Source organism: Rhizobacter sp. Root1238 (assembly GCF_001425825.1).
Classification (GTDB): domain Bacteria; phylum Pseudomonadota; class Gammaproteobacteria; order Burkholderiales; family Burkholderiaceae_C; genus Rhizobacter.
The window spans coordinates 1-56683 of sequence record NZ_LMDM01000013.1 but is presented as its reverse complement, the minus strand read 5'-3'; the positions used below and the strand labels follow the sequence as shown (position 1 = coordinate 56683).

The 56683-nt window shown below is 68.6% G+C and carries 48 protein-coding genes and 6 pseudogenes (1 of these 54 cut by a window edge); 35 read left to right on the top strand and 19 right to left on the bottom strand.

Features of this window, described 5'->3' with window-relative positions:
- Window positions 1-74, top strand: partial view of a hypothetical protein gene (locus ASC98_RS12520; RefSeq protein WP_056802443.1) — the 3' end only. It extends 193 nt beyond the left edge of the window; 74 of the gene's 267 nt are visible here — the last part of the coding sequence; the start codon falls outside the window, past its left edge; its stop codon occupies window positions 72-74.
- 13 nt (window positions 75-87) lie between these two features.
- Here the strand turns inward: ASC98_RS12520 and ettA are convergent, their stop codons facing one another.
- Window positions 88-1752 carry an energy-dependent translational throttle protein EttA gene (gene ettA, locus ASC98_RS12515; protein WP_056802439.1) on the bottom strand — a complete coding sequence of 555 codons (1665 nt, stop codon included), beginning with the start codon at window positions 1750-1752 and terminating at the stop codon, window positions 88-90.
- Between the two features lie 306 nt (window positions 1753-2058).
- Here ettA and ASC98_RS12510 point away from each other — a divergent pair, with 306 nt between their 5' ends.
- Both ASC98_RS12510 and ASC98_RS12505 read left to right on the top strand, forming a co-directional pair.
- A complete protein-coding gene (locus tag ASC98_RS12510) occupies window positions 2059-3576 on the top strand; it encodes a DEAD/DEAH box helicase (protein WP_082542124.1) in 1518 nt (505 codons plus the stop codon).
- Between the two features lie 193 nt (window positions 3577-3769).
- Window positions 3770-4264, top strand: coding sequence for a hypothetical protein (locus ASC98_RS12505; protein ID WP_056802436.1), 495 nt, complete (start codon window positions 3770-3772; stop codon window positions 4262-4264).
- A gap of 192 nt (window positions 4265-4456) precedes the next feature.
- Here ASC98_RS12505 and ASC98_RS12500 read toward each other — a convergent pair whose 3' ends face one another.
- The 5 genes from ASC98_RS12500 to ASC98_RS12480 all read right to left on the bottom strand — a co-directional run bounded on the left by ASC98_RS12500 (window position 4457) and on the right by ASC98_RS12480 (window position 10796).
- The gene (locus tag ASC98_RS12500) at window positions 4457-4645 is read right to left on the bottom strand and encodes a hypothetical protein (RefSeq protein WP_056802433.1); all 189 of its coding nucleotides are present in this window, start codon (window positions 4643-4645) and stop codon (window positions 4457-4459) included.
- Window positions 4646-4722: 77 nt separating this feature from the next.
- Entirely contained in the window at window positions 4723-5751 is a 1029-nt protein-coding gene (locus ASC98_RS12495; protein WP_157598109.1) for a CaiB/BaiF CoA-transferase family protein, read from the bottom strand.
- Between the two features lie 97 nt (window positions 5752-5848).
- On the bottom strand, window positions 5849-6709 hold the full coding sequence (locus ASC98_RS12490; RefSeq protein WP_056802429.1) for a 2OG-Fe(II) oxygenase: 861 nt from the start codon (window positions 6707-6709) through the stop codon (window positions 5849-5851).
- A 12-nt stretch (window positions 6710-6721) separates the two neighbouring features.
- Entirely contained in the window at window positions 6722-7522 is an 801-nt protein-coding gene (yaaA, locus tag ASC98_RS12485) for a peroxide stress protein YaaA (RefSeq protein WP_056802426.1), read from the bottom strand.
- A 118-nt stretch (window positions 7523-7640) separates the two neighbouring features.
- Window positions 7641-10796, bottom strand: a complete 3156-nt coding sequence (locus ASC98_RS12480) for an error-prone DNA polymerase (protein WP_200953076.1) — start codon at window positions 10794-10796, stop codon at window positions 7641-7643.
- A gap of 143 nt (window positions 10797-10939) precedes the next feature.
- Between ASC98_RS12480 and ASC98_RS12475 the strand changes: the two genes are divergently transcribed.
- The 5 genes from ASC98_RS12475 (at window position 10940) to ASC98_RS12455 (ending at window position 13534) form a co-directional block, all read left to right on the top strand.
- Window positions 10940-11302: a hypothetical protein gene (locus tag ASC98_RS12475; RefSeq protein ID WP_157598110.1), complete on the top strand. Its 363-nt coding sequence runs from the start codon at window positions 10940-10942 to the stop codon at window positions 11300-11302.
- 76 nt (window positions 11303-11378) lie between these two features.
- Window positions 11379-12017 (top strand): pyridoxamine 5'-phosphate oxidase family protein, encoded by a 639-nt coding sequence (locus ASC98_RS12470; RefSeq protein ID WP_056802417.1) that lies wholly within the window; start codon window positions 11379-11381, stop codon window positions 12015-12017.
- Window positions 12018-12031: 14 nt separating this feature from the next.
- Entirely contained in the window at window positions 12032-12625 is a 594-nt protein-coding gene (locus ASC98_RS12465; RefSeq protein ID WP_235581248.1) for a GNAT family N-acetyltransferase, read from the top strand.
- Window positions 12626-12694: 69 nt separating this feature from the next.
- The gene (locus tag ASC98_RS12460; protein ID WP_056802411.1) at window positions 12695-13138 is read left to right on the top strand and encodes an SRPBCC family protein; all 444 of its coding nucleotides are present in this window, start codon (window positions 12695-12697) and stop codon (window positions 13136-13138) included.
- 24 nt (window positions 13139-13162) lie between these two features.
- On the top strand, window positions 13163-13534 hold the full coding sequence (locus ASC98_RS12455) for a VOC family protein (RefSeq protein ID WP_369820470.1): 372 nt from the start codon (window positions 13163-13165) through the stop codon (window positions 13532-13534).
- Between the two features lie 26 nt (window positions 13535-13560).
- On the opposite strand, the gene ASC98_RS12450 is transcribed toward ASC98_RS12455, so the two are convergent.
- Window positions 13561-16275 carry a CoA-binding protein gene (locus tag ASC98_RS12450; RefSeq protein WP_235581247.1) on the bottom strand — a complete coding sequence of 905 codons (2715 nt, stop codon included), beginning with the start codon at window positions 16273-16275 and terminating at the stop codon, window positions 13561-13563.
- A gap of 13 nt (window positions 16276-16288) precedes the next feature.
- The gene (locus tag ASC98_RS12445; RefSeq protein ID WP_056802406.1) at window positions 16289-17569 is read right to left on the bottom strand and encodes an ATP citrate lyase citrate-binding domain-containing protein; all 1281 of its coding nucleotides are present in this window, start codon (window positions 17567-17569) and stop codon (window positions 16289-16291) included.
- Window positions 17570-17711: 142 nt separating this feature from the next.
- On the opposite strand from ASC98_RS12445, the gene ASC98_RS12440 reads away from it, so the two are divergent.
- The 4 genes from ASC98_RS12440 to ASC98_RS12425 all read left to right on the top strand — a co-directional run bounded on the left by ASC98_RS12440 (window position 17712) and on the right by ASC98_RS12425 (window position 19382).
- Window positions 17712-18092, top strand: a complete 381-nt coding sequence (locus ASC98_RS12440; RefSeq protein WP_056802403.1) for a nuclear transport factor 2 family protein — start codon at window positions 17712-17714, stop codon at window positions 18090-18092.
- Between the two features lie 19 nt (window positions 18093-18111).
- On the top strand, window positions 18112-18546 hold the full coding sequence (locus ASC98_RS12435; protein WP_056802400.1) for a GNAT family N-acetyltransferase: 435 nt from the start codon (window positions 18112-18114) through the stop codon (window positions 18544-18546).
- Between the two features lie 74 nt (window positions 18547-18620).
- Window positions 18621-19091 (top strand): membrane protein insertion efficiency factor YidD, encoded by a 471-nt coding sequence (gene yidD / locus ASC98_RS12430; protein WP_200953077.1) that lies wholly within the window; start codon window positions 18621-18623, stop codon window positions 19089-19091.
- 21 nt (window positions 19092-19112) lie between these two features.
- Window positions 19113-19382: a DUF2277 domain-containing protein gene (locus tag ASC98_RS12425; RefSeq protein ID WP_056802365.1), complete on the top strand. Its 270-nt coding sequence runs from the start codon at window positions 19113-19115 to the stop codon at window positions 19380-19382.
- 27 nt (window positions 19383-19409) lie between these two features.
- On the opposite strand, the gene ASC98_RS12420 is transcribed toward ASC98_RS12425, so the two are convergent.
- From ASC98_RS12420 to ASC98_RS12380, 9 genes are all read right to left on the bottom strand, one after another.
- On the bottom strand, window positions 19410-21440 hold the full coding sequence (locus ASC98_RS12420) for a PAS domain S-box protein (protein WP_056802363.1): 2031 nt from the start codon (window positions 21438-21440) through the stop codon (window positions 19410-19412).
- Entirely contained in the window at window positions 21437-22153 is a 717-nt protein-coding gene (locus ASC98_RS12415) for an alanyl-tRNA editing protein (RefSeq protein ID WP_056819987.1), read from the bottom strand. Before ASC98_RS12415 ends, ASC98_RS12420 begins: the two co-directional genes overlap by 4 nt.
- A gap of 29 nt (window positions 22154-22182) precedes the next feature.
- Window positions 22183-23037, bottom strand: a complete 855-nt coding sequence (locus tag ASC98_RS12410) for an alpha/beta fold hydrolase (RefSeq protein WP_056802358.1) — start codon at window positions 23035-23037, stop codon at window positions 22183-22185.
- 99 nt (window positions 23038-23136) lie between these two features.
- Window positions 23137-23883, bottom strand: a complete 747-nt coding sequence (locus tag ASC98_RS12405; RefSeq protein WP_235581251.1) for a flagellar brake protein — start codon at window positions 23881-23883, stop codon at window positions 23137-23139.
- A 38-nt stretch (window positions 23884-23921) separates the two neighbouring features.
- Window positions 23922-24221, bottom strand: coding sequence for a flagellar protein FliT (locus ASC98_RS12400; protein ID WP_056804615.1), 300 nt, complete (start codon window positions 24219-24221; stop codon window positions 23922-23924).
- Between the two features lie 66 nt (window positions 24222-24287).
- The gene (fliS, locus tag ASC98_RS12395) at window positions 24288-24707 is read right to left on the bottom strand and encodes a flagellar export chaperone FliS (RefSeq protein ID WP_056802351.1); all 420 of its coding nucleotides are present in this window, start codon (window positions 24705-24707) and stop codon (window positions 24288-24290) included.
- Window positions 24708-25160: 453 nt separating this feature from the next.
- Entirely contained in the window at window positions 25161-26573 is a 1413-nt protein-coding gene (gene fliD / locus ASC98_RS12390; protein ID WP_056802349.1) for a flagellar filament capping protein FliD, read from the bottom strand.
- Window positions 26574-26749: 176 nt separating this feature from the next.
- The gene (locus tag ASC98_RS12385) at window positions 26750-27595 is read right to left on the bottom strand and encodes a flagellin (protein ID WP_056802347.1); all 846 of its coding nucleotides are present in this window, start codon (window positions 27593-27595) and stop codon (window positions 26750-26752) included.
- 321 nt (window positions 27596-27916) lie between these two features.
- Window positions 27917-28762 (bottom strand): flagellin domain-containing protein, encoded by an 846-nt coding sequence (locus tag ASC98_RS12380; protein ID WP_056802345.1) that lies wholly within the window; start codon window positions 28760-28762, stop codon window positions 27917-27919.
- A gap of 432 nt (window positions 28763-29194) precedes the next feature.
- On the opposite strand from ASC98_RS12380, the gene ASC98_RS12375 reads away from it, so the two are divergent.
- The 8 genes from ASC98_RS12375 to ASC98_RS12340 all read left to right on the top strand — a co-directional run bounded on the left by ASC98_RS12375 (window position 29195) and on the right by ASC98_RS12340 (window position 37563).
- The gene (locus ASC98_RS12375) at window positions 29195-31180 is read left to right on the top strand and encodes a glycosyltransferase family 41 protein (protein ID WP_157598112.1); all 1986 of its coding nucleotides are present in this window, start codon (window positions 29195-29197) and stop codon (window positions 31178-31180) included.
- Complete coding sequence (locus tag ASC98_RS12370) at window positions 31177-32679, top strand: methyltransferase domain-containing protein (RefSeq protein WP_056802341.1); 1503 nt, start codon at window positions 31177-31179, stop codon at window positions 32677-32679. Before ASC98_RS12375 ends, ASC98_RS12370 begins: the two co-directional genes overlap by 4 nt.
- Before the next feature lie 245 nt (window positions 32680-32924).
- Window positions 32925-33248, top strand: a complete 324-nt coding sequence (gene flhD, locus ASC98_RS12365) for a flagellar transcriptional regulator FlhD (protein ID WP_056802340.1) — start codon at window positions 32925-32927, stop codon at window positions 33246-33248.
- Window positions 33249-33295: 47 nt separating this feature from the next.
- Window positions 33296-33835: a flagellar transcriptional regulator FlhC gene (gene flhC / locus ASC98_RS12360; protein ID WP_056802338.1), complete on the top strand. Its 540-nt coding sequence runs from the start codon at window positions 33296-33298 to the stop codon at window positions 33833-33835.
- A 788-nt stretch (window positions 33836-34623) separates the two neighbouring features.
- A complete protein-coding gene (gene motA / locus ASC98_RS12355) occupies window positions 34624-35484 on the top strand; it encodes a flagellar motor stator protein MotA (RefSeq protein ID WP_056802335.1) in 861 nt (286 codons plus the stop codon).
- A complete protein-coding gene (gene motB / locus ASC98_RS12350; protein ID WP_056802333.1) occupies window positions 35484-36434 on the top strand; it encodes a flagellar motor protein MotB in 951 nt (316 codons plus the stop codon). The genes motA and motB overlap by 1 nt, the downstream gene beginning before the upstream one ends.
- A 69-nt stretch (window positions 36435-36503) precedes the next feature.
- Window positions 36504-36896 (top strand): chemotaxis response regulator CheY, encoded by a 393-nt coding sequence (gene cheY / locus ASC98_RS12345; protein ID WP_047511116.1) that lies wholly within the window; start codon window positions 36504-36506, stop codon window positions 36894-36896.
- 37 nt (window positions 36897-36933) lie between these two features.
- On the top strand, window positions 36934-37563 hold the full coding sequence (locus ASC98_RS12340; RefSeq protein ID WP_056802330.1) for a protein phosphatase CheZ: 630 nt from the start codon (window positions 36934-36936) through the stop codon (window positions 37561-37563).
- 630 nt (window positions 37564-38193) lie between these two features.
- On the opposite strand, the gene ASC98_RS12335 is transcribed toward ASC98_RS12340, so the two are convergent.
- Together ASC98_RS12335 and ASC98_RS12330 are read right to left on the bottom strand one after the other, a co-directional pair.
- Window positions 38194-38835, bottom strand: coding sequence for a response regulator transcription factor (locus ASC98_RS12335; protein ID WP_056802318.1), 642 nt, complete (start codon window positions 38833-38835; stop codon window positions 38194-38196).
- Entirely contained in the window at window positions 38835-39989 is a 1155-nt protein-coding gene (locus tag ASC98_RS12330; protein WP_056802315.1) for a histidine kinase, read from the bottom strand. The genes ASC98_RS12335 and ASC98_RS12330 overlap by 1 nt, the downstream gene beginning before the upstream one ends.
- A gap of 200 nt (window positions 39990-40189) precedes the next feature.
- Between ASC98_RS12330 and ASC98_RS12325 the strand changes: the two genes are divergently transcribed.
- The 15 genes and pseudogenes from ASC98_RS12325 to ASC98_RS31630 all read left to right on the top strand — a co-directional run.
- Window positions 40190-40657 carry a hypothetical protein gene (locus ASC98_RS12325; protein ID WP_056802313.1) on the top strand — a complete coding sequence of 156 codons (468 nt, stop codon included), beginning with the start codon at window positions 40190-40192 and terminating at the stop codon, window positions 40655-40657.
- 60 nt (window positions 40658-40717) lie between these two features.
- Window positions 40718-41080, top strand: coding sequence for a response regulator (locus ASC98_RS12320; protein ID WP_047511098.1), 363 nt, complete (start codon window positions 40718-40720; stop codon window positions 41078-41080).
- Window positions 41081-41147: 67 nt separating this feature from the next.
- A complete protein-coding gene (locus ASC98_RS12315; RefSeq protein WP_056802309.1) occupies window positions 41148-43292 on the top strand; it encodes a chemotaxis protein CheA in 2145 nt (714 codons plus the stop codon).
- Window positions 43293-43335: 43 nt separating this feature from the next.
- Window positions 43336-44883 (top strand): methyl-accepting chemotaxis protein, encoded by a 1548-nt coding sequence (locus ASC98_RS12310; RefSeq protein WP_056802308.1) that lies wholly within the window; start codon window positions 43336-43338, stop codon window positions 44881-44883.
- A gap of 55 nt (window positions 44884-44938) precedes the next feature.
- Window positions 44939-45933 (top strand): annotated as a pseudogene (locus tag ASC98_RS32045) (HAMP domain-containing protein); the annotation flags it as partial.
- 1 nt (window position 45934) lies between these two features.
- A partial coding sequence (locus tag ASC98_RS31660) for a methyl-accepting chemotaxis protein (protein ID WP_235581245.1) occupies window positions 45935-46636 on the top strand: 702 nt, incomplete at its 5' end.
- A gap of 34 nt (window positions 46637-46670) precedes the next feature.
- Window positions 46671-48221: a methyl-accepting chemotaxis protein gene (locus ASC98_RS12300; RefSeq protein WP_200957061.1), complete on the top strand. Its 1551-nt coding sequence runs from the start codon at window positions 46671-46673 to the stop codon at window positions 48219-48221.
- Between the two features lie 57 nt (window positions 48222-48278).
- Window positions 48279-49793 (top strand): annotated as a pseudogene (locus ASC98_RS12295) (methyl-accepting chemotaxis protein); the annotation flags it as partial.
- A 1-nt stretch (window position 49794) separates the two neighbouring features.
- A pseudogene (locus tag ASC98_RS31655) lies at window positions 49795-50256 on the top strand (hypothetical protein); the annotation flags it as partial.
- Between the two features lie 13 nt (window positions 50257-50269).
- Window positions 50270-52054, top strand: a complete 1785-nt coding sequence (locus ASC98_RS32115; protein WP_056802300.1) for a methyl-accepting chemotaxis protein — start codon at window positions 50270-50272, stop codon at window positions 52052-52054.
- A gap of 349 nt (window positions 52055-52403) precedes the next feature.
- Complete coding sequence (locus ASC98_RS12285; protein ID WP_056802297.1) at window positions 52404-52856, top strand: cache domain-containing protein; 453 nt, start codon at window positions 52404-52406, stop codon at window positions 52854-52856.
- Between the two features lie 37 nt (window positions 52857-52893).
- A complete protein-coding gene (locus ASC98_RS12280) occupies window positions 52894-54441 on the top strand; it encodes a methyl-accepting chemotaxis protein (protein ID WP_082542126.1) in 1548 nt (515 codons plus the stop codon).
- Window positions 54438-55444: pseudogene (locus tag ASC98_RS31640) on the top strand (MCP four helix bundle domain-containing protein); the annotation flags it as partial. The gene ASC98_RS12280 and the pseudogene ASC98_RS31640, both read left to right, overlap by 4 nt.
- Before the next feature lies 1 nt (window position 55445).
- Window positions 55446-55991 (top strand): annotated as a pseudogene (locus ASC98_RS31635) (methyl-accepting chemotaxis protein); the annotation flags it as partial.
- A gap of 1 nt (window position 55992) precedes the next feature.
- Window positions 55993-56464 (top strand): annotated as a pseudogene (locus ASC98_RS31630) (methyl-accepting chemotaxis protein); the annotation flags it as partial.
- Window positions 56465-56683: the final 219 nt, after the last annotated feature.

Below are 56683 nucleotides of genomic sequence, written 5' to 3'. Positions count from 1 at the left end.
ACAACTCCGAGGTGAACCGGATGCTGTCGATGCCGGCGAAGGACAAGCTGGCCACCTGCCAGCGAGCCTTCTGACCGGCAGCCGCTCTTACTTGAGCGCCTTGTAGCGCAGGCGTTTCGGCTTCGCGCCCTCTTCGCCCAGGCGGCGCTTCTTGTCGGCCTCGTACTCCTGGTAGTTGCCGTCGAAGAACACCCACTTCGAATCGCCTTCGCAGGCGAGGATGTGCGTCGCGATGCGGTCCAGGAACCAGCGATCGTGGCTGATCACCATGATGCTGCCGGCGAATTCGAGCAGCGCGTCTTCCAGCGCGCGCAGCGTTTCCACATCGAGGTCGTTCGACGGTTCGTCCAGCATCAGCACGTTGCCGCCCTGCGCCAGCGTCTTCGCCAGGTGCAGGCGCCCGCGCTCGCCGCCCGACAGGCTGCCCACCAGCTTCTGCTGGTCGTTGCCCTTGAAGTTGAAGCGGCCGATGTAGGCGCGCGACGGCATCACGAACTTGCCGACCACGATGTTGTCGAGCCCGCCCGACACGTCCTGCCACACGGTCTTGTCGGAATCCAGCGACTCGCGGCTCTGCTCGACGAAGGCCATCTTCGTGGTCGGGCCGATCTTCACGGTGCCCGAATCCGGCTGCTCCTTGCCGGCGATCATGCGGAACAGCGTCGACTTGCCGGCGCCGTTCGGGCCGATGATGCCGACGATCGCGCCGGCCGGCACCTTGAAGCTCAGGTCGTCGATCAGCACGCGGTCGCCGAAGCTCTTGCTCACGTTGGTGAACTCGATCACCTCATGGCCCAGGCGGTCGGCCACCGGGATGAAGATCTCGTTGGTCTCGTTGCGCTTCTGGTAGTCGACGTCGCTCAGTTCCTCGAAGCGCGCCAGGCGCGCCTTGCTCTTGGCCTGGCGGCCCTTCGGGTTCTGGCGCACCCACTCCAGCTCCTTCTTCATCGCCTTTGTGCGCGCGTCCTCGGTCTTCTGCTCCTGCTCGAGGCGCTGCTCCTTCTGGTCGAGCCAGGTGCTGTAGTTGCCCTTGTACGGAATGCCACGGCCGCGGTCGAGTTCGAGGATCCACTCGGCCGCGTTGTCGAGGAAGTAGCGATCGTGGGTGATGGCCACCACGGTGCCGCTGAAGCGGCTCAGGAACTGCTCCAGCCAGTCGACCGACTCGGCGTCCAGGTGGTTGGTGGGCTCGTCGAGCAGCAGCATGTCGGGCTTGGACAGCAGCAGGCGGCACAGCGCGACGCGGCGCTTCTCGCCGCCCGACAGCTTGCCGACCACGGCTTCCCAGGGCGGCAGGCGCAGCGCATCGGCCGCGATCTCGAGCTGCAGGTCGGTGTTCTCGCTGCCGGCGGCGGCGATGACGGCTTCGAGCTCGGCCTGCTCGGCAGCCAGTGCGTCGAAATCGGCATCGGGCTCGGCGTATTCGGCATACACCTCGTCGAGGCGCTTCTTGGCGGCGAGCGAACCCCCCAGGCCTTCTTCGACCGCCTGGCGCACCGTCTGGTCGGGCGCCATCACCGGCTCCTGCGGCAGGTAGCCGATGCGCAGGTTGGGCATCGGCGTGGCCTCGCCTTCGATGTCCTTGTCGATGCCGGCCATGATCTTCAGCAGCGTGCTCTTGCCGGAACCGTTCAGGCCGAGCACGCCGATCTTGGCGCCGGGGAAGAAGCTGAGGGAGATGTCCTTGAGGATCTGGCGCTTGGGCGGGACGATCTTGCCCACGCGGTTCATCGTGAATACGTACTGAGCCATGGCGTGTGGTCCTGGAGAGCGGGAAGAGCTGGGGAAGAGCTGGAATGGCCGGCCGCAGAACGCGGCGCCAAAACCGGTATTGTCGCCGCTCCGCGGCCCGCGTCGCGACGGCACGCGGATCAAGCCCGCGCCGACCCCGCAGTTCGGCCGATGAAATCGCGTTCAGCAGGTAGAATGCCGCCACCAGCGCAGACACCAGTCACTTCGCTGCCGTCATCCCTGACCTGAGCCTCGCGCTCGCCTCACCGTCTGCCTGCGACTGGCGCCGAAGATCTCGGCGACGGGCCGATCTCCTGATGGATCCCCATGTCTTTTGACACCCTCGGCCTGTCCGAGCCCCTGCTGCGTGCCGTTCACGAACAGGGCTATACCGTTCCCACTCCCATCCAGGCACAGGCCATCCCGGCCGTGCTGTCCGGCGGCGACCTGCTCGCCGGCGCCCAGACCGGCACCGGCAAGACCGCCGGCTTCACGCTGCCGATGCTGCAGCGCCTGTCGGCCAAGCCGGCGGTGCGCGACGCACGCGGCAAGCTGCCGATCCGCGCGCTGATCCTCACGCCCACCCGCGAACTCGCGGCGCAGGTCGAGGAAAGCGTGCGCACCTACGGCAAGTACCTGCAGCTCACGTCGATGGTGATGTTCGGTGGCGTCGGCATGCAGCCGCAAATCGACCGCCTGCGCAAGGGCGTCGACATCCTGGTGGCCACGCCCGGCCGCCTGCTCGACCACCACCAGCAGCGCACGCTCGACCTGAGCCACGTCGAGATCTTCGTGCTCGACGAAGCCGACCGCATGCTTGACATGGGCTTCATCCACGACATCAAGAAGGTGCTGGCGATCGTGCCGGCGCAGAAGCAGAGCCTGCTGTTCTCGGCCACCTTCAGCGACGAGATCAAGACGCTCGCCGACCGCCTGCTGAACAAGCCGGCGCTGATCGAGGTCGCGCGCCGCAACCAGACCAACGACGCGATCGCGCAGAAGGTCCACCCGGTCGGCCGCGAGATGAAGAAGGAGCTGCTGACGCACCTGATCAAGTCGAACGACTGGCACCAGGTGCTGGTCTTCACGCGCATGAAGCACGGCGCGAACCGGCTGGTCGAGCACCTGCTGAAGCAGGACATCAGCGCGATGGCGATCCACGGCAACAAGAGCCAGAGCGCGCGCACCAAGGCGCTGGCCGACTTCAAGACCGGCGACCTGCAGGTGCTGGTGGCCACCGACATCGCGGCGCGCGGCATCGACATCGACCAGCTGCCGCACGTCGTCAACTTCGAGCTGCCGAACGTGCCCGAAGACTATGTGCACCGCATCGGCCGCACCGGCCGCGCCGGCGCGCAAGGCGAGGCGGTCTCGCTGGTGTGCGTCGACGAGAACGGCTTCCTGCGCGACATCGAGAAGCTGATCAAGCGCGAGATCCCGAAAGAGATCGTGCCGGGCTTCGAGCCGAGTGCCAATGAGCGTCCCGAGCCGATCGTGCTCGGCCGCATGGTGATCGGCGAAGGCGCCGGCCGCGGCGGCCATCGGCATGCCGGTGGTGGCGGCGGTGGTGGCCGTGGGGCTGGCGGCGGTGGTGGACATGGCGGCGGCGGTGGCCGCGGGCGTGACAGCCGTGGCGGCGGCGGTGGCGGATCCGCACCGGCACGCACCGGGGGTGGTGGTGGCAGCAACGGCGGTGGTCAGGGCCACGCCCGCACCGGTGGCGGCCAGGCGCCGGCAACGTCGGCAGCGCGCACCAGCAGCGGCCCGCGTCCGGCGCAGCCGGGCAACGGCCCGCGCCGCGATGGCGCGAAGCCGGCGCCGCGCCTGACCCAGCCGAAGCGCTGAGGCGCTGAAATCACGGTTGTCTGTCAGTTGCCGAGGGAGTCGGCACTCACAGACAGCCGGATTTGTATCCAGTTGTTCCGCGCATTGTGGGGATCACGCCGACAGCTCCCGAGGCTTGTCGCGTCTGGATACATATCGAGCCGACATGGGGCGTACCGTCGACGCCCGCCCATTCGACTCAAGAGAACACCCCATGGACAGCACCTGGCACACGGCCTGGCAAGGGCCGGACATCGTCGTTTTTCATGACGATGCCGAAGTCGACCGCTTCAAGGCCGCCGACGTGCAGCGCGTGATCTTCGTGCAGCACGGCAGCGGCGAGCACCTTGGCGACCTGTCGTACTCGGTGGTGGAACTGCCGGACGAGTTCCTGCTGCTGCCTGCGAACACCGGCTTTGCCGGGCGGGTGCACTTCGAACGGCTGGCGTTCTGGGCAGAGAAGCGCTGCATCTTCTGGGCCCATGAATCGCATGCCCCGCTGCCCGGGCGCCTGCGCCGCGGCTTGCGGCTCCTCAAACCCGCCTTGCCGATCTTCGGGCGAGTGCCGCGCGTCGAGCTGGACGACACCATCGCCCGCTGGACGCTGACCGGCCCGCAGACCTGGGACGAGCGCAAGTGGCAGCGGATCGCGTTGAGCCGGCCGTTTGCCACGGCGGTGGAGGCGGCCAAGCCGCGCTTGCGCGCCTGATCGCAGACAAAAGAATGACAGCGGTCGAGGCGGCGAGCGGGCCGAGCGCCGGGCCGCCCCAAGCCGGCCCGCGATCCCCCCGGGGGATCGGCAAAGTACCCTTTGCCGAGGGGTCGTCATGAAACAAAAAACCCGGCCTGAGCCGGGTTCCCTGTGCCTTTGGGCGCTGACGCCCGGAAAGCTGCCTGGATCTCAGGCGGCCTTCTTTTCAGCCTTGGCCTTCTTGGCCTTCTTGGTCGACTTCTTGGCGACCTTCTTGTCGGCAGCGGCCGGAGCCGCTTCCTTGGCAGCCGGGGCGGCAGCGGCCGGAGCCGAAGCAGCTTGGGCGAATGCGCCCATCGAGAAGGTGGCGGCGATCAGCGCGGCGATGAGTTTGTTCATGGGGGGCTCCTTTGCAAAGGTCGAGCAACACGCTCGGGTGGCACAACGGGAGCTCGGGCAGGCTCGTTGACGAAAGTTCAACGTTTATTTGCGAACAGTTCGTGAACGTGACATTCGTCAAGCCGCAGCACCGGTGTGGCGCAGCAATCGACCGGCTCGAGCAGCGTCCACCAGGCTTGCAGGCTACGGGTAAACACCAGATCGGCCAGCGCATCGCGCAAGGCCAGCGACTCGGCGCTGCCCACCTGCAGCCCCAGCGACCAGTGCCGGTCCGACCATTCAGGCCGGTCGAGCGCGGTGCACAGGCGCTGCCAGAACGGCAGCTCGAGGGCGCCGATCGCGAGGTGGCGGCCATCGGCCGTGCGGTAGACGCCGTAGCAAGGCGCACCGCCGGACAGCAGGTCGCCGCCGGGCACCGGGGCGCGACCGGTCTGCGCGACCACCAGGTCGGCCAGCACATGGTGGCGGCGCACTTCATGCGTCATCGAGATGTCGACATGCCGTCCGCTGCCGCCGCGCTGCACCGCCAGCAAGGCCGCGAGGATGCCGGCCACCGCTGCCTGCGTGCCACCCATCAGGTCGCCGATCTGGAAGTTCGGCGCGATCGGCTCGCCGTCGGCTGTGGCGAGTTGGTGCAGCACGCCGGCCATCGCGATGTAGTTGATGTCGTGGCCGGCCCGCTGCGCCCACGGCCCGGTCTGGCCATAGCCGCTGATCGAGCACATCACCAGCCGCGGGTTGCGCGCCGACAGCACCGGCCAGCCGAGCCCGAGCCGGTCCATCGCGCCGGGCCGGAAGCCTTCGATCAGCACGTCGGCCTGGGTGACCTCGTCGAGCAGCGCGGTGCGATCGGCTTCATCGCGCAGGTCCAGCGTGCGCAGCGACTTGCCTTCGTTCAGCCGGCGGAACATCAGCGCCGGCTCGCCCGCCGCGCGTTCCGCCTCGGTGCGCCACAGCTCGCGCGCCCCGTCCTGCTGGCCCGGCGGTCCTTCGATCTTCAGGACGCTGGCGCCCAGGCGCTGCAACTCCAGCGTGGCCAGCGGGCCGGGCAGCAGCCGCGTCAGGTCCAGCACCCGCACGCCAACAAGCGGCAGGTCGCAGGTCATTCAGCGCATTTGATCCAGCGGACGCCGCGGAACCGGCTTTGCCGGGCCGCTGGCGGCGCCCCCTTGAGGGGGAGGCGCGCAGCGCCTCGGGGGTGGGTCATTCAAACTTTCCTTCGCGCATCCACTTGGTGGCGACCCATTTTTCGCCTTCGAGCACCGGCGCGCCGCCGTGCAGCGTGCGTGTCATCGGGTGCGGCCGGTCGTAGCTGAAGAACACCGCATTGCCCTTGACCGGCGACACCTCCAGGTGCACGTCGGGGAAGGTGGTGGCGCCGCCGCGCTTTGGCGAGTTCAGGTAAACCACCAGCGTGCCGACCCGCTGGCCGCCGCGCTTCAGGATGGTCGGCGTGCCCGGCTGCGCCGGGTCGAAGTAGTCGTAGTGCGGCTTGTACTCGGCGCCCGGCTGGTAGCGCAGGATCTGCAGGCCCTCGCCGTTGTCGAGCGGCCAGTTCAGCAGCTTCGCGATGCGCTCCTCGACACGCGCGCAGATCGGGTTCTCGGCACGGCCGAAGAACATGCCCTCGCTGGTGCGCGCGACGTTGACCTCGCTCGCGCCGGTGGTCGTGACCACCGTCTCGGAACGGGCCAGCCGCTGGCGCGCCTGCGCGACGAGTTCGTCGCACTCGGCCTCGGTCATCAGCCCGCCGAACACGACGACGCGCGGGTTGCGCATCGCCATCACGATCTTGATTTCATGTCCGTCGACCACCACCGAGCCCGGCGAGTCGAGCAGGTCCGGCTCGGGCACTGGAACCGGTACCGGCAGGCCGTTCGCCTTCGCGTGATCCTTCAGGAAACCCTGCAGCGTGTTCTCCAGCGCATCGATCGCGACGTCTTCGGTCCAGCCGCTGTCGATCATGGACTTCAGGACGTCGTCCGGGCTGCGGCCGGCCTTGGCCTGGTCGACGATCCATTGCCGCAGTTCGGGCGTGATGTTCTGCTTGGTCGTGCTGTTCATGGTGGGGTCAGCTCAGGTGGACGCGGCCTGCCCGCCCTCGGGCAGGCGGCGACGAAAGACCAGCCGGTCGGGTTGCGACACGGCGGGATCGAAACGGTAACCGTCGGCGTTGAATTTTTCCAGCCCCTTCGGCGTGGCCAGCCGCTTCTTCACCGCATGGCGGGCCATCAGCCCGCGGGCGCGCTTTGCGAAGAAGCTGATGACCTTGTACTGGCCGTTCTTCCAGTCCTCGAACACGCAGTCGACGACGCGCGCCTTCAGCACCTTGCGGCGCACCGCGCGGAAGTATTCGTTCGACGCGAGGTTGACGACCACCGGGCTGGCATCGGCCGCGAGGCGGTCGTTCAGGTGCTCGGCCAGCGTGTCGCCCCAGTAGTCGTACAGCGTGGCGCCGCGCGCGGTGGGCAGCGGCGTGCCCATCTCGAGCCGGTAGGGCTGCATGCGGTCGAGCGGGCGCAGCACGCCGTACAGGCCCGACAGGATGCACAGGTGCTGCTGCGCCCAGGCCAGGTCGGTGTCGCTCAGCGTCGGGGCCTTCAGGCCGTCGTAGACATCGCCGTCGAACGCGAGTGCGGCCGGGCGGCTGTTGGCGTCGGTGAAGCGGGGGCTCCAGGCCGCATAGCGCTCGACGTTGAGCTGCGACAGCGACTCGGAGAGGTGCATCAGCGACGCGATGTCGGCGACCGACTGCGTCTTCAGCACCTGGATCAGCTCCGCCGACCGGGGCAGGAAGGACGGCATCGTCGGCTCGTGCGCGGTGCGCAGCGGCGTCTCGTAGTCGAGGGTCTTGGCGGGCGAGAGCAGGAACAGCATGAAGCCGGGGCGCGGGGTGGAAGGAAATCGGAAACCCCGAACTCTATCGAATCGGCGTGCAACATCTGGTTTCCAGGTGTGCCCGCGCTTCAGCGGGCTCAACGGAAATCAGCGGAAATCAGCGGAAATCGCGACTTCTCGCCATCAGGCCGCCGAGCAGCGGCGTGTGGTCGATCATCTTGACCGCCAGCAGGTGCATCACGTCGCCCTGGCGCTGCCACTGGCCGTAGACCGTCAGCAGCCGCGAACCGAGCAGGGCCTGGCGCTGGGTCTCGAACACCCGCGGCCAGACGATGATGTTGACCGCGCCGGTCTCGTCTTCGAGCGTGACGAAGATCGTGCCCTTCGCGGTCTGCGGCCGCTGCCGGTGCGTGACCAGCCCGCTCGCGCGCGCCAGCCGGCCGTCGGGGTAGCCGCGCAGCACCGCCGCGGTCTGCACCTGGAAGGCGTCGAGCTGCGGGCGCAGCAGCGCGAGCGGGTGGCGCTTCAGCGTCAGCCCGAGCGCCTGGTAGTCGGCCAGCGTCTCGTCGGCCTCGGCCGGCTCGGGCAACTGCAGCGCGGGCTCGTCGACGCGGGTGCGGCTCAGCATCGCGGTGGGCCGGGTGTCGACGCCGGCCACCGCCCAGGCCGCCTGGTGGCGGTGGCCGCTCAGGCTGCGCAGCGCATCGGCCTGGGCCAGCGACTGCAGCTCGTGCGCATTCAGTCCGCCGCGCCGCGCCAGGTCTTCGGGGCTCGCGAAGGCGCCGTGCTCGCGGGCCGCGGCAATGCGTCGGCCCGCGGCCTCGGGCAAGCCGCTGACGCGGTTCAGTCCCAGCCGCACCGGCCGCAACCCGTCGCCGTGCGCACGGGGCTCGTCCAGCGGCCACTCCAGCGCGCAGTCCCAGTCGCTGCAATCGACATCCACCGGCCGCACCTCGACGCCGTGCTCGCGCGCATCGCGCACCAGCTGCGCCGGGCCGTAGAAACCCATCGGCAGGCTGTTCAGCAACGCGGCCAGGAAGGCATCGGGGTGGTGGCACTTGATCCAGCTGCTGGCGTAGGCGAGCAGCGCGAAACCGGCCGCATGGCTTTCCGGAAAGCCGTACTCGCCGAAGCCCTCGATCTGCTTGAAGATGCGCTCGGCGTAGTCGAGCTCGTAGCCGTTGGCGACCATCCGGCCGACCAGCCGCTCGTGGAAGGGCCCGAGGCCGCCCTTGCGTTTCCAGGCCGCCATCGCACGGCGCAGCTGGTCGGCTTCGCCCTGCGTGAAGTCGGCCGCCAGCATCGCGATCTGCATCACCTGCTCCTGGAAGATCGGCACGCCCTTCGTGCGCATCAGCGCGGGGCGGATCCCCTCGGGGCAGTCGATGTCGTCATCGGCGAGCGTCCGGTTCTTCAGGTAGGGGTGGATCATGCCGCCCTGGATCGGGCCGGGCCGCACGATCGCCACCTCGACCACCAGGTCGTAGTAGGTGCGCGGCTGCAGCCGCGGCAGCATGCTCATCTGCGCCCGGCTCTCGATCTGGAACACGCCGATGGTGTCGGCCTTGCAGATCATGTCGTAGGTGGGGGTGTCGCCCTCGGCGATGTCCTGCATGCGGAACGGATGGCCCTTCTTGTGGCCGATGAATTCCAGCGCGCGGCGCAGCGCGCTGAGCATGCCGAGCGCGAGGATGTCGACCTTGATGAGCCCGAGCGCGTCGAGATCGTCCTTGTCCCACTGCACGACGCTGCGCTTGTCCATCGCGGCGTTCTCGACCGGCACCAGCTGCTCGATCTGGTCGCGCGCGATCACGAAGCCGCCCGGGTGCTGGCTCAGGTGGCGCGGAAAACCCACCAGCATGCCGGTGAGTTCGGCCCATTGGCGCACCACCAGCGAATCGGGGTCGAAGCCGTTCTCGCGCAAGCGGTCGGCGCTGATGCCGCGGCCGTCGAACCACTGCTGGCTCTTCGACAGCGCATCGATGCGCTGCAGGTCGATGCCGAGCGCGCGGCCGACATCGCGCACCGCGCTGCGCGGGCGGTAGCTGATGATGACCGCGGTGAGCGCCGCGCGGTGGCGGCCGTACTTGCCGTAGATGTACTGGATGACCTCCTCGCGGCGCTGGTGCTCGAAGTCGATGTCGATGTCGGGCGGCTCGTTGCGCTCGGCGCTGATGAAGCGGCCGAACAGCAGCGTTGCGCGCCCGGGATCGACCTCGGTGACTTCGAGGCAGTAGCACACCAGCGAGTTGGCCGCGCTGCCGCGGCCCTGGCACAGGATGCCGCGATCGCGCGCCCAGCGCACGATGTCGGCCACCGTCAGGAAGTAGGCCTCGTAGCCGAGCCGCTCGATCAGCGCGAGTTCGTCCTCGATCTGCCTGGCCCACTCGGGCTTCAGCCCGTTCGGAAAGCGCTTCGGCACGCCGGCATGGGTGAGCCGGCGCAGGTGGGCGATCGGCGTGCTGCCCTCGGGCACGACCTCGCGCGGGTATTCGTACTTCAGCTCGGCCAGCGAGAAAGTGCATTGCGCGGCCAGCACCACCGTGTTGTCGAGCCACGCCGGCTCGTAGAGGCCGGCCAGCCGGCCGCGCGAGCGCAGGTACTGCTCGGCGTTCGGCGCAAGCTGCAGCCCGCATTCGGCGAGCGGCAGCTTCAGCCGCGTGGCGGTCAGCGTGTCCTGCAGCGACTTGCGCGAGCGCAGGTGCATCAGCACGTCGCCGGCCGCGACCACCGGCAGGCCGACCCGCCGGGCGACGTCCGGCACGAGGGCGAGCAGTTCGTCGTCGCCGGGGCGGTGCAGGCGCTCGACGACCAGCGCGGCCCGTTCGTGGAACCAGGTCTTCAGCCACATCGCATGTGCGAACACCGTCTCGAACGGCTGCGAGGCCTCGGGCACCAGCAGCGCGAGGCAGTCGGGCAGGCCGGCCAGCGTCGGCGCTTCGGGCACGCCGCCTTCGAGGTCGGACGGGTGGGCGCGGTAATGCCCCTTGTCGGCACGGCGCCGCGCGACGGTGATCCAGTGCGACAGGTTGCCGTAGCCGCGGCGCGTCTTCGCGAGCAGCACAAGCCGCGCATGCGGGGCGCCGTCGGCCGGCAGCGTGAGCCGCATCTCGCTGCCGATGATCAGGTGCAGCTGGCGGCGCTGCGCTTCGACATGCGCGCGCACGACGCCGGACAGCGAGCATTCGTCGGTGATCGCGAGCGCCGCGTAGCCGAGGTCGGCCGCGCGGTTCACCAGCTCCTCGGGGTGCGAGGCGCCGGTGAGGAAGCTGAAGTTGCTGCGGCAGTGCAGCTCGGCGTAGGACGAAAGCATCTCTGAGAACAACTGTATGTTCATACAGTATATGAAGCGCCCGTCGGCTGCAAGCGTGTTCAGGACGGATGGGCCGCCCATCGGGCTGCCCGGGGGGTCAGGCACGCGGCAGAATCGTTGCCCCTCCCGACGAGATCGCCCCGATGCCCCACGCCTTCCGCCGGCCCTTGCGCCGGCCCCTGCGGCCGCTTCGCGCGCTGTCCCTCGCCGCGGTGGCCGCCGCCGCATCGTTCGGCTGCGCCTACCCGCGCACCATCCACGTCTACGACGAGGCCTGCCAGATCACTGCGCGCCAGATGGTGCTCGACGTGGCGGACGTCAACGTGATCTCATCGTGCAGCGGCAACCACTGCGTCGTCCAGCTGGTGGGCCAGGCCGCGCTGCTGGCCGCCTCCACCGTGATCTCCGGCAGCATCGTCGTGACCGGCAATGTCGTCTACTGGCTCGAGAAGAAGCGTGACTGCCGGCCGAAGCCGGCGCCCTCCGACACAGCCGCGCCGGCGTGATCGTCCGCCGCATGGCCTGCGGTGGCACCATGCGGCGTAGCCACCCTCCTCCACCCTCGCCGAGGCGCCGCAGACCATGTCAGATTCGAACCATTCTCCTGCGCCGTTCACCGTCGCCGATCTGGCAACGCTCGAAGCCTTGTTCGGCCCGGTCGGCGAGGCGTCGATCCGCAAGGAGGTGCCGTCGCTGCACCCGGTGTACCGCCGCTGGCTCGAGGCCGCGCCGTTCGCGGTGCTCGCCACCAGCGGCCCGGGCGGGCTCGATGCGTCGCCGCGCGGCGACCCGGCCCCGCTCGTCACCGTGCAGGACGAGCACACGCTGCTGCTGCCCGAGCGGCGCGGCAACAACCGCATCGACAGCCTGCGCAACATCGTCGCCGACCCGCGCGTCGCGCTGCTGTTCATGATCCCCGGCGTCGGCGAGACGCTGCGCGTCAACGGCCGCGCCCACCTCAGCGTCGACCCCGACCTGCTGCAGCGGCTCGCGATGGATGGCCGCCCGCCGACGTGCGTGATCGTCGTGCACATCGAGACAGTGCTGTTCCAGTGCGCCCGCGCGCTGCAGCGCTCGAAGCTGTGGGCACCACCCGCCTCCGATGCCCGCAGCACGGTGCCGTCGGCCGGCGCGATGCTGGCCGCGCTCACCGATGCGGCGATCGACGGCGCGGCCTACGACCGCGATCTCCCCGAGCGGCAGCGCACGACGCTGTATTGACTGCCGGACCGACGATGAGCACTCCGATGCCCACCTCGAATGCCTCGGTCGAGCTGCACACCGAGCGGCTGCTGCTGCGCCCGCTGCGCGACGGCGACGCCCCCGCGCTGCTGGCGATCTTCAGCGACCCCGAGACGATGCGCTACTGGAGCGCGCCACCGTGGACCTCGATCGACCAGGCGCACGCGATGATCGAGCGCGACCGCCCCGCGATGGCCGCCGGCGAGCACCTGCGCCTGGGCATCGAACGGCTCGACGACGGCACCCTGATCGGCCTGTGCACGCTGTTCCACCTGAACGCCGCCTGCCGCCGCGCCGAGGTCGGCTACGTGCTCGCCCGGTCGGCCTGGGGCCACGGCCACATGAACGAGGCCTTGCGCGCGCTGTTGCGGCACGGCTTCACCGCGATGAACCTGAACCGCGTCGAAGCCGACCTCGACCCGCGCAACCATGCCTCGGCCGCCAGCCTCGAGCGGCTCGGCTTCACCCGCGAAGGCCATCTGCGCGAACGCTGGATCGTCGGCGACGAGGTGTCGGACAGCTGGCTCTACGGGCTGTTGCGGCGCGAATGGGAAACCCTCGACACCGACGAAGCATCCGGCGGATGAACGTGTCCGGAAACGGCCACCGCTGACCCGCCATCGCCCCTACGCTGGGGTCGTCAACCGGAGAACACGATGGCCTCGATCCGCAAGCAAGTCTCGATCAACGTTCCGGCCGGGCAGCTGTGGGACGCGGTGCGCGATGTCGGCGCGCTGCACACCCGGCTGGTCCCCGGCTTCGTCACCGATTGCCGGCTGGAGGACGACGGCGGCGCCCGCGTCGTGACCTTCGCCAACGGCGTGGTGGCCCGCGAACTGATCGTCGACCTCGACGACGATGCGCGCCGGCTGGCGTGGAGCGCGGTCGGCGGCCGGCTCACGCACCACAACGCCTCGGTGCAGGTGTTCGACGAAGGCAGCGCCGCATGCCGCCTGGTGTGGATCGCCGACCTGCTGCCGCACGCGATGGCCTCCGCCATCGCCGCGATGATCGAGCAGGGCCTGCAGGCGATGAAGACGGCGCTGGAATCGGCCGCGGCCTCGGGCCACAATGCGCCCCTGCACGGCCCTCCCGGATGACTCCCGAGCGAAAGGAAGACCTCGATGATCTTCGACCACATCGGCTTCAACGTCAGCGACTTCGCCGCAATGCGCAGCTTCCTCGTCGCCGCGCTCGAACCGCTGGGCATCGGTATCACGAAAGAGGCTGAAGGCTGGGCCATGATCGGCCGCGCCGGCGAAGGCCAGTTCTGGTTCGGCTCGTTCAGCGCACCGCCTGGGCCGATCCACATCGCCTTCGCGGCCCAGGACCGCGAGCAGGTGCGCCGCTTCCACGCCGCCGCGCTGGCCGCGGGGGCGAAGGACAACGGCGCCCCCGGCCTGCGCCCGAACTACCACCCGAACTACTACGGTGCCTTCGTGATCGGCCCGGACGGCCACAACTTCGAAGCCGTCTGCCACAGCCCGCAGGCCTGAGACCGCAGGCCGCACGCCGCCGGCGCTCAGGCCACGAACCTGCAAGCGGCCGCCGGCGCGCGCGTGTCCATGTTGCGGCCCCGGTTCAGGTGGTCGTCGATCTCGGCGGCACAGCCGAGCATGCGCGGGACCAGGAAGACCGTGAACGCCGCCGTCTCCAGGTCGCGCTCGGCCACCTCGCCGCGCCGCAGCCGCTTCCACAGCATCTTCAGCAGCAGCGACGCGATCACCGCATCGACGTTGACGCAACAGACATTGCGCGACACGCCGGCGTCGAACAGCGCCTGCACCAGCGCGCGGTAGTACGCGTGGAACACGTTGTGCTCGCCGCGCTGCTCGAACAGCTGCGCGATGAAGACTTCGCGCGGATCGTGGTTGACCGGCTTGTCCTTGAAGACCGGGTGGTTCACGCCGGGCAGCTTCGCGATGTCGGTGCTGCCGATGCTGCGGCGCTCGGCCTTGTAGCTCGCATAGCGCTGCGCGGTGCGCCACGCGAGCGCCGCCAGGTCGATGCCGTGCTCCGGATCGCCCGGGTCGGCGAGGCGGGTGTCGCGGAACTGCTCGTTCAGGAACGCGATGCCTTCGTGGCCGTTGCCGCCGTGCGCATAGCCGGTGTGGGTCAGGAAACCCATCAGCGCCTTGTTCAGCTGCACGCGTTGCGCCGCCTCGGGCCCGTCGGCCGACACCGCTCCCTTCGCACCCTGCGCCGAGATCGCGCCCGGACCATTCGTCAGCAGCAGGCCGAACAGCGTCTGGAACACGAACAGGTCGTCGTCGACCGGCGGCAGCCCGATCAACGCGGCGAACACGGTCTCGGCGAGCGAACAACGGCCCAGCAGCTGCGCATCGTCGAAGCCGCAGAAGTGCCCATCGTGGTGCCGCGTGGCCGGCGCCGACGCGCCGATCAGCGTGCCGAACAAGGCCATCCACCACGGCAGGCTCTCGGCGGTGAGCCGCGACACGCGCTTGGCCATCAGCGGCGTCCAGGCCAGCGTCGTCGTGGTGGCGGCCAGCACGGCATCAGCGGTCGGATGGCCGGGCAGCGCACGCAGCCAGCGCAGCAGCACCGATTTCGTGCCACGTGCATCGAGCGCGGCAAGCAACGCCTGGGCGCGCGCATCGGGCGCCGCGCCGACCAGTCCCTCGCAGCCGAGGATCTCGACCTTGCCGAGGTCGAAGCGCTCGTCCACCGGGTCTTTCAGGCCGGCGGCGGCGAAGCGGTCGATCAGCAGCCGGGCCGCATCGCGCGCGCCCTGCTGGCAACGCGGCCCGACGATCGCCACGGCCGCCGCGATCACCGCGTTCGGCGCATTGCCGGCCTCGCGCGCGGCCTGGGCCGCGGCCAGCGCCGGCGTGCCGTGCAGGTTGACGTGCGCGGCCACCGCGGTCGCGACCAGGCGCCGGTCGTTCTCGTCGCCGACCTCGTGCAGCAGCGCAAGCTTGACGAGCGACTCGAAGGCCAGCGTCGCCGCCTGCAGCATCGAGACGCCGTACAGGCTGCCGAGCTGCGTCTGCGCGTCCATCTGCGACGCGCCGGACGCGTCCTTCATCGCCTGCCGCGGCAGGATGCCGCCGACCTGCCGGTTCACCTGCTCGACCTGCGCGCCATAGGGCGCGGCCGGCGCCACCACCTGCAGCGCGAGCGACGCCGGCAGCGCGAGCCCCGCATCGGACGCGAACCACGGCTTCAGCACCAGGCTGCCCTCGGGCTCGAAATCGGGCAAGGTCGCGTTGGCCCGCATCACCGCCATCAACGCGCCCGGGATGTGCGCGATGTTGGTCACCAGCGCGCCGCGCGCCGAGAAGCGCGGCTCCTCGGGCGTGAAGATGCCGTCGACGCCGAACTTGTCCATGAACCAGCGCTCCTTCGCAAGGGCATCGTCCTCGCAGCCGGCCATCGCGCCGGCATGGCCGACCGCGCGGGTCAGCCGGCTCTTCCAGCGGCCGACCACGCAGGCCACGACCGGCTTCGTGAACCGGGCGTCGAGCTCGTAGGTACCGCCCGGCTCGCAGTACAGCACCGCGGCCTTGCTGCGCGCGTCGTTGGCGAGCGCGAACGCGAACTCCGGCGCGGCATAGTGGATGTAGACATCCTTGCCGCTGGAGATCACGGTGGTCGTGCCCCAGCCGCTCATGCGCAGGTACTGCGCGATGGTCGTCGAGAAGCCGCCGGAGTTCGAGAAGATCGCGATCGAGCCCGGGCGCAGCGTGTCGCCCGGGGCGTCGCCGCCGAGCGCGCCGCCGATGCGCACCCGGTTCCACGCATCGGCCACGCCCAGCCCGTTGGCACCGAAGATGTCGACGCCGGCCTGCTGGCCCATCGCGCGGATCTCGCGCGCATCGTGCACCGCGATCTTCTCGGTGACGACGAACACCTTCTTCAGCTGGGGGTTCACGCGGATCAGCTCGGCCACGCCGTCGCGCGCGGCCGCCGGCGGCAGGTAGACCACGCCGCAGTTGAAGCGGTGGCCGGCCTGCAGCCCGTCGCGCACGTTGTTGTAGACGGGGATGTCGCCTGCCGCGGTGGCGAGCACCTGGCCGCCCTTGCCGGGAGCGGTGCCGAACACCACGTTGCCGCCCGACCAGGCATGGCCGACCGGCGTCACGTCGCTCGATTCGGCGCCGAGGATGTTGAGCACGCAGACGCGGTCGTCGCGCGTCGCGATCTGGGCGAGCGAGCTGATGCCGACGTAGTACCTGAAGTCGCCGACGCCTTGTTTCTGCAATGGATTCATCTGCATGGTGGTCCTCTCGTCAGGCGGTTTCCGACAGGCCCAGCCCGGCCGCGAGCTGCGCGCGGCCGCCGGCCTTCATCCACGCATCGGCCTGCTTCGCATAGGCGATGACCTGGCTGATGTCCGAATCGAAGCCGAACATCCGGTACGGCAGCCCGAGCTGGTCGCAGGTGTCGCGCAACGCGGCCATGCCGCGCACCAGGTTCGGCCCGCCGCGCCCGAGCACCACGTACAACGGCGTCGCGCCGTGCAGCCCGACGTGCTCGCGCAGCGCGTCGGCGATCGCGCGCAGCGTCTCGTGGATGTCGGTGTTGTTCGACTTGCCGCCGATGACGAACAGCACGTTGGCCTGCTTCAGCCAGTGCCGGAAGCAGATGCGCGCGACCTCTTTCATCTTCTCGTAGGGCGGGTTGCCGCCGAAGTCGGACGAGATGATGGCCGCATCGCCGAGCATCTCGGTGACCAGCGAATTGGCGCCGCCGCCGAAGGTGGGCGCGAGGATGGTGCCGGCATCGTTGACGACGTAGACGTCGCTCTGGCCCTGGTGCGTGCGCAGCTGGTTGATCTCCTGCTCGAAATCGGAATGGTCGGCGGTGAACAGGTGCGCCGGCAGCCCGAGCCGCGCCCAGCGCGGGTCGTCGCGGTCGAACCCGCACTTGAAGTCGCAGGCCACCGGCAGCAGCCGGCCCTTCGCGTCCTCGCGCAGGCGGATCGGGTTCAGCTCCAGCGTGGTCATGCCGAAGTCGTGGAACAGCTCCCACAGCTTCGGCAGCTGCTGCACCAGCGGCGAGATGATCTCGCGCGGCGCGCCGATCTCGCTGAGCGCATTGGCGACGACGAAGGCCTTCAGGCCGGTCAGCGGATCGAAGGGAACGACCGCGAGGTCGCGGCGCTCGACCTCTTCGATGTCGATGCCGCCGCGGTGCGTCAGCGTCATCGTCGGAGCCCGGAAGCGCGTCGAATCGGTGATCGAGAAATAGACCTCGTGCCGCGCCGGCACGCCGGCCTCGAAGGTGACGCCATTGGCCTTGGCCCGCTGGTGGCCCACCGCATGCTCGGCGAAGTACAGCCGCTCTTTCTCGGCCAGCGCCGCCCGCAGGTCGCTCGCCCGGCCCAGCAGCCCGGCCTTGCCCTTCTGGCCGATGCCGCCCTTGAACATCGGCTTCACGAACACCTGCCCGTGGCGGTCGATCAGCGACTTGATTTCTTCCTCGCTGGCGCCGGGGCCGAGCACCTCGGTGGCCGGGAAGCCGACGAACTGCAACAGGCGCGCGCCGTGGAACATGCCGGTGATCTGCATCGGTGTCTCCTTGTCGTCGCTGGTGCCGCAACGTGGCCGCGATGATCGGCAGGTGCGCTGTCGAAGCGCTGTCATCCGACGTTCATTCGGGCTATTCGACGCACAATGTCCGGCCCGTCCTGGCCCGCCCTGGAGAACGACGATGCCGACGCCCGACACGCTGGAGCGCTTCATTGCCATGGTCGAAAGCAACGCGCATGCGCAGGCCTGCGAGGCGTTCTACACCGAACAGTCGACGATGCAGGAGAACCAGGCACCGCCGCGCACCGGCCGCGATGCGCACGTGGCCGGCGAGCGCAAGGTGATGGCGCGCGCGCGGTCGGTGCGCTCGCAGTGCGTGCGGCCGGTGCTGGTGAACGGCGACCACGTCGTGATCCGCTGGATCTTCGATTTCGAATGGCTCGACGGCAGCACGACGCACATGGAGGAGCTCGCCTGGCAGCGCTGGGAGGGCGAGCGCATCGCCGAGGAGACCTTCTTCTATGATCCGGCGCAACGCGTGCCGCGCCCGGCACCGTCCTGAATTCCCCGGAGCACTTCGATTGGCATTGACCTGGACCACCAGCTGGCACGGCATCGGCTGGGATGAACTGGAGGCGCTGTACCGCGCCGCGGCACTGGGCAGCAAGAGCGCGGCGCTGTTGCAGACGGTGTTCACCAACAGCCGCTTCAGCTGCTTCGCGCGCGAGGCCGACGGCCGGCTGGTGGCCGCCGGGCGGGTGCTGTCCGACGGCGCCGACTGCGCCTATGTGTGCGATGTCGCGGTGCACCCCGACCAGCAGGGGGTCGGCGTGGGCGCCGAGGTGATGTCGCGCTTGCTCGCGATGTGCGCCGGGCACCGCAAGATCATCCTCTACGCCGTGCCGGGCAAGGAGCCGTTCTACCGCAAGTTCGGATTCCGGCGGATGCGCACCGCGATGGCGATCTTCGACGACCAGGCCGCCGCCTTCACCAAGGGACACATCGATGCCGAATGACGGGTTCCCGCCGGCCGTCGCCTGTGCCTGAGCCGATGCGCCCCCGCGGCTGGCCGACGGACGCCGCCCTCGCGATGATCGGCTTCTACCAGCGCTTCATCTCGCCGCACAAGGGCTTCCGCTGCGCGCACGCAGTGCAGACCGGGCGGCGCGGTTGTTCGGCGCTCGGCGCGCGGGCGATCCGCCGCCACGGCCTGTGGAACGGGCTGGGCGTGCTCGGTTGCCGGCTCGATGCCTGTGCGCTGAGCCACGAGACCTTGCGGGCGGCACGCCCTCGGCCTCATCTGCATCCGCAGGCAGGTTTGTGCGACTTCGACTGCGGCGGAGCCGATTGCAATCCCTTCGACGCCTGCGATGTCGCCCAGTGCGCCTGCGATGCGGCGGACTGCTGCGATTGCTTCGACCGCCGCAAACGCTGCAGCCGCAATTCCTCTGCCGACGCCGCGCGCGAACGCATCGCCGCGCGGCAGAATCGGCGCAGGGAACGGCAGTCCGCTGCGCCGCCCTACCCTCCGCCACCCGTTGCGCCGCCGAGGGAACCCTGATCTCCCTGGAAGGAATTCGCGATGTGCCGCAACATCAAGACCCTGTTCAACTTCGAGCCGCCGGCCACCGAGCTGGAGATCCGCGATGCCTCGCTGCAGTTCGTGCGCAAGCTCAGCGGCTTCACGGTGCCGTCGAAGGCCAATGAAGCGGCGTTCGAGCGCGCGGTGGCCGAGGTCGCCGCGTCGGCCCGCACGCTGATCGATTCGCTCGTCACCACCGCCCAGCCGCGCGACCGGGAGGTCGAGGCGGCCAAGGCCCGCGCACGATCGGCCGAACGCTTCGGCACCTGAACTCTCGTCCCCGGATTCGCATCCGGGCTACGGCTTCAGCATCTCGGCCATCTTGGCCAGCAGGTCGGGCTTCGAGAACGGCTTGTCCAGCCCGGCGCAGCGCGTCGCCTTCAGGAACTCGCTGGCATCGGGCGACAGCGTGTCGCCGGTGACGAACAGGAAGCGCTGCGCCAGCTCCGGCTGGCGCGCCGATGCGGCCCGCCACAGCGCCGCGCCGTCCATGTCGGGCATGCGCAGGTCGGACACCACCGCATCGAAACGCGCCGCGTCCAGCAACTCCAGCGCCACCGCGCCCGACAGCGCGGTCGCGACCGCATAGCCGGCACGCTCCAGCATGTCGCGCAGCAGCTCGGCCAGTTCGGGCTCGTCGTCGACCACCAGCACCTGTGCCAGCGCCGGCACCTCGGCCGGCGGCGCCACCGGCTGTTCGGCGGGCGGTTCGGCCTCGCCGCTCAGCGGCAGGCTCAACCGGAACGACGCGCCCTGCGCCGTCGATTCGAGCACCAGCTCGCCACCATGCTCGCGCGCCACCGAGCGAGACACCGACAGGCCCAGCCCGGTGCCCAGCCCTTCCGGCTTGGTGGTGAAGAAGGTCTCGAACAGCCGCGCACGCACCTCGGGCGCGATGCCCGGCCCGCTGTCGACGACGCGCAGCCACACCCGCGGCTCGCGGTCGGTGCGGCGCTGCTCGACGCCGGTGCTGACGTGCACGCGGCGTTCGCCCACCGTCAGCGTCAGCGCCTGCTGCGCATTGACCATCAGGTTCAGCACGATCTGCGAGATCTGGTCGCCGTCGCCCATCACGCTCGGCAGCTGCGGCGCCAGGTCGAGCTGCAGCGCGACGTTGTGGCTGCGGTAGGTGTAGCCCAGCAGGTCGGCCGCCGCGCACACCAGGTCGTTCAAGGCCACCGCGCCGCGCTGCGACGGCCGGCTGCGCGCCATGTTCAGGAAGGTGCGCACGATGCGCCCGCAGCGTTCGGCCGCCTCGCGGATGCGCTGCACGTCGTGCTGCAGGTCGGGCCGGTCCTCGCACTTTTCCTCGAGCAGCGTCGCGCGGCCCATCACGATCGCGAGCGGGTTGTTCAGCTCGTGCGCGACGCCGGCCAGCAGGCTGCCCATCGCGGTCAGGCGCTCGCTCTGGCGCAACGCCTCGCGCTGGCGCTCGATCTGGCGCGCCGCATCGTGGCGCTCGGACACGTCGGCGATCGAGGCGGTGTAGAACGCGGTGCCGCCGACATCGCTGCGCCACAGCACCATCTCGATCGGGAACTCGCTGCCGTCGGCGCGCAGCGCATGCAGCTCCATGCGCTTGCCGAGCACCTGCGCCGGGCCGCCGGCCTGCATGCGGCGCAGCCCCGCCTCGTGCGCGGCGCGGTGGCGCTCGGGCACGATCACCTCGCTGACCGGCCGCCCGACGACCTCGGCGCGCCGGCGCCCGAAGATGGTCTCGGCCGACGGATTGAACTCGACGATGCGGCCTTCGGCATCGGTCGAGATCAGCGCGGCCAGCGCATGGTCGACGATCGCCGACTTCAGCGCCTCGCTGGCGCGCAGCTGCTCCTGGCGCAGCGCGAGTTCTTCTTCGCCGAGCCGCAGGTCGGTGTGGTCGAGCCCGCAGACCACCACCGCCTGCACCGGCCCGCCGCCGGGCGTGTACGGCACCAGCACCTGCTCGCGGTAGCGCCGGCCCTGCAGCTGGTAGTTGACCCAACCCTGCAGGTGCAGCGACTCGCCGGCGAACAGCCGCTCGAAGATCGGCACGAAGCTGCGGTACACGCCGTCGTCGAGCACTTCGGACATGTGGCGGCCGATCACCCGCTCGGGCGGCAGGCCCATGAAGCGCAGCGCCTCGAGGTTGGCGTACAGGTAGCGCCCATCCCGGCCGATCACCGCGACGCGGGTGTTGATGTGCTCCAGCAGCACGCCCATCAGCACCGGATCGAGCATCGGCAGCGACGGCGGCCGCTCGCCCCAGCGCGTCTGCGACCAGCGCAGTTCGCGCTGATCCGGACCGGCCTGGAGCAGCCCGGCGCTCGGCCCGCCGCGTTCCTCGCTCATCGGAAGCCGAGCACCACGCGCCGCGTCTGGGCGGACTTCTTCTCGATCTTCGTGACGACCACCGCGCCGATGTCGGCGGTGTTCGCGACGTGCGTGCCGCCGCAGGGCTGCAGGTCGACGCCCTCGATCTCCAGCACCCGCACCCGGCCCAGTCCACGCGGCGGCTGCACGCTCATGCTGCGCACCAGGCTGGGGTTGGCGTCGAGTTCGGCTTCGCTGATCCAGCGGTGGCGCACCGGGTGCGCGCCGGCCACCAGCCGGGCCAGGCCGGCGGTCAGCGCCTCCTTGTCGAGCGGGTCGGTCATGTGGAAATCGAGCCGGGCCGAGTCGGCGGTGATCGAGCAGCCGTCGACCGGGTGCGGCACCAGCGCGCACAGCAGGTGGGTCGCGGTGTGGAAGCGCATGTGGCGCTCGCGGCGGGCGCGGTCGATGCGGGCGGTCACCGGCTGGCCGACCGCGAGGCCCGCGAGCAGGTCGTCCTGCCCCGGCGCCGGCACATGGACGATCTCGCCGGGCGCCGCGCCCTTGCGGGTGTCGGCAATCTGCAGCACGCGGCCGTCGGCCAGCCGCAGCTCGCCGCGGTCGCCGGCCTGCCCGCCGCCGAGCGGGTAGAACACCGTGCGGTCGAGCTGCACGCCGGCCTCGCCGAGCGCGACGATGCGGGCCTCGCAGTCGTCGAGCGCGGCGTCTTCGCGGAACAGTTCTTCTGTCATCGCTGGGGTCATCGTGGTCATCCAGGCCGTCAGGCGGGTTCGGTGATGAAGCGGCGCAGCACGTCGAAGGCCTCGTTCGGCTTCTCGCGCCAGGCGCCATGGCCGATGCCGGGGAAGGCATGGAACTGCCGCCACTGCGCCGGCAGCGCCGCGGCGATGTCCTGCGCATCGGCCAGCGGGCACACCGGGTCGAGCTCGCCGGCCAGCACCAGCACCGGGCATTGCGCGGCGGCCAGCCCGGGCAGCAGGTTCATCTGCCGCTGCTCGCCGCGGATGAAGGCCTGCAGGATCTCCGGCGCGGTGAAGCGCCACGGCGCGCTCTCGACCCGGCCGACCAGGCTCGGGTTGTACAGCGGCTTGCAGACGCGCTGGTAGACGGCGTTGTTCTCGTCGGTCGGGTCGGCCCAGAAGCGCTCGGCCACCGCGCGCGCCTCGGCGCCGCCGAGCTGCTCGAACATCGCGAGCTTGCGCGGCATCGCCATGCTGCCGGCGGTGCTGGACAGGATCACCTTGGCCGCATGCGCCGGGTGGCGCGCGATGTAGCGCTGCGCGACGAAGCCGCCGAACGACTGGCCGAGCACGATCGGCTTGACGATGCCGAGCGCGTCGCACAGCCGCACCACGTCGTCGGCCCAGGTGTCGAGCGTCCATTCCGACGGCGGTCGGCGGTCGCTCATGCCATGGCCGCGGTGGTCGTAGTAGACGATCTGGGCCAGGTCGGCCAGGCGCGAGAAGAGGGGCTTGAAGGCGACGTGGTCGAAACCGGGGCCTCCGTGCAGCAGCACGAGGCTGGGTTTTTCCCGCACGCCGTTGCCGTCGGGGACGAGGCCGGGGCCTTCGACGTCGACGAACAGCCTGACACCGGGTTCGATTTCGATACGCACGCGCTGGACCCTTCGTCGTTCAACCGAGGGTCGATCTTGCCACGCCGGTGGCCCATCCCGGGCCGTGCTAGCCCGGATGCCGATCCGGGATCGCTGCGCTCAACCGTTCAACAGGCGCTGGCGCTTCTGGGTCTGGTCGATGTAGCGCTGCAGCGCGCGCGTGACGTCGCTGGTGGGGTTGACGATCTCGCAGCCGAGGCGCACGCCGCGCGAATCGGGGTTGATCGAGGTCACGTGCTGCAGGCGCAGCGCGACGTGGACCCGGGTGTCGACATCGAGGTCCATCTGCACGCCATTGAGCACCACGCCGGCCGGCAGCGGCGGCACGTCGTCGGGCAGGAAAAGCGCGCAGCCGCCGATGCTCACGTCGAGCACGCGCAGCGCGAGCGGCATGTCGTGGATGGCCGGGTGGCGCACGCGCGCCATCGGGGCGCTGCGCAGCAGCGGCCGCACGCGGAACCCGCTGCGGCGCTGGAAACGGAACAGTTCGCGCGGCATCGCGCAGTTGAGCACGGCGCTGCGGCCGTTGTGCACCACCACCAGCCCGATCGCGTCGAACTGCAGCTTGATGCTGTCCAGGTAGGCGACCGCGACGGCATCGGCCGACTCGACCAGCGACTGCACCTGGTTGCTCTCGGCTTCGGCACTGAAGCTGATCAGGCCGCGCAGCGAATCGAACGACCACAGCGTGGTGGTGTAGGTCGCGCCGTCGCTGCCGTTCAGGTGGACGATCACGTTGCCGTCCTGCAGCCGCTTGAGCATCGCCAGCACCTCGGGCACGGCCGAGATGCGGAAATCGTCCAGCCCGCCATGGGTGGCGGACAGCGCGTCGAGCGGCATCGGCATCGTGTCCACGTTCAGCTCCGGCTCGGGGGATCGGCAGGTCAGTGAACGGTTTTCGGCTTCCCTGCCAGGATCGCGTCCAGGTCTTCGAGCCAGGGTTCGGCCAGGTGGCGGATCTCGGCGTCATTGACGAGGATGCGCTGCATGATGCGCGATTTCAGCTGGGCTTCTTCCGAATCCAGCGGGCGCTGCGAGGCGGCGTGCTTGAGCTGCGAGATCAGCACCGCGCAGGCGCCTTCGAGCTTGACCACGTGGTCCCAGTTGCCGACGCGGGCGGCTTCGAGCATGTCCTGGCTGGCGCGCTCGATGGCTTCGTAGTAGTTCAGCAGGGCCTTGTTCATGGGGTGGTCTCCGTTGTCGTTCGACCGGTCGATCTGGAAATGCTTCATGGTGTGCGGGTCCGGTGGTCAGGCGGCGGTCTTGATGGCGATCTCGGCCCACGCACTGCGCAGCGGCTCGATCAGTTGTGCGCATTCGTCGAGGGCCGCCTCGTCGTTGTGGCGGTTGGCCTGGGTCAGCCGCAGCGCCAGGTAGGCATACAGGTCGTTCAGGCTGGCCGCCAGCTGGCCGCCTTCCTTCAGGTTCAGCCCGGCCTTCAGGCCTTCGTCGACGATGCGCACCGCGCGGCCGATCGCACGGCCCTTCTCTTCGATCTTGCCGGCGCGCATGGCGCCACGCGCCTGGGCGATGCAATCGATCACCCCGTCGAACAGCATCGCGATCAGCTGGTGCGGCGAGGCGCTGTCGACCCCGGTACCGACCTGCACGGCATGGTAGGCATTGCGGCCGCCGCCGAAGGGCGATGCTGAGTAGTCGGATCCGAACATGTTGTAGGCCTTGTGCGTGACTGGATGCACTGTTTATCGGCCCGCCCTGCGCAGCCTTTAGGCCGCACAACAGGGGTGAAACAGGGTCCATTTCAACTTCAAGTGTGAAGGGATGTTGCAGCCCTCCCCCCGTTGTCCTGAGCAGGGACCGGGCTTGTCGAGGGTCCGTGTCGAAGGGTTGCGGCCGACGCGTGCGGGCCTTCGACAAGCTCAGTCCGAACGGCTTGTGTACGCAGGCTTCGACAGGCTCAGCCCGAACGGTCTCCCCTCGCGAGCGCAGTGAAGCAATCCAAGCAACTCGCCCAGGAACCGGCTTTGCCGGGCCTGCGGCGAGGCGCCCCCTCGGGGGGCCGAGCCCGGACATGAACAGTCCTGAGGACTGTTCGTGCCTGGCGAGGGGCTGGGCCTCAGGCCCAGCGCGGCCTGCAAGGCAGGAGCGAAGCGACGTGGGGGCTACGTCGACTTGTTCCAGTTGGCGATCTGCTGCGTGATGTAGGAGCTGAGCGTGTTCAGCCCGGCCATCTTCGTGTCGAGCGCGGTGTACTGGGCACGCAGGCGCTTCTCGGTGGACGTCATCCGGTCGGTGATGTCGTCCTGCCGTTCCTGGTTGTCCTTCAGCGTGCTGTTCAGCCCGGTGGTGCGGGCGGCCAGCAAGCCGTCGGTGCCCAGCACCTGGTCGCCCAGCGCTCGCAGCTTCTGCGCGAAGCCGTCGTTGGCGGAGTCGGTGGTGTCGCTGTTGGCGAACGCCTTCTTCATCTCGGTCAGGTTGCCCAAGGCGCTGGTCAGCTTGGTGTCGTTGACCTTCAGCGTGCCGTCGGTCTGGATCTCCAGCCCGATCGAGGACAGCGTCGGGAACGCGCTCGAGGCCGAGCCGGTGCCGGTCAGCATCGAGCGCAGCTGGCGCTGCAGCGACACCGCGGTGCTGTCGCCCTGCAGCGTGCCGGCCGTCTTGGTGGCGTCGTCGTACTTGGTCTGCGACTTCAGCAGCGACGCGAGACCGTTGTAGGCGGCCGTGAAGTTGGTGAGCGCGCTCTTGATCGAGGTGTTGTCCTGCGCGACGCTGATCTGCACGTCACCGGTGGTGACCTTCTGCAGCGTCATCGTCAGGCCCTGCACCACATCGTTCAGCGTGTTGCTCGCCGACGTGATGTCCAGGCCGTTGATCTTGGCCTTCGCGTCGGACGCCGTCTGCGTGCGCGTCATCGCGGCGCTGCCGTCGGTCGCGTCGTAGGCGAAGGCAGACGGGCCGGCGCCGCTTGCCGTCACGCGGAAGCCGTTGTCGACGCCGGTGGAGGACGACGACAGCACCAGCCGCGCACCGCTCGAGTCGGTGACGATGGAGGCGGACACACCGCCGCCGGCGGCATTGATCTTGTCGCGCACGTCGGCCAGCGTGTCGGTCGCGCTGATCGCGATGTTCATCGAATTGATGGTCGCACGGGCCTTGAAGCCCGGCTCGGTCACGTCCCAGCTGCCGATGTCGATCGTCAGCCCGCCTTCACCGACGACGGTGCTGCTGGAGGCGAAGCTGGTGCTCGCCACCGATTGCGCGGCGGCCAGCTTCGACACGCTGACGGCATAGTTGCCGGCGGCAGCGCCGGAGCCGCTGGAGACGGAGATCGAGGCGGTGTCGGCCGACGTGGCCGTCGTCGCGCTCCAGGTCGCGGCCTTGGTCAACGCGAGCGCGGCGTCGCGGAAGCCCGACACCGAGGACTGGATCGACCCATAGGCCGAGATCTTGGTCTGGATCTTCGACGCTTCGGTCTGCAGCTGCGTGACCGGCAACTGCTCGACGGCCATCAACTTCGTGATGATCGATTCGACCGGAAGGTTGCTGCCTATCCCTGCTGATGTAACTGATGCCATGACCGTGACCTTTCGGAAGAGTGGACGGCAAGCAGAGGAAGCCTCGCTGCCACTGTCCTAAAAGAAGAGGGACGCCCCCAAAGGGGAATCCGATATCGCGTGTATCGGAGTCACAGTCGGCAACTTGAGCCCTCGGGTGCGAAATTTTTCACGCACCGCGCCTCACTCGTCGTTCATCAGCCCTTCAGCAGCTGCAGCACCTGCTGCGGCAGCTGGTTCGCCTGCGCCACCATCGCGTTGCCGGCCTGCTGCAGGATCTGCGAGCGGCTCAGCGCGGCGGTTTCGGCCGCGAAGTCGGCGTCCATGATGCGGCTGCGGGCGGCCGACTGGTTCTCGACGTTGGTCTGCAGGTTCGAGATCACCGAATCGAAGCGCGACTGGCTCGCACCGTAGGTGGCGCGGGTGTCGTTCACCAGGTTCAGGGCCTGGTCGATGCTGTCGATCACGGTGGCCAGCGCGGTCGAATCGGTCGTGCTGTCGATGACGGTCGTCGCGGCAGTCACGGCGGTGATCGATGCATCGATGGTCAGGTCGACGGTGTTGATGTCGATCGTGTCGTTGACCGTCGTGTTGGCACCGACCTGGAAGGTCTGGACGCCGGTCGACGCGAGGATCGGCTGGCCGTTGAACGTGGTGCCGGCCAGCACGCGGCCGATTTCGGCCGACAGCTGCTGGAATTCCTTGTTCAGCGAATCCTTGTCGCTGCCGCTGTTGGTCGAGTTGCGGGCCTGCACCGACAGTTCGCGCATGCGCTGCAACGCATCGCCGACCTTGGACAGCGCACCTTCAGCGGTCTGCGCGAGCGAGATGCCGTCGTTGGCATTGCGCACCGCGACATTCATGCCGCGCACTTGCGCGTTCATGCGTTCGGCGATGGCGAGGCCGGCGGCATCGTCCTTCGCGGAGTTGACCCGCAGGCCGGACGACAGGCGCTGCATCGAGACGGCCAGCGCGGACTGGGAAGAATTCAGGTTTCGTTGCGCGTTCAGCGAAACGATGTTCGTGTTGATGGTTTGTGGCATGAAGCACTCCTCAAGAATCAATGACTCCCGGCGAAATGCGCCGGCGCTTGCCGCAGGGGGGGACATGCCCTGCGTCAGACCCGGCGCGAATCACCGTTGGCCACCGACATGAAAGGTGTGCTGTTGCACACCGCCCCGTCAGCATCCTTCAGTGGATCCGGACCGCAGATCCCGGGCGAGGAACCTGTGGAAGTGATTGTTCCGAGAACTGGAGTCGGGCTAAACCGCGAAATGAGCCGGTCTGACCCGCCTTTTCATCCGCCAAACGAAAAGGCCCCGCCCGGTTTCCCGGGCGGGGCCTTCAGAAGCGAGCCTGGCGGCTTACTTCAGCAGCGACAGCACTTGCTGGGGCAGCTGGTTGGCTTGCGCCACCATCGCCGTGCCGGCCTGTTGCAGGATCTGGGCACGCGACAGGTTCGACGTTTCAGACGCGAAGTCGGCATCCGTGATGCGGCTCTTGGCGGCCGACTGGTTCTCGACCGAGGTCTGCAGGTTCGAGATCACCGAGTCGAAGCGGTTCTGCGCCGCACCGTACATGGCGCGCTCGCTGTTGACCTTGTCGATCGCGCCGTCGATGTTGTCGATCACGGTCTTCAGCGCGGCCGAGTCGGTCGTGCTGTCGATGACCACGGTGCTGGCCGTCACGGCAGTGATGCTGGCATCGGCCGTCATGTCGGTCGTCGTCACGGTGATGACGTCGTTGGTCGTGGTGTTGGCACCGATCTGGAAGTCCTTGGCACCGGCGCTGGCGCCGATGATCGAGATGCCGTTGAAGGTGGTGCCGCCCAGGACGCGGGTGATTTCCGACGACAGCTGCTGGAATTCCTTGTTCAGGGAATCCTTGTCGCTGGATCCGTTGGTGCCGTTACGGGCTTGCACGGCGAGTTCACGCATGCGTTGCAGCGAATCGCCGACCTTGCCCAGCGCGCCTTCAGCGGTCTGCGCCAGCGAGATGCCGTCGTTGGCATTGCGGATCGCGACGTTCATGCCACGGACCTGGGCGCCCATGCGCTCCGAGATCGCCAGGCCGGCGGCGTCGTCCTTGGCGCTGTTGACGCGCAGGCCGGAAGACAGGCGCTGCATCGAGGTGGACAGCGCGTTCTGGGTCGTCGACAGATTGCGTTGTGCGTTCAGCGACGTGACGTTGGTGTTGACTGACATGCTCATTTGAAATACTCCAATAACGGTTGAACTGAGACCCGGCAGGAGCGCCGGCATTGCCTCGGCAGATGGGTATCTACCTTCGATCCTTTTCTGCCTAAACGGCGGCACACCGTGGTGTGCCGCTTGCTGCGCCCGGCTGGTCTGCCGGACCCCGGCGCCGTTGTTGCGTCGCCGTTGGAGGCTTTATCGGACCGCCACTTTCGGGACTTGAGTCCGTGCTTCCAAAATTTCTGCGGGATCCCCCGAACAAAGGGGGCGGAACCCGCCTTCTATCTGCATTCGCGGCCGGAACTTGAGGGTCCGTGAAGACGTTTCAGAGTGTGTCAAGCAGCGAACTGGCGGGCATCTGCGGTGCATCTCCGGCGCTTCGCCGACGGGCTACTTCCTAGAATTTCAGGCACCCTTTCCTGGGGCGTGCCCACGCGCGCCATCACGATGCACACCAAAGCCCACAAGCCCCCCAAGACCCGCCCTGCCCTCATGCCGCCGTTCGCGCGGACCGCGCAGCGCGATTGGGAAGAGGGCCTGGTCCACGCGAAGGCGGGCGATTGGGCGAAGGCCGAGCACGCCTTCCACCGCGCGAGCGAACGCAACCCGCGCGACACCGTCTACCTGCTCAACCTGGCCCGCGCGCAAATGAAGAACGGCGCGCACGACAAGGCGCTGCAGAGCGCGCAGTCGGCGCTCGCGCTGAAGCCCGACGATGCGCTGGCACGCATGATCGTGGCCGACTGCCTGAGCGCGCAGCACCGCTACCTGGAGGCCGCGAATTGCCTGCAGCAGCAGCCCAACCAGACACCGCGCAACGCCGAGTACTACCAGAACCTCGGCGAGGCGCTGTTCAACGCCGGGCAGCACCAGGCGGCGATCGCCGCGCTGTTCGAGGCGCTGTCGCGCAATGTCGACCACGCGCTGTCGCATTACCGCCTCGGCCTGTCGTTCAACGCGCTGGGCATGAAGCAGGAAGCGACCGAATGCTTCCGCACCGCGCTGATCCTCGGCCTGGGCGGCGGCGACCTGGCCGCGCAAGGGCTGCTGGCGTTCGTCGAGCGCGAGCTGTGCCGCTGGCAGAACGCGCAGGCCGACGTGGCTGCGCTGCAGCGGCTTGCCGCGGCGCTGCCGGACGACGCGGCGAGCTGGGCGTCGGTGTTCGCGCAGGTCACGGTGACCGACGACCCGGACGCGCAGCGCCGCGTCGCGCGCTCGTGCTGGCGCTTCCAGACGCGCCGCGTCGAGGCTTTCGCGCCGGTGGCGCCGCGCCCGCTGCCCGCACGTCTGCGGGTCGGCTTCGTCTCGGCCGACTTCCACCAGCATGCCACCGCGATCCTGATGGCCGAGGTGTTCGAGAAGCTCGACCGCAGCCGCTTCGACATCACGTTGTATTCACACGGCCCGGACGACGGCAGCCCGATGCGGGCGCGCCTGCGCGCGGCCGCCGACCGCTTCGTCGACGTGGCCCGGCGCAGCGACCTGGAGGTCGCGCAGCAGGTGCGGCACGACGAGGTCGACGTGCTGGTCGACCTGAAGGGCCACACCCGCGACGCGCGGCTCGCGATCTTCGGCCACCGTGCGGCGCCGGTGCAGCTCAGTTTCCTCGGCTTCCCCGGCACGACCGGCGCGACGCCGGCCGACGGCATCGACTACTTCGTCGGCGATGCGATCGTCTCGCCGCTCGCGCACGCGGCGCACTTCAGCGAGAAGCTCGCGTTGATGCCCGGCTGCTACCAGCCGAACGACCGGCAGCGCCCGCTGCCCGGCCCGTACGGCCGCGCGCAGGCCGGCCTGCCGGAAGGCGCACTGGTGCTGTGCGGCTTCAACCAGCCGTTCAAGCTGTCGCCCGAGGTCTTCGATGTCTGGTGCCGCCTGCTGCAGCGCCTGCCGAACGCCGTGCTGTGGCTGCTGCAATGGAACGACCACTCGCCGGCGCAGCTGCGCGCCGAGGCCGCCGCGCGCGGCATCGACCCGCAGCGCCTGGTGTTCGCGCCGAAGATCGGGTTGCGCGAGCACCTGAGCCGCCTCGCGCTGGCCGACCTGTTCATCGACACCTGGCCCTGCAACGGCCACACCACCGCCAGCGACGCGCTGTGGGCCGGCGTGCCGGTCGTCACGTACGCCGGCCAGACTTTCGCCTCGCGCGTGGCCGCCAGCCTGCTTGACGCCGTCGGCCTGCCGCAACTGGCCTGCACGACGGTGGCCGACTACGAAGCCCGCATCGTCGAACTGGCCGGCGACGCCCCGGCGCGCCAGGCCCTGCGCCAGCACCTGGTGGCAGCCCGCGACACCGCCCCGCTGTTCGACAGCGAGACCTGGACCCGCGACTTCGGCTGCCTGCTGTGGGCAGCGGCCGAGCGCTGGTCGCACGGGCTGCCGCCCGACCACATCGTCCTCGCCGACGAAACCCCTGAAGGAGCGCCTGCATGAACGACCTGCCCGACATCCACCTGTGCATCGTCCAGCCCGCGGGCTACGTGCATTCGCTCGGCTTCCTCGACCAGGCGCGCTACTTCCGCCACCAGTTCCGCCGCATGGGCGCCGAGGTGAGCCTCGCGAAGAACCGGCTGCGCCATGACGCGGTCAACTTCGTGTTCGGCGCGCACCTCGGCTTCGACGCCGCGCTGCGCGAGCGCCACACCTGCGTGTTCGTGAACCTGGAGCAGCTCGGCCGCGACGGCGCGCCGGTCGGCGACGACTACCTGAAGCTGCTGGCCGGCTCGGCGGTGGTCGAGTACGACGCCGACAACATCGCCGCGTACACCGCCCATGCCGACGACGTGCCGGTGTTCCCGCTGCTGTTCGCGCCCTACCTGAAGCCGGCGCAGACGCTGCCGCTGGAAGAGCGCCCGATCGACCTGCTGTTCATCGGCAGCATGAACCAGCGCCGGCTCGACCTGCTGAAACGCATCGAGGCCACCGGCCGCCGCATCGCGCAGTTCGACCAGCCGCTGTACGGCCCGGAGCGCGACCAGGTGATCCTGCAGGCCAAGGCCGTGGTCAACCTGCACTTCTACCCGACCAGCCGCTTCGAGCAGGCGCGCGTGTCGCACTGCCTGTCGCTGGGCACGCCGGTGCTGTCCGAGCGCCGGCCGCAGACCCGCCCGCACGAGGCCTTCGAAGATTGCGTCGGCTGGTTCGACGAGTCCAGCCTCGAGGCGGTGTTCGGCCAGCACTTCGGCACGCCGGCGTTCTTCGAGCAGGCGCGCGCGCAGGTGCAGCGCTTCGAGGCGGCCGAGCCGATCGAAGCCTATGCCGACATCCTCGCGTTCGCCGCCGGCTACGCCCGCGTGCACCAGGAGCGCCGGCCGCAGGAGCCGTGGAAGCCCACGCGCATCAACCTCGGCTCGGGCAAGGACTACAAACCGGGCTGGCTGAACGTCGACATCCTCGAGCGCGCCCAGCCCGACCTGGTGCTCGACCTCGGCCAGCCGGTGCAGTGGCCGCACCGCGCGAGCTCGTCGTACGGCGGTGAGATGCAACTGGACGCCGGCAGCGTCGACCTGATCTTCGCGAACAACGTGCTCGAGCACGTGCCCGACCTGCCGACGCTGATGGGCAACTGCCTGGCGCTGCTGAAGACCGGCGGCCAGTTCATCATCGAGGTGCCGTACGAACACGCGGCGACCGCCTGGCAGGACCCGACTCACCTGCGCGCGCTGAACGAGAAGTCGTGGCTCTACTACACCGACTGGTTCTGGTACCTCGGCTGGTTCGAACACCGCTTCCAGCTGGCGCAGTTCCACTACCTCGACGATGCGCTGCGCGAATGCCCGAAGGAGCGCGCCGCCTTCATGCGCGTCGTGCTGGCCAAGGTGGAAACCTCGCTGCGCGAGCGCACCACCGCCCGGGTGATGCGGGCCGATTTCGCGCTGCCGGACGACATGTCCGACGCCTATGCGGCGGATCTGGCAGCCATCGCGGCCTGAAAGAGCCCTCCCCACGACCGAAAAGACCGCCCTGTCGGTCTTTTTTTCGTTTGGCGACAAGCACTTGCGTGCGCGCGTCAGCTTCCCTGGCAGCCGTGTAGGAATTTGCCTGACAAGGGTGATGGAAGAAGCTGGACTCAAGCCACAGAACTGACCTGATGTTTGGGTCCATCTTGCTTCTTCACAATCCGTTCCACGTTGAGACAAGTAGCAAGCAAACCGCAACACACACAGAGGAACGAGACATGAACGCCGACCAAATCCTGACCGAGATCCGTGAAGCCAACCTGTCGTACCTGATGCTGGCCCAGAGCCTGATCCGCAGCGACCGCGAACAAGCCCTGTACCGCCTGGGCATCACCGACGAAAGCGCATCGCTGATCGGCCTGCTGACCCCGGCGCAGATGATGAAGGTGGCTGCCAGCAACACGCTGCTGTGCCGCTTCCGCATGGACGACGACCTGGTCTGGGGCTTGTTGACCAACCACGGCAAGACCGCGTCGAACGACACGACGAGCCGCCTGCACGCCAGCATCCTGATGGCCGGCCGCCACCACGAAGCCGCCTGAATCCAGCGACCGCCGCAGCCGCCACATTAAAAATCAAGGAGAGAGACATGACCCGCACCAAGAGCATCCTGACCGAAGCCAAGCAGATCGAGCGCGCCGTGACGCTGATCAACCTGGGCGCCCGCCTGCAGGTGCTGGAATCGGAAACCGATCTGTCCTACGAGCGCCTGCTGCGCCTGTACAAGGAAGTCTCCGGCAAGTCGCCGAGCAAGGGCCAGCTGCCCTTCTCCACCGACTGGTTCATGACCTGGCAGCCGAACATTCATGCCTCTCTGTTCCTGAACATCCACGAATACCTGAACAAGGTGGCCGTGATGGACGAGATCGACGTCGTCATCAAGGCTTACCAGCTGTACTCCGAGCAGACGCAGGCGCAGGGCCTGGAAGCGCTGCTCTCGGTGACCCGCGCGTGGCGCCTGGTCAAGTTCGTCGACAACGGCATGCTGACGATGACCAAGTGCTCGAAGTGCGGCGGCCATTTCGTCAGCCACCCGCACGAGATTTCGAAGCATTACGTGTGCGGCCTGTGCAACCCGCCGGCGCGTGCCGGCAAGGGCAAGGCCACCGGCGGCATCCAGATGCACTGAAAGACGGCAGACGCCCTCAAGTCGAGCGGTGGACCGTCGATAAAGCTCTCAACGATTTCTGTTTTTCCCTGGGTAGTGTGAGTTAGCGACTTTTGTTTTCTTGATCTCCTCCTGGCGCTGAAAAGTGCTTTCAACGGATCCTTCGGGGTCCGTTTTCTTTTGGTCGGCGGGTTTGCTCTGCGTGAGGCTGCTGCCGGGTCTCGCCCCGGCGGGCGAGTCACTTTCATTTGAGCCCAAATGAAAGTAACCAAAGCAAAGGGCCTCAACACACACCATACGGTTCGTTCAGTCTCGCTGCGGACAACACTGCCACTCGGCTGCACATCCCCGTTCGTCGGGATTGTTGTTCTCCCGCGCCACTCGACTCGCGCTCGTCGCTTCGTCTCGCCCCCACGACCGCCGCGTCGTCTGGGCGAAGCGCAGCGAGCCGGGTGGAGAAGAACGGCCAACAATCCCAGTCAAGGCGGATCACCTGCGGCGTGGCCGTGTTGTCCGCAGCGAGTCAGAACGAACCGTATGGTGTTCGGGTTCAAGCGCCTTCTTTGGTTACTTTCTTTGGCAAGACAAAGAAAGTGACTCGCCTGCCGGGGCGAGACCCGGCGCCGCCTCACGCAGTGAGAAGAACACTAGGCCTCGCGCAGCGAGAAGGAATCTCTTTTCCAGCGCTGTTCGAGCGATTGCCGCCCCCCCACCCCCCCGACACTCAAGTGACTGGGGTCAGGGCCGATAACGGTCCGAGACATGCGCTGGACAGGGCGTGCTCCCCACCCACACGGAACACCTGGAACATGTTCGTCCTCATCGGTTACGCGGTTGCCCTCGGGTGCATCTTCGGTGCCTACGTGCTGCACGGCGGCAACCTGGGCGTCATCATCCACGCGCTGCCGACCGAGCTGATGGCGATCCTGGGCGGCGCGCTCGGCGCGTTCGTCGTGAACAACCAGCCGAAGGTGCTGAAGGCGACGCTGGCCGCGCTGCCGACGCTGCTGAAGGGTTCGAAGTATTCGAAAGCCCGCTACATGGAGCTGCTCGCGCTGCTCTACGACATCCTGCAGAAGGCGCGCAAGGAAGGACTGATGTCGATCGAGAACGACGTCGAACGCCCGCACGAATCGGCCCTCTTCAAGAAATACGCGACGGTGGGCAACGACCACCACGTGGTCGAGTTCATCACCGACTACCTGCGCATGATGGTCTCGGGCAACCTGAATGCCCACGAGATCGAAAGCCTGATGGACAGCGAGATCGACACCCACCACCACGAGGCGCATGCGCCCGCCGCGGCGATCGCCCGGCTGGCCGGCGCGCTGCCGGCGTTCGGCATCGTCGCCGCCGTGCTCGGCGTCGTGAACACGATGGGCTCGGTCGGCCAGCCGCCGGCGATCCTCGGCGGCATGATCGGCTCGGCGCTGGTCGGCACCTTCCTCGGCATCCTGCTGGCCTATGCGGTCGCCGAGCCGCTGGCCGGGCTGATGGAACAGAAGAACGACGAGAACGGCAAGGAGCTGCAGTGCATCAAGACCACGCTGCTCGCGAGCATGCAGGGCTATGCGCCGCAAGTGGCGGTGGAGTTCGGCCGCAAGGTGCTGTATTCGGCCGACCGCCCGACCTTTGCTGAGCTCGAAGGCCATGTGAAAGGCAAGAAATAATGGCCGGCGATTCGAAGAAGCTGCAGCCGATCATCATCAAGCGCGTCAAGAAGGGCGGCCACGGCGCCCATGGCGGCGCGTGGAAGATCGCGTACGCCGACTTCGTCACGGCAATGATGGCGTTCTTCCTGCTGATGTGGCTGCTCGGCTCGACCACCGAAGGCGACAAGAAGGGCATCGCCGACTACTTCCAGGCGCCGCTGAAGGTGGCGCTGCTGAGCGGCGGCAGCGGCTCGGGCGATTCGTCGCACGTGATCAAGGGCGGCGGCACCGACCTGACCCGCAGCGGCGGCCAGGTCAAGCGCGGCGACAACGCGTCGCGCAGCACCATCAACCTGGCTGCGGTCAAGGCCGAGCAGCGCCAGGCCGAGGCCCAGCGCCTGCAGGCGCTGAAGCAGCATGTCGAAGACGTGCTGGCCGGCAATCCGAAGCTGGCGGCGCTCAAATCGCAGATCCGGCTCGACATGACGCCCGACGGCCTGCGCATCCAGATCGTCGACGACCAGAACCGGCCGATGTTCGACAGCGGCAGCGCCCTCGTCAAACCCTACATGCGCGAATTGCTGCAGGAGATCGGCGGCGTGCTGGCCGAGGTGCCGAACCGGTTGACGCTCGAAGGCCACACCGACGCCGCGCCGTTCGGCGGCGGCGAGCGCGGCTACAGCAACTGGGAGTTGTCGTCGGACCGGGCCAATGCATCGCGCCGCGAACTGCTGCTGGGCGGATTGCCCGAAGACCGCATGCTGCGGGTGCAGGGCCTCGCGTCGAGCGCGCTGTTCGACCGCAACGACCCGTTGAGCCCGACCAACCGGCGCATCAGCATCATCGTGATGAACCGCGAGGCGGAGGACCGATTCTTCCAGACCACGCCCTTGATGCCGGAGCCCGAGGCACCGGCCGCCGAGGGGGCGGCGACGCCGCCCTCAACTTCCGCCGCCACTGCCCGATAACTGCCGCAAGCAGCCGTTTCCAGGCTCCACCCCGTACCCACCGCCCCAAGCGACCCAGCGAGGACTCTCATGAGCACCGATTTGAAATTCCTGATCGTCGACGACTTCTCGACCATGCGCCGCATCGTGCGCGGTCTGCTGAAGGAGATCGGCTACAACAACGCCGAAGAGGCCGAGGATGGCGCGGTGGCGCTGAACATGCTGAAGAACGCGAAGTTCGACTTCGTCGTCAGCGACATCAACATGCCGAACATGAACGGCTTCGAGCTGCTGTCGGCGGTGAAGGCCGATGCGAGCCTGAAGCACCTGCCGGTGCTGATGGTGACCGCCGAGGCGCGCAAGGAAGACATCGTGCGGGCGGCGCAGGACGGCGCGGCCGGCTACATCGTCAAGCCTTTCACGAAGGCGACGCTGGAAGAAAAAGTCCAGAAGATCATGCAGAAGCTGGCCACTGCGGCCTGATGCCGAACCAGCCCCCCGACGTACAAGGGAACACACCATGAAGATGGACACGATGGCCACGCTGGCCCCGACGGTGCCTGCGGCCTCGCCCGAGGTCTTCCAGCAGCTCGGCGCGATCACGCGCCAGTTGCATGACACGCTGATGCAGCTGGGCGTGATGCCCAAGCTGCGGACCGCGGCCGACAACCTGCCCGACGCGCGCAGCCGCCTGAACTACATCGCCGAGAAGACCGGCGCCGCGGCCAACAAGGTGCTGAATTCGGTCGACCAGGCCAAGCTGGAGCATGGGCACATCGCCTCCGAGACGCGCCGGCTGGCGGCGGCCATCGTGGCCGACCCGGTGAAGGCGGTGGCCTCGGGCTCGGTGATGAATTTCGTCGGTGACGTCGAGGCCGCCACGGCGCGCATCGACCTGCACCTGACCGACATCATGATGGCGCAGGATTTCCATGACCTGACGGGCCAGGTGGTGGCCAAGGTCGTCGCGCTGGCGTCGGACCTGGAAGACAGCCTGGTCAAGCTGCTGGTGCAGGCGGCGCCGCCGGAGCAGGTGCAGAAGGTGGAGTCTTCCATCCTGAACGGGCCGGTCGTGAACCCCGAGGGGCGCACGGACGTGGTCGCGAACCAGGGGGAGGTCGACGACCTTCTCGCCAGTCTCGGGTTCTGAACCTCGTCCCGGTTCGGGGACTCGCTGCGCGAGGGCTCTTTCTCGCTGCCGGAGGGCTTCTTCTGACTGCGTGAGGCTGCTGCCGGGTCTCGCCCCGGCGGGCGAGTCACTTTCATTTGAGCCCAAATGAAAGTAACCAAAGCAAAGGGCTTGAACACACACCATACGGTCTCGCCCCGGCGGGCGAGTCACTTTCATTTGAGCCCAAATGAAAGTAACCAAAGCAAAGGGCTTGAACACACACCATACGGTTCGTTCTGACTCGCTGCGGACAACACGGCCACTTCGGCTAGGGCTCCACCTTCGCTGGGATTGTTGGCCGTTCTTCTCCACCCGGCTCGCTGCGCTTCGCCAGGATGACGCGGCGGTCGCGGGGGCGAGACGAAGCGACGAGCGCGAGTCGAGTGGCGCGGGAGAACAACAATCCCAGCGAACGGGGATGTGCAGCCGAGTGGCAGTGTTGTCCGCAGCGGGCCAGAACGAACCGTATGGTGTGTGTTGAGGCTCTTTGCTTTGGTTACTTTCATTTGAGCCAGCAAATGAAAGTGACTCGCCCGCCGGGGCGAGACCCGGCGCCGCCTCACGCAGTGAGAAGAACAAAGCCCCCCCGCAGGGGTGAGCCCGGGAGTCTCACTCACTCCCGACCAGCCCGTTGCGGATCGCATAAACCGTCATCTCCGAGTTATTCGAGAGGCCGAGCTTCTCCAAGACACGCGCGCGATACACGCTCACCGTCTTCGGACTGAGCATCAGTTCCTCCGCGATGTCCGACAGCCGCTTGCCCGACGCAATCATCACCAGCGTCTGCAATTCCCGGTCGGACAACTTCTCGTGCGCCGCCTCGCTCGACGGCGTCGTCAGGCTCTCGACCAGCATCTGCGCGATCTCGGGCGTCACGTACTTGCGGCCCTGCCCCACCGTGCGCACCGCGGCCACGATGGTCGCCGGGTCGCCGCCCTTGTTCACATAGCCGAACGCGCCCGCCCGCAAGGCGCGGATCGCGTACTGGTCCTCGGGGTACATCGACACCACCAGCACCCGCATCGTCGAACCCTCGTCCTTCAACACGTGCAGCACGTCCAGCCCGCTGCGGCCCGGCAGGTTGATGTCGAGCACCAGCACGTCGCAGCCGCCCGTCGTGCGCAGCAGCGAACGCAGCTCGGTGTAGTCGCCGGCCTCGCCGATCACCTCGATGTCGGGGGCGTCCGACAAGGTGTCGCGGATGCCGCGCCGGATCAGCGCATGGTCGTCGCACAGGATCACTTTGATCATCAGATGTTCCCCCACACCGTCGGGTCGTATGGCGCCGACGGCTCCTCGGCGATCTCGAAATCCAGCTCGTCGGACATCATCTCGAGCGGCACCGACAGGATCAGCGTCGTTCCCGCCGGCCCGCTGCTCAGGTCCACCCAGCCGCCCACCGTGCCGGCCCGCTCGTGCAGCCCGCGGATGCCGAACGAACGCGCTTTCGCGAGGTCGTCCTGGTTCAGGCCGCGGCCGTTGTCGCTGATCTCGAGCGACAGCACCCCGCCGGCAAGCGTCAGGTCGATCTGCACGTGGCTCGCGTGCGCATGCTTGGTCACGTTGGTCAGTGCCTCCTGCGCCGTGCGGTACGCCACCAGCGGCACGCCGGCCGGCAAGGTCAGATGGTCGTAGCGGCTGCGGAACTCGCAGGTCACGCCGGTGCGCTTCTCGAAACGGCTCGCCATCCACTGCAGCGCGGCCACCAGGCCCTGCTCCAGGATCGCCGGCCGCAGGTTGTGCATCACCCGCTGGCTCGCCTCGATCGCATGGCTCACCGTCTCGAGCGCCGAATTGACCCGCGCCAGCACCTCCGGCGAATCGGAATGCCGCGCAATCCAGGCCAGGTCGAACTTCAGCGCCGTCAACGAACCGCCGACGTCGTCGTGGATCTCGCGCGCGATCGCCGCCCGCTCCGACTCGACGCTGGTCTGCAGGTGCTGCGCGAGCTCGTGCACCCGCTGCTTCTGCTCGCCCAGCTCGCGGTCGGCGCGCTGGCGCGCCAGCAGCAGCTCGTGCGCCTCGACCGCATGCAGCAGCGCCGGCACCAGCCGCGCCAGGTTGTTCTTCAGCAGGTAGTCGCTGGCGCCGTTGCGCATCGCCTCGACCGCGGTGTCTTCGCCGATCTCGCCGGACACCAGGATGAACGGGATGCTGCGCCCGCTCGCCTTCAGCAGGTCGAGCGCCACCAGGCCCGAAAAGCCCGGCAGGTTGTAGTCGGACACGATAATGTCCCACTCCTGCGACGGCTCCAGCGCCTGCAGGAATTCGAGCTCCGAATCGACCCGGATCGCGTCGACGTCGAGCCCGCCGCGGCGCAGGTGGGCCAGCGTCAGGTGGTGGTCAAGCTCGGAGTCCTCCAGGTGCAGGAGTCGCAGGCGCTGCTCGGACAGAGGCGGAGACATGGCTCGCAGTATGCCAAGCAACCGGCGCGCGGGTGCCAACTTCGCACGCTCGCGACCGCCATTCGAATTGGCAGCACTTTTCACCGGTGATTGAGCTAATGCTTTCCCGTCCCCTGCCGAAAATGCCAGACAGATAGCACGCCCTGCGCAGGAGCTCCCCTGCACAGCGCCCGATCCCTCACTTTCGAGCGGAGATTTGGATGCAGATGAACGACGCCAACGATGCCGGCATGCCACCCGCCCCCGCGGGCATGGCATTGCTCGCCGCCGCCGACCTGCAGGACCACCTGATGTCGGCCACCAACGATCTGGAACGCCTTCAGACCCTGCTGGCCGACGCCTGCGACACGCTGATGCAGCGCTTCTACGGCGCCTCGGAGCAGATCCGCACGCTGCGCGAACGCCCCCACTCGGGCGAAGAAAGCGACGAAGTGTTCAGCGGCGTCATGCAGGACCTGGGCGGCGCGGTCACCGCGCTGCAGTTCCAGGACATGGCGTCCCAGCTGATCCACCACACCAACCGCCGGTTGCGCAGCTGCGTCGACCGGCTGGCCCGCGAGGCCTTCGCGGATGACGAAGACGGTGAGACCGTGGTCGAGGAAGCCCCGCTGCGACCCAACCCGGTGACCCAGGCCGAGATGGACGTCGGATCCATCGAGTTGTTCTAGGCCGCCCTCAAGACTCCAGTCCACCTACCGAAACAGTTTTCGAGAAATCCGGAGAAACCCATGCATTCCATCCTCGCGGTCGACGATTCGGCCTCCATGCGCCAGATGGTGTCCTTCACGCTGAAGAGCGCCGGCTACAACGTCGTCGAGGCCGTCGACGGCCAGGACGCGTACGAGAAGACCAGCGGCCGCGACTTCGACCTCGTGCTGACCGACCAGAACATGCCCCGCATGGACGGCATCAGCCTGACGAAGAAGCTGCGCGACAACCCGAAGTTCAAGAGCACGCCGATCCTGATCCTGACCACCGAGTCGAGCGACCAGATGAAGCAGGCCGGCCGCAGCGCCGGTGCCACCGGCTGGCTGGTCAAGCCGTTCGATCCGGCCAAGCTGATCGAAGTCATCAAGAAGGTCGTGCGCTGAGCGCCCCGCGCTCGCGCCCGACTTCTCCGCCACCGACAACATAACGACATCCATCCAGGAGCACGCCATGGGCGAGATGACCTCCGAGGGCTCTCAGCTGAGCGCCGGCATCGACCTGAGCCAGTTCTATCAGGTCTTCTTCGAAGAAGCGGGCGAGAACCTCGACCGCATGGAGAAGCTGCTGCTCGACCTCGACATCGAGTCGGCCGACGACGAGGAGCTCAACGCGATCTTCCGTTGCGCGCACTCGATCAAGGGCGGCGCCGCGACCTTCGGCTTCTCCGATGTCGCCGAGCTGACCCACCAGATGGAGACGCTGCTGGACAAGCTGCGCCGCCATGAACTGACCCCGACCGCGCCGATGGTCGACGTGCTGCTGCAATCGGGCGACGCGCTGCGCGCCCAGCTGGCACGCCACCAGGGCAACGGCGGCGACGAGCTGGACACGACCGAGCTGCTGTTCAACATCCGCGCGATGGTGGCCGGCGAAGCGCCCGTCGCGACCGCGGCACCCACCGCCCCGGCCGAGAAGCCGAAGGCGGCTGCGCCGGCGTCGGCGATGCCCGCGCCGTCGGCGCCCAACCATGCACGCGTGCTGGAGCTGCGCGTCGGTCCGCTGAAGAACCTGGCGGACGCCGACAACCTGGTCGAGCTGTTCAAGGAAATCACCGACCTCGGCACCATCGAGCCGCTGGACAACGGCATGTCGGCCGACGGCATGCGCCGTTTCAAGATCTGCACGACCAGCACCGACAGCGACCTGCTGGACCTGTTCACCTTCCACGTGGCACGCGAGCAGGTCACGCTGCTGCCGCTCGGCCCGGGCTACGGCTTCCACGACGGCGCCCCGGGCGCCCCGGCGGCCGCCGCGCCCAGCGAGGCCGACCTCGGCTACGGCTTCTTCGACGACGCCCCGGGCGCACCGAATGCCGTCGCGGCACCGGCCGCCGATGCGGCGCCGGCCGACGACGCCGGCACGCCGGTCGAGTCGGCCAAGCCGGTCGCAAAGCCCGCGCCCAAGGCCGAGAAGGCCCCGGCCGCCGCGGTCGAGGCGTCGACGCTGCGCGTCTCGGTCGAGAAGGTCGACCAGCTGATCAACCTGGTCGGCGAACTCGTGATCACGCAGGCCATGCTGGCCCAGAACAGCCAGGGGCTCGACCCGGCGCTGTACCAGCAGCTGGCCTCCGGCCTGGCCGACCTGGACCGCAACACCCGCGATCTGCAGGAATCGGTGATGTCGATCCGCATGATCCCGATGTCGATGGTGTTCAGCCGCTTCCCGCGCATGCTGCGCGACCTGGCCGCCAAGCTCGGCAAGAAGGTCGACTTCGTGACGCTCGGCGAAGCCACCGAACTGGACAAGGGCCTGGTCGAGAAGATCACCGACCCGCTGACCCACCTGGTGCGCAACAGCTGCGACCACGGCATCGAGACCCCGGCCGACCGCGTCGCCAAGGGCAAGCCCGAGACCGGCACCATCACGCTGAGCGCGTCCCACCAGGGCGGCTCCATCGTCATCGAGGTGCGCGACGACGGCCGCGGCCTGTCGCGCGACAAGCTGCTGAAGAAGGCCCGCGAGCGCGGCATCCCGGCACCCGACTCGATGACGGACCAGGAGGTGTGGGGCCTGATCTTCGCGCCCGGCTTCTCGACCGCCGACGTCGTCACCGACGTCTCCGGCCGCGGCGTCGGCATGGACGTGGTCAAGAAGAACATCACCGCGCTGGGCGGCACCGTCGAGATCGATTCGGCCGAAGGCTACGGCATGCGCGTCTCGGTGCGCCTGCCGCTGACGCTGGCCATCATGGACGGCATGTCGGTGGGCGTCGGCGAAGAGGTCTACATCCTCCCGCTGTCGTCGGTGATCGAATCGTTCCAGGTGCAGCCCGACATGGTCAAGACGATCGGCGGCTCCGGCCGCGTGGTCGAGGTGCGCGACGAGTACATGCCGGTGCTGGAGATGGAGCACGTCTTCAACGTGCCGCGCTTCGACTTCGAGCACGTCAGCGGGATCATGGTGGTGGTCGAGGCCGAAGGCGGGCGCGTCGCGCTGCTGGTCGACGAGCTGCTCGGACAGCAGCAGGTCGTCGTCAAGAACCTCGAAGCCAACTACCGCAAGGTCAACGACGTGTCGGGCGCCACCATCATGGGTGACGGTCGCGTGGCGCTGATCCTGGACGTCGGCAGCCTGGTGCGCCGTTCGCGCCACTGAGCTTCGCCGTTCATTTTTCTCCCAATCTTTCCGGAGCTCGACGATGAAGTTGAATGACGTTCGAGTCGGCGCGCGCCTGGGAGGCGGTTTCGCCGTCACCCTCGCGTTGCTGTGCCTGATCATGGTCGTCGGCGTGTGGCGCCTGGGCAGCATCGCCCAGGCCACCCAGCAGATGATGGCCGAGCCGCTCGCGAAGGAACGGCTGGCGGCCGAATGGGCGCGCAACGTGTCGATCGGCGTGACGCGCGGCAAGGCGATCGCCAAGAGCCCGGACGCCACGCTCGAAGGGCTGTTCTCCGACGATGCCAAGGCGTCGACGGCGCGCGCCAACGAGATCACCCAGGCGCTGAAGGCCTTCCCGACCTCGCCCGACGAGCAGGTGCTGCTCGACCGCATCGCCGAGACGCGCAAGACCTACCTCGTGGCGCGCGACGGCATGACGGCCGCCAAGCGTGCCGGCAACACCGAAGAAGCGACGCGCATCTATGACAGCAGCTTCCAGGTCGTCGCGCCGGTCTACGTGGCGGTGATGCAGGCCTACGTGGACTACCAGAAGAAGGCCATCGACGAGATGGCGAAGCGCATCGATGCCGACGCGCTGCGCGGCCGCCTGCTGATCGGCGTGACCGGCTGCCTGGCGCTGGTGTTCGGCGCCGTGTTCGCCTGGCTGCTGACGCGCTCGATCACCGTGCCGGTGGCCGAGGCGGCCCGCCTGGCCGACGCGGTGGCCGGCGGCGACCTGTCGCGCCGGGTCACGGCCAAGGGCCGCGACGAGATCGCCGGCCTGATGCGCTCGCTCGGCAAGATGAACGCCAGCCTGCACGACATGGTCACGCAGGTGCGCCAGTCGGCCGACAGCATCCAGGTCGCCAGCGGCGAAGTCGCGACCGGCAACCAGGACCTGAGCGCCCGCACCGAGCAGACCGCGTCGAACCTGCAGCAGACCGCGTCGTCGATGGGCCACCTGACCGGCACCGTCAAGCAGACCGCCGACTCGGCCCGCACCGCCAACCAGCTGGCGTCGTCGGCGCAAGGCGCCGCCGGCAAGGGCGGCGAAGTGGTGTCGCAGGTCGTCTCGACGATGAACGACATCCATGCGAGCTCGAAGAAGATCGCCGACATCATCGGCGTGATCGACGGCATCGCGTTCCAGACCAACATCCTGGCGCTGAACGCCGCGGTGGAAGCGGCGCGTGCCGGCGAACAGGGCCGCGGCTTCGCGGTGGTCGCGAGCGAAGTGCGCAGCCTGGCACAGCGCAGCGCGCAGGCGGCCAAGGAGATCAAGAGCCTGATCGACGCATCGGTCGACAAGGTCGACTCCGGGTCGCGCCTGGTGGCGGATGCCGGCCAGTCGATGACCGAGATCGTCAACAGCGTGCGCCGCGTCACCGACATCATCGGCGAGATCACGTCGGCCGCGTCGGAGCAGAGCGACGGCATCGGCCAGGTCAACACCGCGGTGACGCAGCTCGACCAGATGACGCAGCAGAACGCCGCGCTGGTGGAGCAGTCGGCCGCGGCAGCCGAGTCGCTGAAGGAACAGGCGCTGCGGCTCTCGGGCGTGGTGTCGGTGTTCCGGCTGACCGCCTGAAGCCAGTGACCTGAAAAGCGCGTCAGCGCCCTGTTCGTTCTCATAGGAGCGCTGCATGCAGTTCAGTTTCCGCAACGCCCGCATCGGCACCCGGCTCGGGCTGGTCTTCAGCCTGCTGGTGCTGCTGATGGTGCTGGCCACCGGCTACGGCGCGCTCAAGCTGAAGCAGACCACGTCGACGCTGAAGCGCCTGTCGGCCACCGAATGGCAGATGACGCAGCTGGCGCGCGACTGGAATGCGCAGGCCGCGATGAACACGCTGCGCGTGACGACCAACGCCCGCCTGGGCACCGGCGAGTTCTCCGACGAGCTGACGAAGCAGTCGAAGCTGACCGCGGTGGCCAACGCCGAGCTCATCAAGAAGATCGAGGCGCTGGTCTCCGACGCGGAGATGAAGGCGCTGTTCGACAAGGCGGTGCAGGCGCGCAAGGTCGCGCTCGCATTCGACCCGCAGCTCGATGCGCTGAAGAACAGCGGCGACTTCGTCGCGCTCGAAGGGCTGCTGGCCGGCGATTTCGACAAGACCCGCAAGACCTACCAGGCCGCCGTCGACGAGCTGGCCGCGCTGGCCACCGCCCGCGCCGCCGCGGCGCAGGAACACGCGGAAGCCGGCACCAACCTCGCGGCCACCGTGGTCGGCGTGCTGGTGCTGGTGTGTGTGGGCGTGGCCGGCGGCTTCGGCTGGTGGCTGACGCGCTCGATCGCGGTGCCGATCGGCGAAGCGGTGCAGCATGCCCGCGCGATTGCCGGCGGCGACCTGTCGCAGGCGGTGTCGATCGAAGCAGGCGGCGAAGCCGGCGAGCTGGCGCGCGCGCTGGCCGAGATGCAGGCCTCGCTGCGCCGGCTGGTCGGCGAGGTGCGCAGCACCACCGACAGCATCACGACCGCCAGCGCCGAGATCGCGACCGGCAACCAGGACCTGAGCCACCGCACCGAACAGACCGCGAGCAACCTGCAGCAGGCCGCGTCGTCGATGGAGCAACTGACCGGCACCGTCAAGCAGAGCGCCGACTCGGCCCGCCAGGCCAACCAGCTGGCCTCGTCGGCGGCNAAGCGCTTCGTCGCGATCAACTGCGGCGCGATCCCCAACCTGCAGCAGGCCGCGTCGTCGATGGAGCAACTGACCGGCACCGTCAAGCAGAGCGCCGACTCGGCCCGCCAGGCCAACCAGCTGGCCTCGTCGGCGGCCGAGGTCGCCGCGCGCGGCGGCTCGGTGGTCGCGCAGGTCGTCACGACGATGGACGAGATCAACGCCAGCTCGAAGAAGATCAACGACATCATCGGCGTGATCGACGGGATTGCGTTCCAGACCAACATCCTCGCGCTGAACGCGGCGGTGGAAGCGGCGCGTGCCGGCGAGCAGGGCCGCGGCTTCGCGGTCGTCGCCAGCGAAGTGCGCAGCCTGGCGCAGCGCAGCGCGCAGGCCGCCAAGGAAATCAAGGGCCTGATCGGCGCCAGCGTCGACCGCGTCGAAGCCGGTTCGCGGCTGGTGGCCGATGCCGGCACGACGATGAACGAGATCGTCGGTTCGGTGCAGCGCGTGTCGGACATCATCGGCGAGATCACCGCCGCGTCGTCCGAGCAGAGCGACGGCATCGGCCAGATCAACACCACGGTGACGCAGCTCGACCAGATGACCCAGCAGAACTCGGCGCTGGTCGAGGAAAGCGCCGCCGCCGCCGAAAGCCTGCGCGACCAGGCGCAGCGCCTGTCGCAGGCCGTCGGCGCGTTCCGCTTCGAAGCCCGGCACTGAGCCGCTCCACCCCTTCCACTGATTGCAGAACATCATGCGCATCCAGGACCTCCGCATCGGCACCCGCATCTGGTTCGCCGTGAGCGTCTTCATCGTCTCGCTGCTGGTGCTGGTCGCCTTCACCGCGTGGCGTTCGGCCCAGGTGCAGGCGCTGTCCGACGAGGCGCTGGCGCTGTCGGACACCAAGATCCGCACCGCGGCCCGCTGGGCCAGCCTGACCGAGGCGGCCGTCGCGCGCGCCCAGGCCGGCGCGATCGCGAGCGACGACTCGGTGCGCACCGCGTTCAAGGGCACCAACGACAAGGCGATCGCGCAGATCACCGAGCTGCAGAAGCAGCTGAAGGAGATGCCGCAAACCGACGCCGAGACGCAGCAGATGGCGAAGATCGCCGCCGACCGCAAGATCGTGCTCGACACCTCGGCCGAGATCACGAAGAAGAAGGAAGGCGGCGACCTGGAAGGCGCCCGCACGCTGGCGATGGGCGGCTTCGCCCAGGCCGTCGACACCTACATGCAATCGCTGCGCGGCTTCGTCGCGCTGCAGGAGCAGGCCGCGCAGGCCACGCGCGAGCGGCTGTCGGCCGAACGCCGCAGGACGGTGACGCTGGCAGCGGGCGTGGTCGCGCTGATCATCGTCGGCGCGCTGTTCGGCACCTTCGCGCTGGTCGGCTCGATCCGCCGCCCGCTCGGCGAGGCGATCGCGCTGGCCGATTCGATTGCCGGCGGCGACCTGAGCCCGCGGCCGGCGGTGAACCGCGGCGACGAGATGGGCGACCTGATGCGCGCGCTGCAGACGATGACGGCCGCGCTCGGCCGCGTCGTGCAGCAGGTGCACTCCGCCAGCGACAGCATCCGCACCGCCAGCACCGAGATCGCGACCGGCAACCAGGACCTGAGCGCCCGCACCGAGCAGGCCGCGTCCAGCCTGCAGCAGACCGCGTCGTCGATGGAACAGCTGACCGGCACCGTCAAGCAGAGCGCCGATTCGGCCCGCCAGGCCAACCAGCTGGCCTCGTCGGCCGCCGAAGTCGCCGCGCGCGGCGGCTCGGTCGTTTCGCAGGTCGTCACGACGATGGACGAGATCAACGCCAGCTCGAAGAAGATCAACGACATCATCGGCGTGATCGACGGCATCGCGTTCCAGACCAACATCCTGGCGCTGAATGCCGCGGTGGAAGCGGCGCGCGCCGGCGAGCAGGGCCGCGGCTTCGCGGTCGTCGCGAGCGAGGTGCGCAGCCTCGCGCAGCGCAGCGCCGAGGCGGCCAAGGAAATCAAGGCGCTGATCGGCGCCAGCGTCGACCGCGTCGAGGCCGGCTCGCGCCTGGTCGCCGATGCCGGCACGACGATGAGCGAGATCGTCGGCTCGGTGCAGCGCGTCAGCGACATCATCGGCGAGATCACCGCCGCGTCGTCCGAACAGAGCGACGGCATCGGCCAGATCAACACCGCGGTGACGCAGCTCGACCAGATGACGCAGCAGAACGCCGCGCTGGTCGAGGAAAGCGCCGCCGCCGCCGAAAGCCTGAAGGACCAGGCCGCGCGCCTGGCGCAGGCGGTCGGCACCTTCCGGCTCGCCGCGCACTGATCGTGCGTTCTCGAGTCGTCCCGCCCTGAACCTGACCTGCTCCACCCGAGGTTCCCCATGCTCAACCTGTCCTTCAAACGCAAGATCGGCCTGCTGGTCGGCGCGTCGATCCTGGCGCTCATCCTGCTGACCGTCGCGTCCAGCCTGCGCATGCGCAGCCAGATCGTCGAAGGGCGCAAGGGCCAGCTGGTGACGGCGGTCGAGGCCGCCTACAACATCGCCGCCGGCTTCGAGGCGAAGGCGACCGCCGGCACGATGAGCAAGGAAGACGCGCAGAAGGCGGCCAAGGACGCCATCCGCGTGGCCCGTTACGGCGCCGACGCGAAGGACTACCTGTATCTCTTCTCGATGGACGGTGCCGCGGTGATGCACCCGCTGAAGCCCGAGTGGGACGGCCAGCCGATGATCGGCAAGGTCAAGGACAGCAAGGGCCTGGACATCATCCAGGGCGAGATCGACGCGCTGCGCGCCAGCAAGGACGGCCGTGCGTGGCTGATGACCGACTTCCCGCGCCCCGGCAAGACCGAGTCGGCGCCCAAGCTGATGTACGTGATGCAGCTGAAGAGCTGGGGCTGGCTGGTCGGCTCCGGCCTGTACATGGACGACGTCGACGCCCAGGTGCGCGACACCGCGGTGCAGGGCCTGCTGATCACGCTGCTGATCCTGGCCGGCATCGGCGCGCTCGGCGTCGTGATCGCCCGCAGCGTGCTGCGCCAGATCGGCGGCGAGCCGAGCGACGCGATGGCGGTGATGGGCGAGGTCGCGCGCGGCAACCTGGCGGTCGACCTGAGCCAGTCGGTGCCGGGCAGCCTGCTCGACTCACTGGCGCAGATGGTGCGCTCGCTGCGCAGCACGGTCAGCCAGGTCCGCCAGAGCACCGACAGCATCTCGACCGCGTCGGGCGAGATCGCGACCGGCAACCAGGACCTGAGCGCCCGCACCGAACAGACCGCATCGAACCTGCAGCAGGCCGCGTCGTCGATGGACCAGTTGACCGGCACGGTCCGGCAGAGTGCCGATTCGGCCCGCCAGGCCAACCAGCTGGCGTCGTCGGCGGCCGAGGTCGCCGCGCGCGGCGGCTCGGTCGTCGCGCAGGTCGTCTCGACGATGGACGAGATCAATGCGTCGTCGAAGAAGATCAACGACATCATCGGCGTGATCGACGGCATCGCATTCCAGACCAACATCCTGGCGCTGAACGCTGCGGTCGAAGCCGCGCGTGCCGGCGAGCAGGGCCGCGGCTTCGCGGTGGTCGCGAGCGAGGTGCGCAGCCTCGCGCAGCGCAGCGCCGAGGCGGCCAAGGAGATCAAGGCGCTGATCGGCGCCAGCGTCGATCGCGTCGAAGCCGGCTCGCGGCTGGTCGCCGATGCCGGCCAGACGATGCAGGAGATCGTCGGCTCGGTGCAACGCGTGTCGGACATCATCGGCGAGATCACCGCCGCGTCGTCCGAGCAGAGCGACGGCATCGGCCAGGTCAACACCGCCGTCACGCAGCTCGACCAGATGACGCAGCAGAACGCCGCGCTGGTCGAGGAAAGCGCCGCCGCCGCCGAAAGCCTGCGCGACCAGGCCNCGCGTGTCGGACATCATCGGCGAGATCACCGCCGCGTCGTCCGAGCAGAGCGACGGCATCGGCCAGGTCAACACCGCCGTCACGCAGCTCGACCAGATGACGCAGCAGAACGCCGCGCTGGTCGAGGAAAGCGCCGCCGCCGCCGAAAGCCTGCGCGACCAGGCGAAGCGCCTGGCCTCGGTCGTCGCGACCTTCCGGCTGGACGCGGGCGACAGCCCGCTGCCGCAGCCGGCCGCGACGCCCGTCGCGGTGGCCCGGCCTGCCGTGGCGGCGTCGAAGCCCGCCGCGCCGAAGCCCGCCGCAGCGAAGCCCGCAACCCCGAAGGCCGTCGCGCCTGCCCGCGCCGCACCGAGCCCGGTGACCGCCGCGGCGCCGGCCCCGCAGGCCGCACCGCAACCCGCCCCGGTTGCCAGCAAACCCGCCGCCACCGTCGCCCCTGGCGACGACTGGGAAACCTTCTGAACCCTGCTCTGCCATGAACCTGAACAACCTCAGCATCCGCACCAAGCTGATCGGCGGCTTCGGCCTGGTCCTCGCGATCGCGCTGCTGCAAAGCCTGCTCGCGATCTCGCGCCTGGGCCACGTCAATGCGAACGCCACGGACATCGCGACCAACTGGCTGCCCAGCGTGCGTGCGCTCGGTGAGCTCAACAGCGACCTGGCGTCGTACCGCTCGGTGCGCCTGCGGCTCGCGCTGATCGACACCTCGCTCGAGGTGGAGCCGATCGAGGCCTCGCTGAAGAAGGTGGAAGGCAACTTCGAAACGCACCGCGCCGCCTACCAGGCGATGATCAACTCGCCGGAAGAAAAGGCGATGTACGAGCAGTTCGCGCAGCAGTGGAAGAGCTACCAGGCGATCAACCCCGAGCTGCTGCGGATGGCCAAGGAGATGGACACCGCCGGCGTCAAGAAGCTGGTGAACGGGTCGGCCGGCCAGTCGTACACCGATGCCCGCGCATTGCTCGTCAAGCTGATCGAGCTGAACACCGCCGGCAGCATGGCCGCGGCGGCCGATGGCGCGAAGACCTATGAATCGTCGCGCACGATGCTGATCGCCGGCCTGGTCGCGATGACCGCGATCGGCCTGTCGATCGCCTGGTTCGTCTCGGGCGGCCTCGCGCGTGCCGCGGCGCGTGCGGTGGTCGATGCGAACCGCATCGCCGACGGCGACCTGAGCCAGCCGATCCTGTCGAGCGGCAGCGACGAGATGGGCCAGCTGCTGAAGGCGCTCGGCGACATGCAGGACAAGCTGCGCGGCATCGTCGGCGGCGTGCGGCAGAACGCCGACGGCGTGGCGACCGCCAGCGCGCAGATCGCGCAGGGCAACAACGACCTGAGCAGCCGCACCGAACAGCAGGCGAGCGCGCTCGAAGAGACGGCCGCGTCGATGGAGCAGCTGTCGAGCACGGTCAAGCAGAACGCCGACAACGCCCGCCAGGCCAACCAGCTGGCGATGAGCGCATCGAGCGTCGCCGTCTCGGGTGGCGAGGTGGTCAATCGCGTCGTCGACACGATGAAGGGCATCAACGACTCGTCGCGCCGCATCGCCGACATCATCGGCACGATCGACGGCATCGCGTTCCAGACCAACATCCTGGCGCTGAACGCCGCGGTGGAAGCGGCGCGTGCCGGCGAGCAGGGCCGCGGCTTCGCGGTCGTCGCGAGCGAAGTGCGCAGCCTCGCGCAGCGCAGCGCCGACGCCGCCAAGGAGATCAAGACGCTGATCTCGACCAGCGTCGAGCGCGTCGAGCAGGGCACCGCGCTGGTCGACGAAGCCGGCACGACGATGGCCGAGGTGGTCGCGTCGATCCGCCGGGTGACCGACATCATGGGCGAGATCACGTCGGCGAGCGTCGAGCAGTCGGCCGGCGTCAGCCAGGTCGGCGAGGCGGTCACGCAGATGGACCGGGCGACGCAACAGAACGCGGCGCTGGTCGAGGAAAGCGCGGCCGCGGCCGAGAGCCTGAAGGTGCAGGCGGCGCAGTTGCTGGCGAATGTGGCGGTGTTCAAGCTGTCGGCGACGCATGCCGCCGCGCCGGCACCGGTCTTCCAGCCGGCCCGGCCGGCCCGGCCGGTGCCCGCCGCCGTGGCCCGCCCGACGTCGAAGCCGGTGGCGAAAGCCCCGGCGGCGGCGGTCGCCAAGCCGGTGGCGCCGGTCGAGCCGGTGCTGGCCTCCGCCCCGGCCCCGGCCCCGGCCCCGGCCCCGCGTCCGGCGCTGGCCACCGCCCCCGCCGGTGCGGACGACTGGGAAACCTTCTGACTGCGTGAGGCTTCTTCTCACTGCGTGAGGCGGCGCCGGGTCTCGCCCCGGCAGGCGAGTCACTTTCATTTGAGCCAGCAAATGAAAGTGACTCGCCCGGCAGGGCGAAACCTGCCGGAGGCACAGCTCAGCGTCCGGGGCGAGACCCGGCAGCAGCCTCACGCAGTAGAGAAGCCCCGGATATCCCCGTCTTTTGGCCCGACGGCCGACTTGCCCTGGCTCACAGAATCGGCATCGGACCGGTACAGCCGGACCGCTCCGTGCCGATAAAGGCACCAGCGCATCCGCTTTCCGGCGGATGCAGTCCCGCCACCGCGCCCGCGAGCGCCCCGTCTGCCGAGGAATTCCAATGTCCAAGCACCTCTTCCTGTGCGCCCTGCTGGCCGCCGCCGCCCTGCCCGCCTTCGCCAAGGACGGCAATGCCACCGCCGACGAAGCCTCCGCGATGGTCAAGAAAGGCGTCGCCTACATCAAGGCCAGCGGCAAGGACAAGGCTTACGCCGAGATCAACAACAAGGCCGGCCAGTTCACCGACCGCGACCTCTACCTGGTCGTCTACGGGCTCGACGGCGTCGTGCGCGCCCATGGTGCGAACGAAAAAATGATCGGCAAGAACCTGCTTGAGCTGAAAGACGTCGACGGCAAGCCCTTCGTGAAGGAACGCGTCGAACTCGCCCAGTCCAAGGGCACGTTCTGGCAGGACTACAAGTTCACCAACCCGGTCAGCAAGAAGATCGAGCCGAAGCGCGCGTACTGCGAGCGGCTCGACGACGTGGCCGTCTGCGGCGGCATCTACAAGTAAGCCTCGTCCGTCCCACCCGCACGACCGGAAGCCCGCCATGAAACTCGGACTCAAGCTGCTCGCAGCCCCCGTGCTGACTGCCGTCGTGGTGTTCTCGATGGCCTCGGTGAACACCGCGCTGATGAGCGCCGAAGCAACCAAGAACAGCGAGGACTTCCGCAGCGACCTCGAGTCGTTCCGCACCATCACCAGCGTGCAGGACCAGCTCGGCCAGATCCACGCCGGCGTCTACCGCACCGTCGCGCTGATCGGCTCGCTCGACGAGCCGAAGATCAAGACAGCCCGCGAATCGCTGGCCAACCAGCTGGGCGGCCTGAAGCGCACGCTGGGCGGCCTCGCGGACGCCGATCGAAGCGACGCCGCCCTGGCCACCGAGATCAAGGCTGCCACCGCGCAGATCGACAAGTACCGTGGCCAGGCCGATTCGGCGATCGACCTGTCGTCGGTCGACCCGAACACCGGCATCGCCGCGATGCAGGGTGCCGACGAGACCTTCGGCGCGCTGGCCAAGGGCATGGGCGGCATGGTCGCCCGCATGGACCAGCAGTCGTCCGCGTCGATGGACGCGTCGGCCGCCCGCTCGCGCCGCACCAGCCTGCTGCTGGCCGCGCTCGGCCTGCTGGCTGCCGCCGCGACGGTCGGCGTGGCCTGGCTGATGCAGCGCCGCATCGTCGGCGAGCTGAGCCGCGCCGCCCAAGTCGCCGACCAGGTGGCCGACGGCAAGCTCGCGATCGATGCGCGCACCGACCGCAGCGACGAACTCGGCGACCTGATGCGCGCCCTCGACCGCATGACCCGGCAGCTCAGCCGCTCGCTCGCGACGGTGCTGGAATCGTCGTCGTCGATCGAGAACGCCAGCGCCGAGATCGCGACCGGCAACCAGGACCTGAGCCACCGCACCGAACAGGCGGCCAGCAACCTGCAGCAGACCGCCTCGTCGATGGAGCAGCTCACCGGCACCGTGAACCAGAGCGCCGACTCGGCCCGCCAGGCCAACCAGCTGGCGTCGTCGGCCGCCGAGGTCGCCGCGCGCGGCGGCTCGGTCGTCGCGCAGGTCGTCTCGACAATGGACGAGATCAACGCCAGCTCGCGCAAGATCGGCGACATCATCGGCGTGATCGACGGCATCGCGTTCCAGACCAACATCCTCGCGCTGAACGCCGCGGTGGAAGCGGCGCGTGCCGGCGAGCAGGGCCGCGGCTTCGCGGTCGTCGCCAGCGAGGTGCGCAGCCTTGCCCAGCGCAGCGCGCAGGCCGCGAAGGAGATCAAGGGCCTGATCGGCGCCAGCGTCGAACGCGTCGAAGCCGGTTCGCGGCTGGTGGCCGATGCCGGCCAGACGATGAACGAGATCGTCGGCTCGGTGCAGCGCGTCACCGACATCATCAGCGAGATCACCGCCGCCGCCGCCGAGCAGAGCGCCGGCATCGGCCAGGTGAACGGATCCGTCACCCAGCTCGACCAGATGACGCAGCAGAACGCGGCACTGGTGGAGGAGTCCGCAGCCGCTGCGGAAAGCCTGAAAGACCAGGCGGCGCGGCTGCGCAGCATCGTCAACAACTTCCAGCTCGCCGGAGAGCGCTCATGAACCTCACCCACCTGATGCGTCAATTCACGATCCGCACCCGCATGGTCGGCGCGATCGCCATCGTGCTCGCGCTGCTCGCGCTGGTCGGCGGCGCCGGCCTGACCGGGCTGCTGCGGCTGCAAAGCCTCAGCACCGCCTTCATGACCAGCTCGTTCGCCGACAGCAACTCGCTGGCTTCTCTGCGCACCGCGCTCGGCGAGATGCGCCTGGCCGAGAAGGAAATGATCGTCAATTACGAGAAGGCGGAGGAAGTGACGCGCTTCAGCGGGCAATGGACCGCCGCGCGCGAGCGCGTGATTGCCCAGCTGAAGACGCTGCAGGCCGGCACGCCCGACGACAGCACCGCGCTGGCCACCCGCATGGAAACCGAACTCGCCGCCTACGCCACCGCGATGGCCCCGGTGATCAAGCAGCTGGAGAACAGCGGCTACGACTCGGCCACGGTGGCCAACCGGGTGATGGGCCGCGCGAAGGAAGCCATCGGCGCCGCCGAGAAGACGGTCGCCGAGCTGCAGAAGACGCTGGGCACCGAAGGCAAGCAGGCCGAGGCCGCCCGCCAGGCGATGACACGCCAGACCATCACGCTGTTCGCGGTCGCGCTCGGCATTGCGATCCTGATCGTCGTGCCGGCCACGCTGATCAACATGCAGAGCATCTGCCGCCCGATGAGCGAGGCGCAGGCGCTGGCCGCGTCGATCGCGCGCGGCGACCTGACCAACCAGATCACGCTGATCGGCCGCGACGAATCGACGCAGCTGATGCAGGCCTTGTCGGACATGCAGGGGTCGCTGCGCACGCTGGTCGGCCAGGTGCGCAACTCGACCGACAGCATCTCGACCGCCAGCGCCGAGATCGCGACCGGCAACCAGGACCTGAGCGCCCGCACCGAGCAGACCGCGAGCAACCTGCAGCAGGCCGCGTCGTCGATGGAGCAACTGACCGGCACCGTCAAGCAGAGCGCCGACTCGGCCCGCCAGGCCAACCAGCTGGCCTCGTCGGCGGCNCCTGCAGCAGGCCGCGTCGTCGATGGAGCAACTGACCGGCACCGTCAAGCAGAGCGCCGACTCGGCCCGCCAGGCCAACCAGCTGGCCTCGTCGGCGGCTGAAGTCGCCGCGCGTGGCGGCTCGGTCGTCTCGCAGGTCGTCACGACGATGGACGAGATCAACGCCAGCTCGAAGAAGATCAGCGACATCATCGGCGTGATCGACGGCATCGCGTTCCAGACCAACATCCTCGCGCTGAATGCCGCGGTGGAAGCGGCGCGTGCCGGCGAACAGGGCCGCGGCTTCGCGGTGGTGGCGGGCGAAGTGCGCAGCCTGGCGCAGCGCAGCGCGCAGGCGGCGAAAGAGATCAAGGCGCTGATCGGCGCCTCGGTCGAGAAGGTCGATTCCGGTTCGCGCCTGGTCGCCGACGCCGGCAAGACCATGAGCGAGATCGTCGGCTCGGTGCAGCGCGTGTCGGACATCATCGGCGAGATCACCGCCGCGTCGTCCGAGCAGAGCGACGGCATCGGCCAGGTCAACACCGCCGTCACGCAGCTCGACCAGATNGCGCGTGTCGGACATCATCGGCGAGATCACCGCCGCGTCGTCCGAGCAGAGCGACGGCATCGGCCAGGTCAACACCGCCGTCACGCAGCTCGACCAGATGACGCAGCAGAACGCCGCGCTGGTCGAGGAAAGCGCCGCCGCCGCCGAAAGCCTGCGCGACCAGGCCCAGCGCCTGGCGTCGGTGGTCTCGACCTTCCGGCTCGATGCGCAGGCCCTGCCGTCCGCGCCCGCACCGAAGGCGCCCGCACCGGTGGCGCCCGCCGCTACCAAGCCGGCCGCGGCATCGAAGCCCGCCGCCGCGCCGGTCGCCAGGCCCAAGCCGCCGGCGGCGGCCACGAGCACCCCCGCGAAGCCTGCCGCAGCCCCGGCCGTGACGAAAGTCGCAGCCGCCGCCCCGAACCCGGCGCCCGCCCCGGTCGCCGGCCCGGCCTTCGCCGCGACCGCGCCCAGCGACGACTGGGAAACGTTCTGAGCCCGCCGGGGCGCGCTGATCCACCCTTCAGTTCGCCCCGCTCCCGCCGATAGTGACGGCAACGCAGTCTTCCGACCCTGACAGGACCCCACCATGGACATGATCCACGAAGCCTCCCATGTGGCCCGGCATGAAGCCGCCCGCGCTTCCGCCGCCACCCAGTCCGGTGGCGAGTTCCTGACCTTCCGCCTCGGCGCCGAGGAATACGGCATCGACATC

Bases quoted from the DNA above. Each gene is read 5' to 3' on its own strand.
- ettA (WP_056802439.1), bottom strand. From the start codon at position 1,752: ATGGCTCAGTACGTATTCACGATGAACCGCGTGGGCAAGATCGTCCCG.
- ASC98_RS12510 (WP_082542124.1), top strand. From the start codon at position 2,059: ATGTCTTTTGACACCCTCGGCCTGTCCGAGCCCCTGCTGCGTGCCGTT.
- ASC98_RS12505 (WP_056802436.1), top strand. From the start codon at position 3,770: ATGGACAGCACCTGGCACACGGCCTGGCAAGGGCCGGACATCGTCGTT.
- ASC98_RS12500 (WP_056802433.1), bottom strand. From the start codon at position 4,645: ATGAACAAACTCATCGCCGCGCTGATCGCCGCCACCTTCTCGATGGGC.
- ASC98_RS12495 (WP_157598109.1), bottom strand. From the start codon at position 5,751: ATGACCTGCGACCTGCCGCTTGTTGGCGTGCGGGTGCTGGACCTGACG.
- ASC98_RS12490 (WP_056802429.1), bottom strand. From the start codon at position 6,709: ATGAACAGCACGACCAAGCAGAACATCACGCCCGAACTGCGGCAATGG.
- yaaA (WP_056802426.1), bottom strand. From the start codon at position 7,522: ATGCTGTTCCTGCTCTCGCCCGCCAAGACCCTCGACTACGAGACGCCG.
- ASC98_RS12480 (WP_200953076.1), bottom strand. From the start codon at position 10,796: ATGCTTTCGTCCTACGCCGAGCTGCACTGCCGCAGCAACTTCAGCTTC.
- ASC98_RS12475 (WP_157598110.1), top strand. From the start codon at position 10,940: ATGCCCCACGCCTTCCGCCGGCCCTTGCGCCGGCCCCTGCGGCCGCTT.
- ASC98_RS12470 (WP_056802417.1), top strand. From the start codon at position 11,379: ATGTCAGATTCGAACCATTCTCCTGCGCCGTTCACCGTCGCCGATCTG.
- ASC98_RS12465 (WP_235581248.1), top strand. From the start codon at position 12,032: ATGAGCACTCCGATGCCCACCTCGAATGCCTCGGTCGAGCTGCACACC.
- ASC98_RS12460 (WP_056802411.1), top strand. From the start codon at position 12,695: ATGGCCTCGATCCGCAAGCAAGTCTCGATCAACGTTCCGGCCGGGCAG.
- ASC98_RS12455 (WP_369820470.1), top strand. From the start codon at position 13,163: ATGATCTTCGACCACATCGGCTTCAACGTCAGCGACTTCGCCGCAATG.
- ASC98_RS12450 (WP_235581247.1), bottom strand. From the start codon at position 16,275: ATGCAGATGAATCCATTGCAGAAACAAGGCGTCGGCGACTTCAGGTAC.
- ASC98_RS12445 (WP_056802406.1), bottom strand. From the start codon at position 17,569: ATGCAGATCACCGGCATGTTCCACGGCGCGCGCCTGTTGCAGTTCGTC.
- ASC98_RS12440 (WP_056802403.1), top strand. From the start codon at position 17,712: ATGCCGACGCCCGACACGCTGGAGCGCTTCATTGCCATGGTCGAAAGC.
- yidD (WP_200953077.1), top strand. From the start codon at position 18,621: ATGATCGGCTTCTACCAGCGCTTCATCTCGCCGCACAAGGGCTTCCGC.
- ASC98_RS12425 (WP_056802365.1), top strand. From the start codon at position 19,113: ATGTGCCGCAACATCAAGACCCTGTTCAACTTCGAGCCGCCGGCCACC.
- ASC98_RS12420 (WP_056802363.1), bottom strand. From the start codon at position 21,440: ATGAGCGAGGAACGCGGCGGGCCGAGCGCCGGGCTGCTCCAGGCCGGT.
- ASC98_RS12415 (WP_056819987.1), bottom strand. From the start codon at position 22,153: ATGACAGAAGAACTGTTCCGCGAAGACGCCGCGCTCGACGACTGCGAG.
- ASC98_RS12405 (WP_235581251.1), bottom strand. From the start codon at position 23,883: ATGCCGATGCCGCTCGACGCGCTGTCCGCCACCCATGGCGGGCTGGAC.
- ASC98_RS12400 (WP_056804615.1), bottom strand. From the start codon at position 24,221: ATGAACAAGGCCCTGCTGAACTACTACGAAGCCATCGAGCGCGCCAGC.
- fliS (WP_056802351.1), bottom strand. From the start codon at position 24,707: ATGTTCGGATCCGACTACTCAGCATCGCCCTTCGGCGGCGGCCGCAAT.
- fliD (WP_056802349.1), bottom strand. From the start codon at position 26,573: ATGGCATCAGTTACATCAGCAGGGATAGGCAGCAACCTTCCGGTCGAA.
- ASC98_RS12385 (WP_056802347.1), bottom strand. From the start codon at position 27,595: ATGCCACAAACCATCAACACGAACATCGTTTCGCTGAACGCGCAACGA.
- ASC98_RS12380 (WP_056802345.1), bottom strand. From the start codon at position 28,762: ATGAGCATGTCAGTCAACACCAACGTCACGTCGCTGAACGCACAACGC.
- ASC98_RS12375 (WP_157598112.1), top strand. From the start codon at position 29,195: ATGCACACCAAAGCCCACAAGCCCCCCAAGACCCGCCCTGCCCTCATG.
- ASC98_RS12370 (WP_056802341.1), top strand. From the start codon at position 31,177: ATGAACGACCTGCCCGACATCCACCTGTGCATCGTCCAGCCCGCGGGC.
- flhD (WP_056802340.1), top strand. From the start codon at position 32,925: ATGAACGCCGACCAAATCCTGACCGAGATCCGTGAAGCCAACCTGTCG.
- flhC (WP_056802338.1), top strand. From the start codon at position 33,296: ATGACCCGCACCAAGAGCATCCTGACCGAAGCCAAGCAGATCGAGCGC.
- motA (WP_056802335.1), top strand. From the start codon at position 34,624: ATGTTCGTCCTCATCGGTTACGCGGTTGCCCTCGGGTGCATCTTCGGT.
- motB (WP_056802333.1), top strand. From the start codon at position 35,484: ATGGCCGGCGATTCGAAGAAGCTGCAGCCGATCATCATCAAGCGCGTC.
- cheY (WP_047511116.1), top strand. From the start codon at position 36,504: ATGAGCACCGATTTGAAATTCCTGATCGTCGACGACTTCTCGACCATG.
- ASC98_RS12340 (WP_056802330.1), top strand. From the start codon at position 36,934: ATGAAGATGGACACGATGGCCACGCTGGCCCCGACGGTGCCTGCGGCC.
- ASC98_RS12335 (WP_056802318.1), bottom strand. From the start codon at position 38,835: ATGATCAAAGTGATCCTGTGCGACGACCATGCGCTGATCCGGCGCGGC.
- ASC98_RS12330 (WP_056802315.1), bottom strand. From the start codon at position 39,989: ATGTCTCCGCCTCTGTCCGAGCAGCGCCTGCGACTCCTGCACCTGGAG.
- ASC98_RS12325 (WP_056802313.1), top strand. From the start codon at position 40,190: ATGCAGATGAACGACGCCAACGATGCCGGCATGCCACCCGCCCCCGCG.
- ASC98_RS12320 (WP_047511098.1), top strand. From the start codon at position 40,718: ATGCATTCCATCCTCGCGGTCGACGATTCGGCCTCCATGCGCCAGATG.
- ASC98_RS12315 (WP_056802309.1), top strand. From the start codon at position 41,148: ATGGGCGAGATGACCTCCGAGGGCTCTCAGCTGAGCGCCGGCATCGAC.
- ASC98_RS12310 (WP_056802308.1), top strand. From the start codon at position 43,336: ATGAAGTTGAATGACGTTCGAGTCGGCGCGCGCCTGGGAGGCGGTTTC.
- ASC98_RS12300 (WP_200957061.1), top strand. From the start codon at position 46,671: ATGCGCATCCAGGACCTCCGCATCGGCACCCGCATCTGGTTCGCCGTG.
- ASC98_RS32115 (WP_056802300.1), top strand. From the start codon at position 50,270: ATGAACCTGAACAACCTCAGCATCCGCACCAAGCTGATCGGCGGCTTC.
- ASC98_RS12285 (WP_056802297.1), top strand. From the start codon at position 52,404: ATGTCCAAGCACCTCTTCCTGTGCGCCCTGCTGGCCGCCGCCGCCCTG.
- ASC98_RS12280 (WP_082542126.1), top strand. From the start codon at position 52,894: ATGAAACTCGGACTCAAGCTGCTCGCAGCCCCCGTGCTGACTGCCGTC.